Origin of the sequence: Flavobacterium sp. T12S277 (assembly GCF_048514875.1) — a bacterium.
In the GTDB taxonomy this organism is placed as follows: Bacteria; Bacteroidota; Bacteroidia; order Flavobacteriales; family Flavobacteriaceae; genus Flavobacterium.
In genome coordinates this window covers 115343-173013 of the sequence record NZ_JBLYEG010000008.1, presented here as the reverse complement: position 1 = coordinate 173013, position 57671 = coordinate 115343, and the positions used below count along the sequence as shown (strand labels likewise).

Sequence of the window (57671 nt, the reverse complement as noted above, 5' to 3'; positions counted from 1 at the left end):
GGAAACGCCGTCAACCACTAAGTGATGCGAAAGCAGCAACAAATAATCGGCATCCTCTTTTTTTAAGAGAACCGCTTTAAACAAAGGGCCATTTTCTAAGTGGAAAGAAGATTGATGCTGTTCACAAATTGCATTGAATTCAGCATCAGCAACATTGGAATGAACTTGCAGATGGAATTCAAAACCTTCATTTTTAACTTCCTGAATCCAGTGACTATTTTCCTCTTTGAATACTGTTCTTAAGGCATCATGATGCGCGGTTAGTTTTTGAAATATTTGTGTCAGTCCTTCTTCAGACAATGGTTTTACTGATTTTAATACAATCGACTGGTTAAAATGATTTTTATTTCCGGAGGTCTCTTCAAAGAAATATTTCTGAATGGGTGTAAGCGGAATGGTTCCTTCTACCGCAGTCTGGTCTATTTCTTCCTTTACCAATTTTACGTGCAGCGCCAGTTCCTGTATAACGGTATACTGCATAATATCCTGTACCGTCAGTACAAAACCAATTTGTTTTAGTTTGGAAATAATTTGTATGGCTTTGATAGAGTCTCCTCCCAAGGCAAAAAAATCAGCTGTAACACTTACATTTTCTTTTTGCAATATTTGCTGAAATACATGTACCAGAGCAGCTTCAATTTCGTTTCCGGCTGGTATGTAAGCGGTTGCATTTACAGACTCTTTATTGGCCAAAAGCAACAGCGCTTTTTTATCTACTTTACCGTTTGGCAATAACGGAAATTCACCCGACTGAGTGTAAGTCACTGGGATTGCGTATACCGGTAATTGTTCTTTCAGGTGTTTTTTCAGATCGTCGAGATTGAGTGCTGTACGGGTTAAAATATGTCCTACTAAAGCCTCTTCGCTATAGGTTACCACTGCTCCGTCGACACCTTTGAAATTTAGTAAGGCATTTTCAATTTCTCCCAGTTCCAGACGATTTCCTCTGATTTTGATCTGATTGTCTTTTCGGCCTAAAAACTCAATATTGCCATCCGAAAATCGCTTTCCTAGATCCCCCGTTTTGTACATTTTAGTTCCGGGTTCAAACGGATTGTCTATAAATTTTTCTTTGGTAAGTTCGGGGTTGTTTAAATATCCGCTAGACAATCCTTTACCGGCAATATGAAGTTCGCCTATAAGTCCGTCAACTGCCAGTTCATTGTTCTCATTTAAAATATAAACCGAACTGTTTGCAATGGGTTTTCCGATGGAAGGAATAAACTCCTGCCCTTGCTCATATACATAATAACTGGCCCAAACCGTACATTCGGTAGGTCCGTATTCATTAAAAAGTTTACAGTTTTTTAGTGTGGTAACACTCTGATGCAAATCAACCAATCCTTTTGTGCATTCTTCTCCTGCTACAATAACCGTTTTTAAGGCATTGGTACGTTCTTCCAATTCGCTAAGCAACAATTGATAGTAGGAAGGAACGGTAAGCAAATGAGAAACCTCTTCGGTCACAATAAGATCGACTATGGTATGGATGTCCGAAACTCTAATTTTAGGTGCAAAAACCAATTTTGCTCCTCCTGCAATGGTTCCGAAAATTCCGGCGATCGAACTGTCAAATGAGATGGAAGACAGTAATAAAAAGGCTGTTGCATCCGGATACGTATCGAGTCTGGCAATCGTCGAAAACATTAAATTTTCATGATTGATCACCACTCCTTTTGCATTACCTGTAGAGCCCGAAGTATAAATTACATAAGCGGCATCAGCAGGATTTACCTGTACTTCAAGTGTGGCACTTTCTGTTCCAAGCGCATCCATCTGAATGTCTGTGGCAAAAAATTCGCCCGTATAAAAGTCCAGATCAAAAAGATACTCTGATTGTGTGAGCAGGACGTTTAACTTACTGTCCTGAATAATATCCTGAATTCTTTGTTTTGGATATTCCGGATCTATTGGCACATAGGCACTCCCCGTTTTTAAAATCCCTAAAATGCACACTAATACATTTTCAGAATTGTTGATCATTAGTCCGATAAAATCGTTCTTTTTAAGAGTATGATTGGCGAGCAAATAATTGGCCAGTCGGTTCGATTGTTCGTCTAATTCTTTATACGTCAGCTTTTTGTTTTTAAAGGCCAGTGCGATCGCTTCGGGCTTTTTTTGTAGCTGTTCTTTAAATAAATCCAGTATTGTTTTTCCGTGATCGTAAGAAAGGAAATCGCCTTTGGAAATTTGCAAAAGCGCTTCTTTTTGCTGCGCTGCGATATGTTCTAATTTATAGATTTGTTCCTCAGGATTGTTTACAATTGAGTTCATGATGACCGTAACATGACCGGCAATCTGCTCTACGATTTTTGCTGAAAAAACATCAGTATTGTACTGAATGTTCAAAACCAAGTTGTCCTTTTCTTTGTAGAAACTAAAAACCATATCAAATCGGCTGGTTGCTAGTTTTTCTTCAAATTCATAAGCCCACACTTTAAGACCTTCCAGACTTTCGCTTTTTTTAGAGTTGTCATTTTCTCCGTAAATGACCTGAACGTCAAAAAGAGGGTTTCTGCTCGGATCTCTTTTTAAGTTTAGTTCTTTAACGAGTGTGGCAAAAGGAAACATTTGATGTTCGTAGGCACCAAGTACCTGCTTTTTGGTATAGTCTAGCAATTCTAAAAAAGTGTTTTCTTTTTTAAACTGCATTCGAATGGCCAGCGTATTTCCGTAATACCCAATCTGGTTTTGCAAATCGGCATCTTCCCTACCGGAAACCGGAGTTCCGATGATGATATCCTCCTGAGTCGAAAATTTATACAACAACGTATTGATTACGGCTGTCAATCCCATAAACATGGTAGCGCCATTTTCTCTGATCAGTTTTTCAACTGCCTCTGATAATTTGGCATCGATTTTCTTTTCTACAGTACCGCCATTGAAGGTTTGCAGTATCGGTCTTTTTTTATCGACCGGCATGGTTAAAACCGGTAATTCTCCGCTAAATTCATTAAGCCAGTAGGTTTTAAGCTCCTCGTATTTTTTGCCCGTAAGCTGTTCGTTTTCCCAGTGGGCATAATCCTTATATTGAATTCTTAAAGCGTTTAGATTGTTGGCTCTGTTTTGCTTTTTCGAATTGTACAATTCCAATATTTCCCCAATAAAAATATTCATCGAAACAGCATCCACAATGATGTGGTGAATGGTGTAAATAAAGGCCCATTTGTTTGGCTCTAACTGGTAAAGTTTTGTTTTAAAAAGCGGTCCTTTGGATAAGTGAAAAGGAATTACAGCATCCTTAGCAATTTGTTCTTTTAAAATTTCATCTGCATTTGCAGTATTTTGTAAATCAGCATATTCAATTGAAAAATCAATCGCTTCTATTGCTTTCACCACCTGATTGGCACCTCCGTTTCCATCTTCTTCAAAAACAGTTCTCAGACTTTCATGACGCACTACTACTTCCTTCAGGGATTCATTTAAAGTATTTTGATCCAGCGTTCCTTCAAAAATATATCCTCCTACAGAGTTGTAGGCCACATTTCCTTTTTCGGACTGACTTAAAATCCAAAGTCTTAATTGTGAAGAAGACAGCCCGTATTTTGCATCCGGATTGCTGTCAATTTTAGGAATGACTCCCGCTTTGTCGTACTTGTATTGGTTAATAAAACTAATTAAATCGGCTTTGTTTCTTTTAATTTCGTCAATAATATCGGGAGTTAACGCACCTGCAGGCGCTTTAATGTCAAGATTATTGTCTTTTACGTCAATATGAATGTTCTGTTCTTTTAGTTTTAAATATAAATCTGATACCATAAGATGAATTATTAAAGAAAATAAATTGATATTAGTTTTTGTATGGGAAGGGTTGAATTGGAGTTAGTACGATAACACGCTTTGTTTAAACAGTTCTTTTTCGGCAAATAATCTTTCGGCGACGATGCCCCTGTTTTGGCAATCTTTGATTAACATATTGGATTGTACGATTGGGTTGGATTCGTCTGTATATTCAACATCCAGAATGTGTCGCACCCACGGTTCTTCTCCCATAGCATATACATAAACTTCTTTGACATTAAAGCAGTTGACCATCTTGATTCCTTCCTCATAATTACTGCCTCTTCCTCTTCGGCTGAAATCTTTTTCGCGTTCCTGCTTAGTGGTAAAAATAGGTCCGTAAACCCAGGAAGCAGGTGCTCCGTCGCATTCCATTCCCATAAACAAAACATCAACATCACCAATAATTTCATGTACATGCTCGTACAATTCAGGCGACTGATTGCAGGAGTCTGCCACTGCCAATAGCGAATAACCGTCTAATTCGACGTGATACGAAAGTTTGCTGTTGATGTGAATGTCGTGGTGTTCTCCGATAAATGGAATTCCTGTAATTTTTATACCATCGATAGCCGAAATGGTTTGCAGTTCTTCTAATTCGATAATGTTTTCGAAGCCCAGGTTTCGCAACAATAAATTCAATGATGGATCCTGTATGGCTCCGCCTATGCTTTTTCCAACTACTATATGTTTTACTTTGTGTCTGATTTGCAGCATCGTTTCCATCAAGATGTGGTCGTGATGCCCGTGTGTGATGAGTACATAATCTATTTCGTCCGGCAAATCGTCATAGGTAAATCGGGACACATCCGATTCGTAGGTGTAACTCAAAACCGGATCGAGCACGATCGAGTGTTCTTTGGTTTCGATCAGGATGCAGGCATGTCCGAAGTATCGGATACGCATACTGTCTCCCGTATATTTTTCATATTTTTTAGGTTCCTGTGTGGTAAACAAATCTTTAAACAGTGCTTCATCGTTTTTATCAATGTTCAAAAGGTTTGCGATGTATTCGAAGGTTTGAGGCTCGCGTTTCATCTTAAACAATTCGTCGATTTGTTTCGATTTAAAAGGTAATTTTAGTTCCAGTGCAGCCTCCAGGTTAGATAATCTTGGCGTAGAGAAAATAAAAGGCCGGTCGGCATCCTTATTAATTAAAGACAATTTCACCGTTTGAAAGGATTCTACATAATAAGGGCTTGCATAAATCAGGGGTTCATAAAACCTAAAGTCGGGTCTGTGGTGTCTGTCGTAATACAATTCGACATACCCTCTGATTGCCGAAGGAACTTCTTTATAAAGCGGTTGCATTAAATGTCCGGTTGCTTTTTTCTTCAGCAGTTTGTCCAGTTCTTTTACAGCATCTGTAAATTCAAAAAGCGGTGCTGCCATTTGTTTTGTTCTTTCGAGCAGGGCGGCTACTTCGTCAACGTGTTTTTTATCTAAATCTATAAAAGGGCCTCCTCTAAACGCAGGGTCTTTTACGGCAGTCTCATGTATCACAGGATCGTTTATATACGATTCCATAATCGGAATGTATCGGTTTACCACGTTAAATCCCGTAAGGATTGGCGGTATAATATGATGCCATGCGTACCAATTTGAAATTAACGGTTCGACCTGTACGTTATTTTTCAGATATATTTTTTGAGTAGCCATTTCAATAGATTTTATAGTTTTAAAAAATGTAGTTTGGTTATATAGAGATATTTTCAAAGTCATCACTAATCGTGACTTCAGCATTTACGAGTTGCGCTTTCTTGATTTCACCGGCCATTGCTTCTAAAGTGGCATTGTTGAAAATCGAAATAAGGTCGAGCTTTGCGTTAAATTCCGTTTTTATTCTGGTGATCAGATAAGTGGCTTTTAAACTGTGACCGCCTATTTTAAAAAAGTCATCCAGTACCCCCACCTGATCCACTTCGAGTACTTCTTCCCACAAAGCAGCAAGTTTGCTTTCTACCTCATCACGCGGTGCCAGATAGTTTCTCGAAAAGTTTTCGGTTAGTGATTTGTTCTGTAAAAGTTTCTTTTTGTCTGTTTTTCCATTTAGGGTAAGCGGAAATTCTTTTAAACTTATAAAGTGAGACGGAATCATGTATTCCGGCAGTTTGTCTTCTAAAAATTCTTTAATGTCATCTGCATCTGAAACCGAATCGGAGTGCAGTACAAAAAAGGCAACGGTTTCCTTAATCCCTAAACTGTCTTCTTTGACTACTACCACAGCATCTTCGATCGCTTCGTGTTGTTTGATGACGGTTTCGATTTCGCCCAGTTCGATTCTAAAGCCTCTCACTTTTACCTGATCGTCATTTCGTCCGGCATATTCAATCGCACCGTTGGCGAGCCATTTTCCTAAATCACCGGTTTTGTATAATTTTTCTCCTTCTGCAAAAGGATTGTTTATAAATTTCTGACCTGTCATTTCAGGATTGTTCAGATAGCCCTGGGCTAAACCGGCTCCGCTTACATAAATTTCACCGATAGCGCCAAGCGGAAGCAATTTTTCATCAGTTCCCAATATGTAAATTTTGGTGTTGGCGATCGGGAATCCTATCGGAACATTTGCCTGTTCCTGCAGCGAATCGTTTCCGTCGATTTTATAAATGGTAGCGCAAATACTGGTTTCTGTAGGTCCGTAAGCATTAAAGCAAGTTCCGCCATACGTCAGATATTTTTTTACTTCTTCTACAGGAGCCGCTTCTCCTGCCGTTACCAGCTTTTTTAATTTTTTAATTTTATCGAGCTGTACTAATTTTAAATACGAAGGAGAAATGGTCGCAAAATTAATGGCGTGCTCCTCGATGTAATTTTCTAATTCTTCGGTGTCTTTTTTTAGCTCATCGGTTATGAGGTGTAATTCTCCACCCGAAGCCAAAACGGTAAATATTTCAGAAATAGATGCATCAAACGAAAAGGAAGCTAACTGAAGCGCTCTTTCTTTGTTTTCATTTCCAAAAATTTCGATCTGCGACAAAATGGTATTCGAAATAGCGCCATGTTGTATCGCCACTCCTTTCGGGTTACCTGTTGAACCGGAGGTGTAAATAAGGTAAGCCAGATCATCCGGATTGTTGCCAGCTGTATCTAAAGCACTGCTGTAAAGCTTTTCCATCGATCTGAAATCGTAAATTTCATCGGAATCAATAACCAGTTTACAATCGCTGTTTTCAATAATATAATCAATTCGTTCCTCCGGATAAGCAATGTCGATCGGTACATAAACTCCTCCGCTTTTTAAAATGGCCAATAACGAAATGATATTCCACTCGCTTCGGTTTAATTTAACACCAACAAATTCATTTGGTTTTACACCGTATTTTTTCTTTAAATAATTCCCCAGCTTGTTGGAGATTTCATCCAAGTCCTGATAGGTTATTTTTTTATCTTCAAAAACAATTACTGTTTGTTCCGGCGTTTTTGCTGCCTGTTTGGTAAACAGCTCTGTCAAGGTTTTCGGCTGTGCGCTATAATCTCTTTCGGTGTTATTAAAAACATGAAGCAGTAAGTTTTCTTCTTCCGCAGTCAGGAAAGACAAGGCAGTCAGGCTTTGATCGGTATTTAAAATTACCTCATTCAGCAGTACTTTTAAGTTGGCTATCAATCGTACAATGGTCTCGCGAACATACAAGCCCGATTTGTATTCTATTTTACCTTCTAACTGTCCTTCGCTTTCGATGAAGTTGAATACTAAGTCAAACAAACATTTTTTCAGGGTTACCTCATTGTATTCTGCAATTTGCAGGTTTTCTATTTCCAGTGTCTGTTTGTCGGCCTCAATAGCATTGTCTCTTAACACAAACCATACATCAAACAGCGGATGTCTGTTACGACTCATTTGCAAATCTAAATTGAGCACCAATTCATCAAAAGCAACCATTTGATTTTCCTGTGCATCAATAACACTTTGTTCTACTTTGTGTAGTAAATTTTTAAAATCGTTATTTTCATCGAATACTGTTCGCAATGGAACTGTGTTGATATAAAGCCCGATCTGGTCTTCTAAATCGGTATGGATTCTGCCTCCTATGGGTGTTCCTATGGTAATATCCTGTTGCTGGGTATATTTGTACAATAGGGTTTTAACGAGAGCCAAAAGTCCGGTAAAAACCGTAACCCCGTGGCTCGCACAAAAGTTTTTGAATTTTGAAAGGGTTTCTTTTTCAATAATAAAATCAACCGAATCTCCCTGATAGGCATTGATTGCTGCTCTTGATTTATCGGTTGGAAAGTCTAGTACAGGTACTTCGCCTTCAAACTTTTTTAACCAATGCTGTAACTGATTTTTATAATCCTCCGTTTGAAACTGATTGGTTTGCCATTGCGCATAATCTTTGTACTGAATTTTTAAATCAGGTACTGTTACCTCTTTTCCTTTGGCCAGCGTTTGGTAATGGGATACAAACTCTTTGGTCAGGATGTTCATCGACAATCCGTCACTGATAATATGGTGCATGACAAAAGAAAATATCCATTGATCGTCTTGTAGCTGATACAATTTCAATCGCAATAACGAATCTTCTTCGAGATTAAAAAACTGGTCGATTTCCTGATTGATCTTCGCATCTATGGTTTCCTGAGTATATTGATTTTGTCTAAAATCTTCAATCGTCAGATTCAATACATTTTGATCAAATGGTTTAATGTATTGCTTAACGATTCCATTTTCGTCCAGTCTGAAAACGGTTCGTAAACTTTCGTGTCTTTTTATTACGGTCAGAAAAGCTTCTTTGAATATTGAAAGATCCAGTACTCCGGTAAACGTAAATATTTTGTACATGTTTAAGGCCACACTGGCCTCTTCCAAATGAGACAGCAACCAAAGCCTTTTTTGCCCTGATGAAAGCAGATAATTGGCACCCTTCGGAGCTTCTTTGATTTCCTGATAAACAGCAGTAGCAGTCTCCGTTATTTTTTTGGCCAGGCTTTGAATGTTTCGGTTTTCGAAAACATCTCTGAGGTTGATTTTTACATTAAATTCCCTGTTTACGACATTTGATAAATGGGTAGCGCTAAGACTGTGTCCGCCAAGTGTAAAAAAATCTTCAAGTATCCCGATCTTATTGTTGTGGAGTATCCCTTCCCATATTTCTACTAGTTTTTGCTCAGTATCGTTTTGAGCAGCGACGTAAGCAACGGTTGTTTTTAAACTTACACCATTGCTTTTACGCAATTTATTTCGGTCTACTTTGCCGCTATTGGTTAACGGAATCTCCTCCACGACCACAAAATTAGACGGAATCATATAGGGAGGCAATTTGTTTCCCAGCCATAAGTTGAGTTCTTCCTTAACCAATTCGGTCGTTGCCACCAGATATCCGGTCAGGTATTTATCGCCGCTGTTTTCATTCGTATGGTCTAAAACGACCGCAGTTGCAATTTGAGGATGTTGGTTTAAAGCGGCCTCTATTTCTTCGAGTTCGATTCTAAATCCTCTAATTTTTACCTGAAAATCTTTTCGGCCTAAGTATTCGATATTTCCGTCAGGCGACCACAGACCGAGATCTCCGGTTTTGTACATTTTTTCTCCGGGATGAAACGGATTCGCCACAAACTTTTGACTGGTTAAGTCCGCATTGTTTAAATACCCCAAGGCGAGTCCTTTTCCTGCAATGCAAATTTCTCCTGCTAAACCAATAGGCTGCACCACTCCCGAATCGCTCAAAATATAGATCTGAGTGTTCCAGATCGGTTTCCCGATTGGGATGCTTTCATTGCCTGGAGCAGTATTAAAATAGGTAACGTCTATCGAAGCTTCGGTTGGGCCATAAAGATTGTAAATAGGTGCGGCAGAAATTTTGCTGTACCATTCGTTAACGGTTTTTGGCGTCAAAGCTTCTCCACTGGTGATCACGGCACGCAAACTGGCCAGTTTATCCGCTAATTGTGCTGTATTTGTCACAGAAGCGATAAAGGTATTGAGCATACTTGGCACAAAGTGCAGACTGGTTACCCCGTTTGTTTCGATCAAATTTAAGATGCGGTGTGGAGCCGAGATATCGTCCTGTTCGCACAGCACCATTTTAGTTCCCCAGCATAAGGGCATAAAAATTTCCCATACCGAAACATCAAAAGTAAAAGTGGTTTTTTGCAAAATAACATCATCGGAAGTATAGTGGTATTCGTTCCACATCCAGTCGATTCTGTTGGTAACTCCTTCATGCGTAATCATGCATCCTTTTGGATTACCGGTAGATCCCGAGGTGTACAATACGTAGGCCAAATCGGTAACTTTATTGTGGTTTTGCGGGTTGTTTTTAGGGAAAGTTGCCAGCTGTTCTGAAATGTTTTCTAAAACGGCTTCATCTATCAAAAGTTTACATTGACTGTCGGCTATAATAAAGTTTATTCTTTCTTCCGGATATTGTGGTTCTACCGGGATATAGGCTGCTCCCGCTTTTATGATTGCCATAAGAGCCACAATCATTTGTTCGCTTCGCGGCAGTTTTACCACTACGAAATCGTCTTGTGTAATGTTTTTTTCTTCGCGTAAATAATAAGCCAGCTGATTGACTTTTTCATTTAGTTCTTTAAACGTAAATTCTTTTTCTTTGAAGCGAAGTGCTGTGTGATCAGCCAATTTTTCGGCCTGCTCTTCAAATAAAACATTTAACGGAGCACATACCTGATTCGTGTACTCGGTGGCATTAAAATCCAGAATCAGTTTTTTCTTTTCGGCATCGCTAACCAGAGTTATATTCTCAATTGTTTCTGATGGGATTGTGCTGACGGCGTTTAACAAATGCTCAAAATGAACAGTAATTTGCTCGATAAAAAAGGCATCGTACAAATCGGTATTGTAAACGATACTGAATTCTAAATTTTCGTCAACCTCAACAAAATTGAAGAGTAAATCAAACTTACTGGTTTTGTTTTCAGTCTCTAAAGCCTGAACCTTTAAATGTTCACCAATGTTTTTTACGCTTGCACTTTCGTTGTTTTGTAAAATCAGGAAGATGTCAAACAACGGATTTCTGCTTAAATCAGTCTCCGGTTTTGCATCTTCTATTAGCTTATCAAAAGGATACGCCTGATAGTTGTAGGCTTTAAGCGTTGTTTCTTTTATCCTTTTTAAGAAAGATTCAAAACTATCTTTGGCGTCAATAGCTGTTCTTAACGCAATGGTATTTAAATACAAGCCTAACTGATGATGAAGCAGCTGTGTTTCACGGCCGGCTATCGGAGACCCGACAATCACATCGGTTTGATTGGTGTATTTGTAAAGCAATATCTTTAAGGTTGCCAGTAACCCCATAAACAAGGTACTCTCGTTGTCCAGACATACTTTTTGGAACTTCGCACTTGTTTCTTTGTTTATCGTTCTGTAAACGGTATCTCCGTTATAGGTTTTTAATACCGGTCTTGTTTTACTGAAAGGAAGCTGAATTTTAGGAATTTCACCCGAAATCTGTGAAATCCAGTAAGCTTTATGCGCTGCAAAATAATCCTCGTTCAGCAGGTTTTGCTGCCATACCGCATAGTCTTTGTATTGTATCGCTAACGGCTGTTTTGCAACGGTATTCCCCTTCTCTAATGTTATATAGTTTTCTAATATTTCATTTATGAGTACGCCCATAGACCAGCCGTCGCTAATGATATGATGAATCATAAAAAAGAAAATCCATTGGTTCTCTTCGGTTTGATACACCGTACTTTTTAGGAGTAAATCGTTTTCAAGATCAAAAGAATACGACATTTCTTTGCTGATTAATGCCTCAACACTAGTGGTGGTATTCCTTAAATCTATTTCGGCTACACGGAATTGTATTGCTCCGGCAGGTATTATTTTTTGTGCCACACTGTTCTCCTGACTTACAAATTGAGTTCTCAGGATTTCATGACGTTCTATCACGAGTTGAAAGGCTTGCTCTAATGTTTTTACCTTAAGATTGCCTTCAAAAGTGTATAATGCCGGAACATTGTAGGCCCGGTTAGATTCTTCCATCTGACTTAAAACCCACATTCTGTATTGAGAAGAAGATAACGGATAGTACGCTGAATCGGTCGTTTTTAGTATTTCAGGCAGTGCCGGTTTTGACGATTGCAGCTTTGCATTGTTGAGCAAAAAAAGCGTCAGTTCTTCTTTATGCTTTTTTATTTCTTCAATTAAGCTATGGTCAATATTCGATTTTTCGGCAAAAACCTTTAATTTATTATCCACTATTTCAAGTAAAATTCCTTCTCCCTGTAGTTTCTCAATTAATTTTTTCATTGGTTTATTTTAATTTTCGGAGGATCTTTTTTCAATTATTAAAGTAAAATGGCAACACGTTTTATGCTCAAAAGACGCTGTTACAAGTCGATATCTATTTCCTGAAGGTCTTTTTTGTTTGCGGTTAACTCTTCTTGTTTCTGAATGAAACTGAGCTGTTCTCCCATGGCTTCAATAGTTCGGAATTGGAATATGTGGCCAATACTTATTTCAACACCAAAACGCTCCTGAATGCTATTGGCCAATTTCACCGCTCTTAAGCTATGTCCTCCTATTTCAAAGAAATCATCGGTTACACTGATCTTTTCAATCCCCAGTATTTCGCTCCAGATTTCAGACAGGCTTTTCTCGGTTTCGTTTCTGTAGGCGATGTATTCTCTTTCTAATTGGGATAAATCAATTTCGGGAAGCAGGTCTTTGTCCACCTTTCCGTTTTTGTTCAAAATGAAATCGTCTACTTCAATAAAATAGCTCGGAATCATATAAAAAGGAAGTCTGTCGCCCAGATAGGCCTTTAGCTCCTTCGTATTCATTGTCGCAGTTGTTTTGACGTAAGCCACAATAAATTTATCGGTTGCCGTTTCCTTTAACACCACTACTGCCCCATTGATTTCAGGATGCGCGTCTAAAGTTTTTTCGATGTCATTGAGTTCGATTCTGTACCCGCGAAGTTTGACCTGGTTGTCTTTTCTTCCAAAGAATTTAATGTTACCATCCGGCAGCCATAATCCTAAATCGCCCGTTTTATAAACTCTTTCATAGTTTAAACTTGCCGGCGTCAGGAATTTTTCGGCATTTAATGTTGGTGCATTCAGGTAGCCCAAAGAGAGGCCATCACCTGCCAGATATATTTCGCCAATCACTCCCAGCGGGCATAATTGTAAACTTTGATCTAAAATGTATGCCTTCGAATTGTTGATGGGTTTTCCAATAGGAATATCTTCTTCTACGGGTGCTGTAATTTTATAGGTTGCCGAAAACGTAGTGTTTTCAGTAGGTCCGTAACCGTTAATAAGGTTTAGTTTGGGATAGGTTTCGATCAATTTACGAATGTGCTTGGCCGATAATTTTTCACCTCCAGCAAGTACATTGGTTAATCCTTCAAAAACCGATACATCCTGATCTGTAAACTGATTCAGCAATCCCGATGTAAACCACATCGTATCTACTTTTTCCGCTTTTATTAATGTCGAAAGTTTTTTGGTATTCAACAGCTCTTCTTTATCACATAAAACCAATTTTCCGCCATTAAGCAGTGCTCCCCAGAATTCAAAAGTAGAAGCATCAAAAGACACTGAACCTGTAGACAGTATGGAGTTTACCGTATCAAAATCAAGATAATTGGTGTTTTTAACCAATCGCGTAACCCCTTTATGCGGTACTAAAACCCCTTTTGGATTTCCTGTAGAACCGGAAGTGTACATGATGTAAGCCGGAGCTTCGGGATCGTTTATAACCTGTTTGGACAGCGACACCTTTTCTAAGGCATCTAACTGAACATCTATGGCTACAAGGCTTCCCTCAAAAAAATCAAGGTCAAACATATAGTCCATCTGCGTAATGATGGTTTTGGTGTCAATGTCGTTGGCGATAAACTGTTTTCTGATCTTCGGACTCTCGGTATCAATTGGGACATAGATCCCGCCTGCTTTCAAAATTCCGAGTATGCTGCTAATCAGAAGTTCTGATTTATCGAGAATAATTCCAACTTTGTCACCTTTACCTACGCCATATTCTGTGGTTAGCAAATGGGCTATTTTGTTCGAATTATGATCTAATTCTTCATAGGTTAACTGGGTGTTTTTATAGACCACTGCTATTTGCCAAGGAGCTTTATAGACTTGTTGACGAAAAGCATCCACGATATCCATACAAACTTCGGTACTAAAAATACCACTGCTAAAATCTGCTGAAAGAAGCTGTATTTCACCAACAGATAAATATGGCAGAGCAGCAAGGTCACGATCCGGATTAGCGGTTACAGCAACCAACAGGTTTTGAAAATGTTTTTGAATTTGACCTATAAAAGCTGCATCAAAAATGTCGGTATTGTATACTAAACTAAACTCCAGTCCTTTTAGGGTTTCTACAAAATTGAATGAAATGTCAAATCTGCTCACGGCAGCTTTCGTTTTTTCATACAAGGCTATTGCAAGGCCTTCGCTGTTTAAAGAATCTATTTTTTGATCTAAATCGGTATTTTGTAAAACGACAGTAGCATCAAACAACGGGTTTCTGCTGATATCGTGAGTCAGATTCAGGTCGGCAATTAATTGATCAAAAGGATAAATTTGATGTTCGTAGGCTTCCTTAGTCAGTTTTTTTACCTTACGGAATAACGCTGTTACAGAATCCTCGTCCGAAAACTGGCAACGCAAAGGCAATACGTTAATAAAACAACCAATTTGTCCTTCTAAATCACTATGATTCCTTCCAGTAATTGTGCTTCCCAGTATAATATCCTGCTGATTGGTGTATTTGTAAATCAACAGATTTACGACAGTCACCAAGCCCATAAATAAAGTCAGGTTTTCCTTGTCCAATACATTTTTAAAATCCTGTACCGTCTTAGTATCAATGTTTACGGTAACTGTTTCACCATTGTACGATTTAATTTTAGGACGAATTTTACTTTTTTGCAGATTGAGTACAGGCAATTCTCCTGCGAATTTTTCAATCCAGTAGGCTTTATGAACGGCTAAGGTTTCATTTTTTAACTGTTCGTTTTGCCAGGACGCAAAATCTTTATATTGAATTCGTAGCGGTTGTAAGTTTACCGCAAGTTTGTTTTTATGTGCTTTGTACAAATGCAGCAATTCTTCAATAAAAACTTCCATCGACAATCCGTCGCTAATGATATGATGCATCACTGAAACCAAAACCCATCTGGATTCTTCTACCTGCAATAAACTTACTTTTAAAAGCGGCCCTTCAGACAGATTAAATACAACCTGAATTAAATCGTTTATTGTTTTTTCTAATTCCTCCTCTGAACGGTTTCTAAAATCAATGGTATCAATCGAAAAATTACTGTTCTTTTCGGGTGCAATAATTTGTCTTAACCCCTGATTTTCTTCTTCTTTAAAAGTGGTTCTGAAACTTTCATGTCGTGCTGTTATGGTTTGAAAGGCAAAAGATAATGCCGATTGGTCCAGCTCTCCTTCAAAAGTGTAAATACTCGGAATTGTGTAGGCTTTATTAGCTTCCTGAAACTGGCTTAAGGCCCAAAAACGTTGTTGTGCCGATGAAACCGGGTAACTGGATTGTTGCGCTAAAGCCTCTATTTCCTGAAAATAATTTTCCTTAGCCTGCAATACGGTTTCTGAAAGCGCTTTAATGGTTCTGTCTTCAAAAACGTTTCCGATCTCTATTTTTATATTTAAATTTTTATGAATCGCCGACACCAGGTTCATGGCCTTGATGCTATGTCCTCCGATATCAAAAAAGTCGTCTGTTATACTGATATCCTCTTTCCCAAACAATTCCTTCCAGATGTCGTGCAGGGCGATCTGAATTTCTGTCGTTGGCAAAATCAGTTCTCTTGTTACTTCTTTTTTTGATTGGGCCAGTTGGTTCAGTTCTTTCTGATCTACTTTTCCGTTTCTGTTTAAGGGTATTTGCTGCACCTGAGTAATATGATCCGGAACCATATAATTCGGTAGTTTTTTGGCTAAGAACAAACGAAGTTCAGCAGCACTGATTGGGGTTTCGGCCACAAAAAAAGCAGCTAAAAATTTCACGTCATGGCTGTCTTTGTTCACCAGAATTACAGCCTCGGTAATACCGCTGTAACTTGTTATTTTTCGTTCGATTTCTCCCAATTCTATTCTGAAACCACGAATTTTCACCTGACTGTCGCTTCTGCCTATGATTTCTATATTTCCGTCCGGCAACCATTTGCAGATGTCTCCGGTTTTGTATAATAATGAGTTTTGCAGATAAGGGTTTTCGACAAAACTTTTAGACGTCAGTTCTTCTTTGTTTAAGTAACCGGCTGCCAGACCTTCGCCCGAAACATACAGTTCGCCCGAAACTCCAATAGGCTGCAATTTCATATTCTCATTCAAAATGAAACCTTGTGTATACGAAATGGGTTTTCCGATTGGAATACTCTGTGCTTCTTCCGGAACTTCGTCGACAGGGTAAAAAGTCGAAAAAGTGGTATTTTCAGTAGGTCCGTAAACGTGTAATAATCTTCCGCTTCCGATATGATTTACGAACTTTCGCACATGCGATACGGATACCATTTCTCCGCCAAACAGAATTTTTCTTAAATTTCTGAGACTTTCGATATCAGTATCCACCATAGCGTTAAATAAGGCCGTGGTCATAAAAACAACTGAAATTTCATTTGCAGTAATGGCCTGAAACAGCAACTCAAAATTGAGTACTAAATCTTTCTCGGGAATGTGTAAGGTCGCCCCATTTAATAAGGTTCCCCAGATGTCAAATGTAGAACCGTCAAATGAAGGATTTGAGATCGCCAAAATACGATCCTGAGGGTCAATTTTTATGTAGTTGGTTTCTTTAACCAGTCGTACTATACTTTTATCTTTTACCACAACTCCCTTAGGCACTCCGGTTGATCCAGAGGTGTACATGATGTACGCAATGTCGCCTTTGCTGTTGCTGCTTTCCCAATTTGAATCGGAAAGATTTTCTTCGCCAAGCATGACGTCGATACTAAACAGCGGAACCGAATAAGGAATCAGATCGTTCAGGTATTCGATTTGTGTGATGATCACCTTAGGCTGTGTATCAGACAGTATGTAAGCAAGTCTTTCTTCGGTAAGATTATGGTCTAAAGGCAAATAAACAGCCCCCAGTTTTAATGCGGCAACAAAGGTAAAAATGGTATTATCAGAGTAATCGGTCATGACCCCAATGCGATCTCCGGGTTGGATACCGTACTCTTTCTGCAGCTGATAAGCCAGCTGATTTGCTTTCTGGTTTACAGCAGCATACGTATATTTTTTTTCTTTATGAACTAAAGCGATGTTATGCGGAGTTGCGGCAACCTGCTCTTCAAAAGCGGCAATGACAGTGGTTTCAATCCTTTGCTCCGCTTCTCCCGAAAATTCCAGTAACTGCTGTTTCTCAGATTCGGTGATACATTCTGTTTCATTTACCTTAGTATCAATCAAATCGCTTATATTATCCAGTATATGCGTATAGTACTGAACCAGATTTTCGATGAAAGAAGCAGCATATTTTGCCGCATCATAATGTATCTTTATCGCTTCGTGACCCGCGTGCGTATCGTCTATTTCCAGACAAAGTTTGGCCTGAGCAATGCGGTTGTTTTTAGGGTTTAATTTCGTGTAAGCAAACGCATAATGCAGATATTCTTCCTGAGTCAGTTCAAGATTCAGAAATTCATTTTCAATTAATTCAAAATCAATAGCTTCATAAAGCAGTGTATCTTCAATCTCTTTTTTGGTGGCATTTATTACGTCTCTTAAAGTAGCGGTATTGGATATCGCGGTATGATAAAATAGTACACTGTCTTTTTCCTGAGGTTCGTTCTGCAAAGAAAAAGGAGATGAAGCCACCCAAATACTATCGCTGTTAGTGTATCTTTTTAGTAGTGCATTAAAAACCGACAAGTATATGGTGCCCGCAGCAAGAACATTCCCTCCTGATAATTTATTGACTTTATCTAAACAGCTACTTTTTAATAAAATACTATAGCTACCAGAAGGAATTTGTTCATATTTACTAAGCAGGTGATTGGTATCATTACTGTATTGTTTTATTTTATTAAACCAATAATCTTGTATGATTTTTTTATCTTTCATGATATAAACGGATTAATTGCAGGGGTTACAAAAGGTTTATTAGCTCTTTTTAGGATTGGTATGTTGTCGCTAAAAATTGATTTCGATATTTATTCTGGAAGCTTCCAGTTCTTTTTCGCGTTGGGTTTTGAAACTGTACGCGGCGATCTCCTGTTCGATGTCTTTTGATACTTCTTCTAAAAAAACCAAATAGCGTTCTACAAACAGTTCTATGGTAGCGCTGCTAAAAGCCTCTTTTCTGTATTCAAGAGTGAAATGTGAACCGTTTGAAATGACCCACAAATCATACTTCACCTGTGCTGTGGCTACACTTTGCGCTTTTACTTTAAGATTTTCGTTGATACTGAATTCGTCCTGAGCGAGCTCATTCCAGGTAAAACCGCTATTGATAAAATTAGTTCCGCGATCACCCCTTTCAAATTCTAAATCTCTTAAGATTAAATCGATAGGATACATTTGATGCTCAAAAGCTTTTGACAATTTGTCCTGAACCAGTCTGATGATGCTGTCGAAATTTTCGTCCTGATGCAGCTTGATTCTGACCGGAAGCAGATTCACATAATAGCCTAATTGGTCTTCGAGATTGGCATGAGCTCTTCCGGCAAACGGAACGCCCAGTATAATATCAGATTGCTCTGTTTGTAAGTGTAAAAAGCTAAAGAAGGCCGCTAAGTGAAATGTAAATTCAGTAACATTCAGTTTTTTAGCTATTTTTTTGATGGCCGAATTAACTGCGGGATTGAGGATAAACTCTATTTTACTGTCCTGATCCTCTGAAATAGTTTCCTGCAAATAATCGTATTTAAGCTGTAGCGGTTTTAAATGTCCCTGTAATTCCTTCATCCAATAGGCATTGGTAATTACATTGGTTTCTATTTGATGCTTCAACCAATGGCTGTATTCTTTGTATTGAATGTCTAATTTGGAAGAGGGAAGAATGGCTTCTTTTTTCAATATCAAATTGTAAGTACTGCTTATCTCTTCGACCAGAAGCTGTAGCGACCAGGCATCGGATATAATGTGATGAATGACGAACAATAAGGTATGGTGTTCGCGATCGATACGTATTATTTTTGCTTTGAATAAAGGTCCCTTGAAGAGATTAAATACAAACCCGGCTGTTTGCTGAATCTCCTCTTCCAATAAAAGCTCTTTATCGCTATGACCGCTAAAGTCGTCACATCCTATCGAAAATTTAAATTCTTCTGACGGGGTAATGAACTGTCTGATATTTTTTTCGTCGTCTTCTTTAAAAACAGTTCTTAATATTTCGTGCTTTTTGATCACGCGAAACAAGGCTTCCTTAAAAGCGATAATGTCCAGTATTCCGTAAAAATGATATACCGCAGGAATGTTGTAAGCCACCTCATTGCCTTTAAACTGACTTACCATCCAAAGACTTTTCTGAGCATATGACATTTCGTAAGAAACGGCCTGAGATACAACCGCGATAGGGGCAAAATTGTTGGAAAACGATGTTTTTACTAATTCGGCCTGATCTCTTAAAATGGAGTACTCAAACAGTTTTTCAAAAGAAACGGTAACCTGAAGCTGTTCGTTTATTTTATTGATCAGCTGCCCCAACTTTAAACTATGCCCACCTAAATTAAAGAAATCATCGGTCGCATTAACGGTGTCTACAGCTAAAATATCTTTCCAAATAAGGGCTAATGTTTTTTCAATTCTTCCTTTTGGAGCGATACGTTCGTTATTTGTCTCGCTACCTGCATCGACAGCCGGAAGTGCCTCCTTGTCTGTTTTTCCATTAGGCGATAAAGGGATAAAAGGAACGGCAACATAGTATTGCGGAACCATATAAGCAGGCAGTTTGTTTTGCAGATATTCTTTAAATTCATTTTTAGCAATACCCTCGCCTCCTGTGTAATAGGCTGCCAAAACGTCAACACCTTTCAACTGTTTTACGGCAACAACAACTTGTTTTAGAGCAGCTGAAAACTGCAACAAACAATTTTCTATTTCGTCCAGTTCTATTCTGTATCCTCTCAATTTTACCTGATGATCTTTTCTGCCCAGAAATTCGATATTTCCGTCGGGAAACCATTTCACCATGTCGCCCGTATCGTATAGGGTACTTCCCTCCACAAATGGGTTTTTAATAAACTTTGCAGCGCTGAGTTCTTCTTTATTCAGGTAACCAAGTGCTATACCTTCACCCGCTAAGTAGAGTCTCCCTGTGATACCAATAGGTGTTAGCCGTAGGTTTTCGTCCAGTATATAAGCTTGTGTATTAGAAATTGGTTTCCCTACAGGAATTGTCTTGTATTCTTTACCTTTTTCTAATTTATAATAGGTACTGTAAGTGGTATCTTCAGAAGGTCCGTATAAGTTTCTTACCTCAGCATTTGTGCGTAACAACTCTCTCGCAATATCCACCGGAAATGGCTCTCCCGCTAAATTGATAATACTCGCATTTTGCAAAGCAGAAAAATCTTCTTCAATCAGACTTCGAATGCTTGAAGGAACTGTATTCAGTACTACTCTTTTGTCCTTTTTTAATTCTTTGCCTATTTCCAAAGCATTGCTGAGCAACTTTATTGTTTTTCCAACGGATAAGGTAAAAAACATCTCATAGGCCGAAAGATCAAAACAATGTGAGGTTGCTGCATAAACTAAATCAAAATGTGCTGTATTAAATTCTTTTTTAGCCCAGTACAATAAGGCCACCACGTTTTTATTCGTAATCAGAACTCCTTTTGGTTTACCGGTGGTTCCCGAAGTATAAATAACGTAGGCCAGATCTTCGGCTTTGCTTATTTTCTGAAGGTTCTCTGTACCGTATTGCTCTTTCTTTACCAGAAACTGATCCAGTTCTTTTTCGTCAATTACCACCTTGCAATTACTATCGGCTACGATGTAGGCAATACGTTCTTCCGGGTAATTAACATCTATAGGCACATAAGCCGCTCCCGATTTAAGCACTCCTAAAATGGTCGTTACCAAACGTTCGTCTCTTTTTAAACGTACCCCCACTAAATCGTTTGGCTGGATGTTGTACTTTTCTCTCAGGTAACACGCCAGCTGATTGGATTGCGTGTGCAGTTCGGTATAAGTCAATTGTACCTCATTAAAGATCAGCGCACAATCGTTTGGGGTTTTATCTGTCTGCAATTCCAGTAAATCAACAATAGTAGCCTCTTTTGGAAAATAAATTTCCGTTTCATTGAACGTATTCAGCAACAATTCTTTTTCGGTTTCGGCTATATAGCCAATTGCATCAATAGTAACCGATGCATCTTTAAACACGACTGTCAACAGATTTTCAAGATGGCTAAATATAGCCTTAATCCAGAATTCGTCATAAATATCGGTGTTGTATTCCAAACGTAACAACAGCCCTTCTTCCTGCTCTGTAAAAATAAAACTAAGGTCAAACTGCGACGTCGTACGCTTCATTTCAAAAGGCGCTACATCAACTCCCACCATTGGAGTTTTTGTTTGTAAGGTGTTTAATTGGGCCTGATTTTGCAACACCACCAGCACATCAAATAAGGCCGATCTTGAAGCGTCTCTTTTTAAATTAAGCTTATTGACCAAAGTGCTAAAAGCATAATTCTGATGTTCGTAGGCATCGATTAAGGTCTTTTTTTGCTGGTCTAATAAATCCGAAAAGCGATCTGTTCCGGTTAGCTGTGTTTTAATCGCTAAGGTGTTTAAAAATAAACCCAGCTGATTTTCAAGCTCCGGATGTTCTCTTCCGGCTATCGGAGTTCCCAGAATGATGGTATTCTGATTGGTGTAACGGTATAATAACGCATTGATTCCGGCCATTAAAGTCATAAACGGCGTAACTGAATTTGCTTTAGAAAAATGTTTTAGTTTAGCTAAAAAAGCCTCCGAAAACTGGAACGAAAGCGTGTTGCCCTTATAAGTTTGTCTGGCCGGACGGCTTTTGTAACTTGGCAATTCTAAAACAGGCAGATCTCCTTTAAAAACCGACAACCAATAGGCTTCTGAATCTAAAACCGATTTTTCATTTTCCTGTGACTGCTGCCATACCGCATAATCTTTGTATTGAAGGATATCAGCCGGCAAATCGATTAATTTTCCATGAATCAGATTATTGTAAGCCGCGACAATTTCAGCAAACATCACTTCTAATGACCAGCCGTCGCCTATGGCATGCTGGATCACCAAAGAAAGAACATATTCCTTTTCTTTCGTTTTTAGAAGAACTGCTTTTAATAAAGGTGCAGTCGTCAAATCAAAAACAGTGGCTTGCTGCTCCTGTAAATATTCAGAAAGCGCTGAAGCACTTTTATCGGAAAAATTTTCTTGAACAAGCGAAAATTTCCATTCGCCCTCTCCTAAAATGTACTGGCTTATTTCGCCATCATAACCCGCTTTAAAATAGGTTCTTAAAATTTCGTATTTCGAAATTAAAAGTCGGAAAGCTTCCTCCAGTTTTGCTGCCTCCAGATTCCCCGTAAGCTTTAGGGCACCGTGCATGTTGTAGGCACTGTTACCTCCTTCAAACTGACTGAGTACCCAAATTTTATGTTGTGAAGAGGCTAACGGGAAATATCCCTGGGCTTGTGCTTTGGGAATTGCCTTATAACCTCCTTTTTTTATTTTTTGACTTATTTGTGCAATAGTAGGTGTTAGAAAAAATTCTTTGTAGGATATCGTCCCCTCAAGTTTTTTGTAAATCTGGTTGATCACCTGACCTATCATCAAACTATGTCCTCCGAGGTCGAAAAAATGATCTTCGATCCCTACTTTTTCAATCCCTAAAATTTCCTGCCAAATAAGGGCCAATGTATTTTCTGTCTGATTTCTAGGAGCTATATAATTAGCATTTGAAACCTGATACAATGGTAAATTTTCAAGAACCTTTCGGTCTATTTTGCCATTTGGCGTTAACGGAATTTTATCCAAACCGATAAAATACTGAGGCACCATAAAAGCCGGAAGTTTTTCTTTCAGATAACTTTTTAACGTTTCGTGATCTATTGTTTCGTTCTTAGTAAAATACGCCACTAAATTCTGCAATCCGTTATTTTGCAAGACCAAAACAACGGCCTGCGTTATACTGTTGGAAAAGGAAAGAATTGCATTTTCAATTTCTCCAAGTTCTACGCGATATCCCCTTAGTTTTACCTGATGGTCTTTTCTTCCCAGAAAATCAATAGTTCCATCCGAAAGCCATTTGGCCATATCACCGGTGTCGTACATTAAAGATCCTGCCTTGAACGGATTGGATATAAACTTTTCTGCCGTTAATTCAGGACGGTTCAGATAACCTTTGGACAAACCTTCTCCCGAGATATACAATTTTCCGGCTACACCCACAGGCACTACCTCTAAATTTTTATCGAGTATGTAAACCTGAGTATTGGCAATGGGTTTGCCTATTGAGACCGAAGCGGTATATTCTTTTTCTGATGATAATCGGTACACCGTACTGTAAGTGGTATCTTCAGACGGGCCGTATAAATTTCTTATCTCAGCATTCGTTTCTAATAATTTCTTAGCAATATCCACCGGAAAAGGTTCGCCCGCCAAATTGATTATCGTGGCATTTTCTAAACTATACCCGCTTTCTATAACATTTCTAATACTCGAAGGGACTGTATTGATCAATACCTTTTTGTCGTGCACTAGAGCCTCTCCTATTTCTAAAGCATTGTCCAGAATTCTTATCTTTTTTCCGACAGACAAAGGATAAAAAAACTCATAAACCGAAAGATCAAAACAATACGAAGTTGCTGCATACACGATATCAAAAGCAGTCGCGTCAAACTCTTCCTGAGACCAGTAAAGCAAAACTGCCGCGTTTTGATGTGTAATCATAACGCCTTTCGGGTTTCCGGTAGTTCCCGACGTATAAATGATATAGGCTAAATCGGTAAAATCATTCGTTCTTTTGAGATTCTCCGTTTTATAATTGTCTTTATGGGCAAGATAATTTCTGAATTGATTTTCATCAATTACAATTTTGCACTGGCTGTCCTTTTCTATGTATTGAATACGTTCTTCAGGGTAATTAACATCTATTGGCACATAGGCGGCCCCCGATTTAAGAATCCCCAATAGCACTACGAGTATCAATTCGTTGCGTTCCAGTTTTATTCCAACTAAATCATTCGGCCGAATATCATATTCCTTTCTGAGATAATGTGCCAACTGATTGGCTTTCTCATTCAGTTCCCTGTAGCTCAATTCGGCATTTCTAAAAATAACAGCGGTATGATCGGGTGTTTTTGCTGCTTGTTCTTCAAACAATTCCACCAGAGTCTTGTTTGGATATTCTTTTAAAGAAGAATTAAAATGGTTTAATAATTCTTCTTTTTCCAACAACGTCACAACGGGTACTTTAGCAACAAATTCATTAATATAAAGCTCCAGATCCCTTAGCCAGTTGGTGTAACTACTTAAAAAATGTGCCGCTAAACGGTCTTCTATAAATGACGCATCGTAAGAAAGGTTTACTGTTAATCCGTTATCGTTTTTATGTACTGTTAATGAAAACGGAAATTTATTTTTTGCTTCCACAGCTGTGGTATTATAAAAAAAGCCAAAGAGCGCATAGGCCGAAAAAGGATATTTTTCCTGTAACGTAGCGTCATAGTCCGAACAGCTGTAAACTTCCTGTACTTCTTTTTTAACTTCCTGTAAATACTCTTTAAAAAATTTACCTGATGTGGTGCTGTTTTTATACAGTAAAGCTGTTTCGGCAACATCCGCTTTCGATGAAAAAATAAAACTTTCCTCTTCGAAATAGCGCTGCAACAAAGCCGTATAAACCGCTAATAAAACTGTTAATTCGGCTATAGCATTTTCATTGGTAAGCTTTTTAAAGAAGGAAAGACTACTACTCTCCACTTCTACAGTCCTGCTTTGCGGGTTTTCTACCGGAACACTATTGACCAAAGGATTATTTTTAACTTTTGTGATCCAGTAGTTCGAAATGCTTTTTTGTTCGATGGTTGTCATTTAAAATCTTATAATTTGATGAACCTTCAACTTCTCCGTTACGGAATGAAAAAAACAGAAAGGTTCTTAATTGAATTGTAAATAATTTGGTCTTTTTTAATCAAATAAATCAGGCGAACGAAATCGCTTTATAATCCTAGTAATTATATGGATACTATAGATATTTAAATCATTAGTATTTCGGCTAGAAAAAATTGTTTTATCCAAGATTTAAAAGTTTCTTATAAAAACAGACTCTTCTACCTCATAGCCTTAATTTTGTAAATAATAGGATGGAATTGTAGCGGTGATGTTTTTCTGTAAGGAATCAATTCTAACCACAATTTTATTGGTATTATTAGTGTTTAGTACCTCGCATTCTAATCCGCTTAATGAACCGTAAGAGATTGTTTTAAAGTCACCTACTTTAAATTCTTCAACATGGGTTTCAATCTCAGTCACATCATTGTTGAGCAACAAAAGTTCAATTTTTCTCATTTCGTCGTCACTCACCTTAGCGTACTCCATTCCAAAGCGGATGTACATACAGGCCCCATTAACCGAAAGCGTTTTGTAAAATTCTAATGACGAATTTATCTTTACAAAAACATAAGAAGGGAAAAGTAATTTCTGAATACTTTTCTTTCGATCTGTACGTTTACTTGGTACCTCAATTGTTGGCAAAAAAGCTCTAATTGACAAATGTCCAAGCCCATCAAATACTTTTCTTTCATGATGGCATTTAACATATAAAACATACCAACCATTGTGAATTGACTTCATAAATACTCTTCAGTTTTTTTAATAGCTTCGCTGTTCTCGGTTACGAGAATCCTTATCCAAATGCGGTTTTTAAAAATTAAAACACCTTTTATTTACCGCTAAAATAGTAGTAGTCTTTATATAAAAATTACGGACTTTTTAAATAAAAACTACGGGCTTTCACATTAAAAAGCACAAAACACTGACAATAAATCAAATACTTATGATTTACAGCCGCAAAGAACTTCAATCCCACTAAACCTTTAGTAAACAAACACTAAGCGCTAAACGATTTTAAGAATCTCTTTTTTTTGTGAAATGTGGCATGTGAAATGTGAGATGTGAATTGTGGAATGTAAGTTGTAAGATGTGATGTTTGGAGTTTGGAATTTGGAGTTTGGAGTTTGGAATCCGCGTCAATCCGCGTTTTCGCATAGCGAATCCATATCATCCGCGTATTATTTTTTTATCAGGAAGTGGAAAGGAAAATGTGAAATTTAAAATCCGCGTCAATCCGCGTTTTCGCATAGCGAATCCGTATCATCCGCGTCTATTTTTTATCAGAAACTGAAATGTGGAATGTGGAATGTAGAATTTGGAATTTGGAATTTGGAATTTGAAATTTAGAATCAGGCTAAGTCAGCTCCCGAACTTTAAAAGTGACTTCGATTTTAGTTCCCTCACCAATTTCTGATTCAATAGTAAACTGGCCTTTTAACGAGCTGGTTCTTTCCTTCATATTGTTCAGTCCGATACCTTCTTTTTTGGTTTTGGTATCAAATCCCTGGCCATTATCCGTAATTGACATTTTTAAGAAGCCACTGCCTTGGTATTGAATTCTGATTTCGCACTTTGTAGCGTCAGCGTATTTGTTGACATTTAAAATAGCTTCCTGAATGATGCGATACAAATTGATCTTGTAGATGTTTTGAATGGTCGACCACTCAAAATTTTCATCAGTTGTATAAGTAAACTGAGTATTGCTTATGTCTTTTTGACTTTCCACTAAGCTTAACAGTAAGATATTAAAATCATTACCGTCTAAAAAGGAACTATTGCTTAAATCATGTGAAATGGTTCTAATCTCATTTTCTATGTTTTGCAGCTCAAAAATATACGCTTTTCGTTTATCGATTATTTCCTGCTCTATTTTAGCATTAAAAAAGCCTAAATTCATTCGAACGCCATAAATCCGATTCATTACTCCATCATGAAGTTCTTTTGCAATTTTAGATTTTTCATTATCTCTTGCATTGTTTATTTTCTCATGCTGTTCCATCAGAAGCAAATAGATCTCCTCGTTGGCCGATTTCTGGTTCTTTAAAAACTGTAATTCTTTGTTTTTATACTTGGAGTATCTTAAAATAACAATAATCAGCAGTAGCAAAACTAGTGCAAATGAAATGATTAAGATATAGAAATTTTTTTTCGTCAAAATTTTATTTTCATCTTCGATTCTGGAAGTTTCGTATTCGATTCTAGCATATTTATTGTGTGCATTTTTCTGAACAATGTTGATGCTGTCACTCAAATTAATATACTCGTTTGCATAGTAAAGGCTATTCTCTTTGTCTAAAGTAGACAACAGTTTTAGTGAAGTTAAAACTTCATTACTATTCTTAATTCGCGTTGCTAATACATTCGCTTCTTTCAGAACTTCAATAGCTTTGGTAGTATCTTTCTGCGTTAGGAAATATTCGCCAATATGTATTTTTTTATATAAAATATCCGATTCATCGCCTTTGTTTTTTAGAATTTCGAGCGATTTGGTGAACATTTCATGCACATTCTCATACTCTCCGATTTTCATCTTCGAATAGGCCAGATTGCTTAGAACATTGGCATACAATCGGGGCCATTTTTTTTCTAAATCTTTAGTAAGCAAACCTTCAAGCTTTGCAATAGATTTTAAATATTCTCCTTTTAAATCATACAGATTACAGATATTGATGGTAGCAGTTACATTGTAATTGTTAACCTCATCTTTATCAATATGATTCAGTTTCATTTTCTCTAAATTATTCAACGCCATCTGGTGGTACCACAAGGCTTTATCATAATTCACGAGCTTCTCCAGACAGTTGCCCATTAATGCATTACAGCAATAAAGCAGCCGCTGGTCTTTGGATTCTTTCAGGTGTTGTAAGGCCTTTGAGATTTCAACTTCGCATTCGATATAATTTCCGTCATAAAACAACACACAGGCTTTGTTAAACAACATCCTTGCTGTATTATCATAATCTGATAATTTGTAATATACTTTTTCTGCCTGCAGGTAATAAAAATAGGCACTGTCTTTTTTTACATTGCCATAACTGTCTCCAATGTAATAAAAGGCTTTTGCAATTCCCTCTTTGTCATCCACCTCTATTGACAGCCTCAGGGCCTCTAAACTGGCCGCTAAAGATTTCTTTTCATTTTTATTGTAATAGTACTCTGTAGACAGCTTAAAATGCAGACTTCTGGTAAGAGAATCATTTTTCTGAATCTTTAACAACTCAAATATTGAGTCCAGGTACTTTTCCTTTTCTTCCCCTTTTAAATACGTATCATCAAATGAGATCGTGGTTTTGCCATTCGAATCAGCAAACTCATTTTTCCGGCAGGAAAAAAACGTCAGTAAAAGAAATAAGCAAATAATTTTAAAAGGTGCTGTCAAAAGTTTAAGTATTATTTTACAATTTCAAATATAACGTTTTGAAATAAAAAGACTATAAAATTTAAAAATAAATGAAATAGTCTTTTTTATAAATACAAAAAACTTAGTCCTTTCTGGTTGGTCTAGTGATTTCAGGATCACCATCAGTATTCAACAAATCAATTTCTGAATTAGACGTTTGATTTACCGCTTTTTTTGTTTTCGCGTCTAATTTTTCATTTATTCTTTTCAATTGGCCGCTTTCCATGTTAGGAGTTTCATACTCATCCGCTGTACATGAAAAAGTCAACAATGCAATAGAAATTAGTAATCCCGGAATTAATACCTTGGTTTTCATAAAAAATAACTTTAATTGATTATTAAAACAAAAAAACAGCAAACTGCCGATTAAAATGTACGGTAAATCCGTAATATTTTATTTATTCTATACTAAAAATGAGACTTTAACTATTTATCATTCAAGCCGTAAAACGAATTGTAAAACAATCAAAACTGCATTACGGAAAGACCGTAAATTTTCTTACATTTGTTGTGAATAGAATTAAACAAGTTATGAATCTTAATATTTTAATCGTCGACGACCATCCGATGACGGTCGATAGTTATGTCAATCTTTTATCTGATGGTGAGTTTCAGAAAAAACTGCCAAATTTTATTAAAAGCCATAATTGTGAAGATGCTTACAATAAAATTATTCTTCATCATAAGCAAAATATCAATATCGATTTTGCCTTACTCGATATTAATTTGCCTCCCTACAAACAATTAAACATTAATGATGGTATAGGCTTGGCCTACCTCATCAAAGAAAAGTTTCCTAATTGCAAGATAGTTCTTCTTACCATGCGCAGCGAACCTCTGACGGTTGACAAAATAATCAAAGGAATTCAGCCCGAAGGTTTTATCTCCAAAAGTGATATCAATTTTGAACAATTTCCTGTGATTTGTAAAAACATCATTAACGGAGAAATATTCAGAAGCAATACTATAGTAGAATCTCAAAGAGAATTGTTTAAGCGCAATATCAACTGGGACAATCACGACAATCAAATTTTAATCCTGATTTCTGAAGGTGTAAAAACAGTAAACCTTCCCGATTACATTCCACTTTCTATGAGTGCGATCGAAAAAAGAAAAGCAAACATAAAAGATCAGTTGCTAAAAGGAAAAGGAAGTGACAAAGATTTAATTGAAAAAGCCAAAACTTTGGGATTGCTGTAACCGGATATAAAACAGAAAGGCTGCCATTACTGACAGCCTCTCACCAAAACAATTTTCTAATCTAAAGTTTACTATTTTATTATCTTTTTAACCGACTGAACTTTACCGTCTACCGTCACTTTTAAGAAGTAGAAACCAGTGGTAAAATTACTGCCATCAATAGTTATCGTATCAGATAACGCGTCATATGATTTAGTGAACATATTTTGTCCTAAAGCATTATAAATCAACACCTGTACTTTCTTTCCAGAAAATGAAGCAGAGCTAATGTTTATTGCCTCATTGAACGGGTTTGGATATTGGGTATAGCTAACTTTGGTTTCAAAATCAACAGTGCCCAAAGTAGGAAAAGTAAAAGGATTAACTGTAGCAGGCGTTGTAATTAAAGCTTGTGGTCCTGCACTATACGCATATCGTATTACTGCAAAACTTTTTCCATCTGTACTTACGGCTGCTTCAAAATAACCATAATAAGGAATACCGCTTTTAACAAATGTAAACCCGATAAATCCTGTTTTTCCATTCCAGTTATTGTAAGCAGCACTGCTAATCGTTGCATCTCCCAACGAATTCCAATTGTTGCTTCCTCCAATTGTCTGATTGGTTCCAATGAAACTAATTGAACTTGTTCCTGTTTCGCTTACTAAACCGTTATTGGTCAAAAATTTCAAGCCCTCTTCGCCATACTGTAGTTTAAATTCGGTCTCATTTCCATCGGCCTCCGCAGTAATCCTAAAGGATCCTGAAGGATTTGAAGCCGATACTATAATTGGAGCTGGCAAATCTACTTTCACTACAGTATACGCATTTGTAAAAGTAAATCCGGTCGTAAACGATTTATTTTCTAAAACAGCTACTCCGCCAGTAATGGCCGCATCCAAGAAGGTTATTGTGGCTACAGTTGCATTAGCAGCCTCATTTGCTGTGGCTTTACCAATATAAGTTACCTTAGCCGTTGTATTATTTGCGATCACAATTTCGGTGGTTAAACCTGCTGGCAGTCCTGTTACGGTAAAGTCGGTTCCTTCCGTTAAATTTCCTGAGGTTTTTGTAAAAGTTCCACCATTTGTCGTTAAGCTTACACTAATAGCGGTCAAAAATCGACCATCATTTGTTGGTGCATCTTCAGCAATTACAGCCGGAGTATTGGTCATCTTCACCATACCTAATTGGATAGGTGTCGTAATCGCAGCATTAGGAGCAGTATTGTAAGCATATTTACTTATCGAATAACTCTGACCGTCTGCACTCACAACGGCTTCAAAATAGCCATAATAAGGAACTCCATTTTTGGCATATTTAAAACCAATGAAACCTGTTTTACCATCCCAAACGGTATAAGTACTGCTTCTTAAAGCAGGAACTCTGGTGCCGTTCCAATTGTTAGTTCCGTCAATTGTAGTGTTATACCCCATATAGGAAATATTGTTGCCTCCGGCTTCACAAACTAACTCTTTATTATACGTTTCCAGTTTTAAACTACTTCCTTCAACAAACAATCCATAATCGGCATTATCGGCATCTGCTGTAGTTCTGAAAAAGTTCCATGTCGTTCCTCCAACAGCTACTGTTAACGGAGCTGGCAAATCGACATAAATAATTTTATAGGCATCGATATAAGTAAAATCAGTCGTAAAATGAGCTACATCCAGTTTCGCAACTCCGCCTGTAATGGCAGGATCTAAAAACGTAACGGTTGCTGTGGCTGCATCTAATAAATCATTTGATACCGCTTTACCGGAATATGTTACCTGCGCTGTTGTGCTGCTTGTTATAGTGATGCTGGCTGTTAAACCTGAAGGTAAACCTGCGATCGTATATTCAGTACCTTCAACCAGATTGCCCTGACTTTTTGCAAAAGTTCCACCATCGATTGTCAATGCTACGGTAGTACCAAAAGTACCATTGTTACTGGACACATCTTCAGAAATACCGGCCGGTACATTAGAAATATGGGCAAATAAAGCCGGAGTTGTAATCGAACCTTCCGGTGCCGTATTATAAGCATATTTATCGATGGTATAACTCTGACCGTCTGCACTTACAGTGGTTTCAAAATAACCATAATAAGAATGTCCGTCTTTTGTATATTTAAATCCGATATACCCTTTTTTACCGTCCCAGGCGGTATAAGAACTGCTTCTTAAAGTAGGAACTCTTGTTCCGTTCCAATTGCTTGCGCCACTAATGGTAACGTTATAGCCCAGGTACGAAATGTTATTAATTCCGGACTCACAAACTAGATCTTTATTATAATTTTCTAATTTTAAATCGCTGCCTTCCACAAATAAACCATAACTGGCATTGTCGGCTTCAGCTGAGATGTTAAATGGAATCCATTTCGAACCTGTAACCGATACGGTTAAAGGAGTTGGCATATCGACATAAATAATTCTATACGCATTCTTGAAATTAAACTTAGTCGTAAAATTATCACTGTCTAAAATAGCAGCCCCTCCGGTAATTGCAAGATTCAGGAAAGTAATGGTTGCAGTGGTTGTATTTGACGCTTCGTTAGCCGTTGCTTTACCCGTATAACTTAACTCTGCTGTTGTACTGTTTAGTACTGTAATTTCTGCGGTTAAACCTGCCGGTAATCCTGTTACCGTAAAATCTGTTCCCTGAACCAGGCTTCCTGAACTTTTTGTAAAAGTTCCGCCGTTTGTGGTAAGCTGAATGGTTACTTTTGTTTCGAAGCTTCCATCGTTACTCATTGCATTTTCATTGATTTCATCTGGTGTATTGGCCAAATGAACCGAAAGATCTACCGGAATATCTTCGGTATTGATACCGGCTCCAGGTTCTGTATTATAAGCATATTCTAATAAAGTATAAGCCGTACCCTTGGCATTTACTTTTACTTTAAACCAGCCGTAACAAGCCTCTCCTGCAATTGTAAAGGTAAAACCAATATAACCGGTTTTTCCATCCCATGATTTATAAGAAGCATTTCTTAAAGTGTGCAGGTTAGGATAACTGCCTCCTTCAACAAAGTTACTGCTGCCATTGATCAGCTGATTGGCTCCAATTAAAGTCATATTTAAAGAGTTCCCCTCACAAACAATAGATTTTGTATAGGTCTCCAATTTAAGATCCCCTTTATCTACAAAAACCCCATAATCCTGTTGGTCAGCATCAGCTGTAATTCTAAAGAATTTCCAGGTATTTGCTGTATCTACGGTATAATTCAAATCTTTTACATGTACAATAGCGTAAGGATCTCTGAAGTTAATTTTGACAGAGGTACCCGAACTGGACAGTGTTGCTACTCCTCCTGTAATCGCCGGATTTAAAAAGGTTATGGCAATTGTAGCACTGTTTTCTTTCAGATGAGCAACCGCATTTCCGGTAAAAGCCAATTGTACTTCGGTATTGCTAATGACATTTAATTTAGCACTTAAACCTGCCGGAACACCACTAATCGTATAATCGACTCCGGGAGTTAATTCTCCTGAATTCTTAACAAAAGTTCCGTTATTGGTCGTTAATTTAAAAGAAGAAGTCTGCGAAACACTTCCATTGTTGACAGCAGCTTCAGAAAGAACAGCCGGAGAAACACTTAACGCAACTTTATCTGTCATTCCGGTGTAGATCGTTCCACCCGGTTGCGTGTTATAAGCATATTCTACAATAGTGTATCCCGAACCATCTGCGGCAACAACTGCTTTTAACCAACCATAACATTTTTCGCCATCGATAGTATATTCAAAACCAAAATAATCTGTTTTACCATCCCAGGCCTTATAAGATGTAGTTCTAAGATCTAATTGATTTGGATAAGCTCCAGGTGCCGTAAAATTACTGCTAGCATTAATCGCAGTGTTAAAACCAAGAGGAGTAATATTATTTGTTCCTGTATTGGTTATCAGTCTTTTTCCATACGTTTCTACTTTTAAATGGTTGGCTGCAAATCGCCATACGCCATACTTTGGATCATCTCCTTTTTCAATCGTAAAATATTTCCAGGTAGATGTTGGTGTAACCGTCATGTCAGGAATATCCACAAAGAAAATACCATACGGATCTCTAAATTTAAAATTCCAGCTCAATCCGTCGCAAAGCATACCACTTACTCCTCCGGTCAAAGCAGGAGCTAACAAAGTGATTCCGCCAGTAGTCGTATTACTTGCATTATGAGCTGTTGCTGTTCCGGTTATTGTAACCGTAGCCTGGCTGTTGCTATTGATTGTAATCGTCGCACTTAAACCAGCCGGTAAATTAGCACTAAAATCAACACCCGAAGTTAACGTTCCTGTCGACTTGGTAAAGGTCGTTCCACTTAATGTAATGTTGGCGCTGCCGGAGATCGTTCCGTTATTAGCAAAATCTTCCTTAAAACTTGTGATGTCAGAAACCAAACTGCTTCCCGTGGTATTAACACCGGTAGCCGTTAAATTTTGCGCCGCCCATAATGTTCTTCTTGCCGGATGCTGTAATGCAGCCAGCATTCTTGTTACCTGTCCTTGTGTAAACATTTTACTGCATCCTTGTGCAGCATTGTATCCCATATAGTTTTCAATATTTACTTTATCACCGTCACAATTTGTTCCCGGTACACAGCCTAAAGAGTGTTTTCCATCTTCTTTTGGAGTATCGTCTACCTCATCGGTCCCTGAACAACCACCGTCAAAAGTGTGAATCAGATTCAGGAAATGTCCGAACTCGTGCGTAAGTACCGCTGCAAATTCTTTATTGGTATTCTCTCCCAAATAAGCTCCGTTATAAACGCAGCGTGCCAGATTATTATCAGACATCCAGGAATCCGGATACCAGCAAACTCCCGAATTGTTGGTTGCTCCATCGGCATACAAATCGTTTTGGATGTAAACGTTCATGTATTTGTAGTTGTCCCATGCATCTGCCTGGATCTGGTTGTCGTAACCACCTCCGTTACCGTAACCGTCTTTTTTTCTTTCAAAAATTACTCCGGTAGTACATTTTCCGCTAGGATCGATTTGTGCCAGTCTGAACTCGATATTTAAAGTTCCCCTTCTGGCCTGAAAAAAGGGTTCAACGGTATTGAAATCATCATTCAACCCCTTAAAATCATCATTAAGATTTTTTAATGCCGCTTGTATTTTTTGAAGTGTAACCGTTTTACCATTGAACGACGTTCCGTACACGTGAAAAACAACCGGTATGATGTAGGTCGTATTCTCAGAACTCTTTCTGGTGCTTATCTTTTTAGCATACTCTTTACTAAAAAGATTAAAAGCTTTATTCTCTTTTAAAGAACCGGGGTGGTTCTTCAATTGCAATTCATTGACCTCCTTTGTGCGACAGCTGTGCGAAGGCCCGATTAAGTCTTGTGCTCTAATTCCCTGGGCGATCCAGAGACAGCACAACACTAATAAAAGTAGTTGCTTTTTCATAATACTTGTTTTTATTTAGCTTTTTGTTGTTTTGTTAATTATTTGCAAGACAGATAATTTAAATCTTAATTTATTACGATTTAAATCAAAGTATTTGACCTGTGTTGCAAATTTATCTTCCAAATCTAATCCTAACCCAAGTGTTATTTTTATGTTATATTATTATCAAATGATATTATATTATTGTTTTTTGCCCTAATCTTACTTTTTAACACAATTAATCTTCATTCTTACAATTAAAAACAAAATATGTAAGTGCTTTTTTCGTTTAAAAAGACACTAAAAATCAACGGTTTACTTAGTTCTTAAAGTTTATACTTTTGATGTATTTTTACCTGAAAACTATCTAAAAGAAACAAGAATTAAATCGTAATAAACTGTAAGAAAATACGTTTAATGAATTCTAACTTTAATTATATATGGAATATTTAAAAAATTACACGGTTGCAGAAGAACACATAGACGTACAAGGCATTATGGACGGCTTGTACTACCCCTTTTATATGGAAGAATGCCGTCATGCTTTTATAAAAGATGTTTTAGGTTTTGATTTTGTCCAACAGGCAGAAAACGGCGTGTTTATGGTTTTATCTGAATACAGTATCAAATTTATCCGCTCGCTAAAAAAAGACGATAATTTTGATGTTAACTGTGCTGTTTATACCGATGCTCAGGGATTACCCCGTTTGCATTTTAAACAATCGATCATTAAAAACGGGAAGATAATGGCTTCAGCCGTATTTACAGGAACCTGTATTCCTGCTGCAGGAGGCAGACCTTATTTGCCTGAAGAACTGAAAGCAAATTTTACGGATGCTCCTTCGCTGCAACTATAATTCGGGAGATCCCGAACATTTTATATTTTGGGGTTAAACTACTCCTTATCATAAACAAAAAATCCCAAACTCCTTTTATGGAATTTGGGATTTTTGTATTGTTATTTTAGATCTAGTCTAACACAAAGCTTACATTTACGTTTGCTGTAATTTCAATTTCTCCAACTGCAAGCGTTTCGTTTTCAGCACCACCGTTAGTATCCATAGCCATTGATTTCATTGCTGCATACATCGGTCTTGGGTTGTACACCTGAGAGTTATCTGAGATTGTAATCGCTTTACCTACCTTTTGTCCTAAAACTGAAACGTAGTCTTCTGCCTTTGCCTTAGCATCTTTAATAGCTAATTTTCGGGCTTCTGATTGGTGTTGCGCCAATTTAGAAGATTCAAAAGAAACATTATCGATACGATTGATTCCCTGTTGTACTAAACCTTCCATTACTTCATCGTATTTAGATAAATCTTTCAATACAATTTCTACAGTTTGTGTAGCATTATAACTTGTTTTCTTTTTTTCGTAATCGTATTGCGGATTAAGCGAAACCTGTTTTGTTTTGTAATCAGCAACAGGAACATTCATTTTTTTGATGAACTTCAAAACAGCGTCGATTTTTTCGTCATTTTGTTTTTTGACATCTTTAGCATTATTCCCTTTTGTTTCAACCGTAGCTGAAATACAAACCTGATCTGGTGCTATTTTTACTTTTCCTTCACCACTTACATTGATTTGTGGAATTTGTTTGACTTCTTGTGCGTAAGACATAGACATAAACATGATTGTTAAAAATAATACTACTTTCTTCATTTTAGTTATATTTAAATTATTTGATTAGTGACCTTTCAAAAGTTGTGCCATTGTTACAATTTCCCCAATTTAGCCATAACGAAAAGGATGAAAATTGGGATCGCCAACAGTATTACCATCAAGCTGTGATCTACAAATAAGGAAGGTTCTTTGATCAAAGTGATCAAATATCCCCCAATTGCACCTCCAAAATGTGCTGTATGGCCAATATTATCATTTTTGGCCTTCATTCCGTATATCGAATACAATAAATATAAAATTCCAAATAAATAGGCCGGTATTGGCAGGACAAAAAAGATGCCCAGCATCATATCCGGCTGTAACAATATGGCAGAGTACAAAACGCCCGTCACCGCACCCGATGCCCCTACTGCTCTGTAACTGTAATCGTTTTTATGAAACAACATCGTTAATAAACTTCCGAAAATTAAACTTCCGAAATAAATCAACAGAAAAGAAAAATTACCCAGCCATTGCAATACCACCGGAGCAAAAAACCAAAGCGTAAGCATATTAAAAAGCAAATGCATCATATCGGCGTGTAAAAAACCTGATGAAAGCATTCTAATCTGTTCTCCCGAGCGAATACTTCCTACATGAAACTCATATTTTCTAAAAAAAGCAAGATTGTTGAAACCCTGATAACTAATCAAAACATTGGCAACTATAATTCCAATCAAAATGGTATTCATAAAAAACTTTTATTGTGAATTGTAAATATAGTCATTCTTAAACATATGTTAGCATCAATCCAAAATATCAATCGTAATTCATTTTTGCTTTATATTTGTAAAAAAAACAATACATGCAATTTCTCGTTTATATCATAGCCTTCCCTTTTCTTTGGCTAATCTCTATCCTTCCTTTCCGAATATTTTACTGGTTTTCTGATTGTGTATATTTCATCATTTACAGAATTGTAGGGTATCGCAAAAAGGTGGTTCGCGAAAACTTAAAGCTTACTTTACCACATTTAAACGATTCTGAACGAAAAGAAATCGAGAAGAAATTCTACAAACATATGTGTGATATGTTTTTGGAAATGATCAAGACCATGAGTATTTCTCCCCAAGAAATGGAGAAAAGATTTAAAACAACAAATCTTGATCTTGTAAACGAATATGCGCAAAAAGGCAAAAGCACTATACTGGTTGCGGCACATTACGCCAGTTATGAATGGCTTTTGACTATTAACCCTAAAATTGCTTTTCAGGGTATTGCTGTTTATAAAAAAGTAGCGAACCCTTACTTTGATAAACTGGTTCGAAAAATACGTTCTAAATACGATACCGAATTGGTTGAAACCCGAAAAGCAATTCCAACAATGGCTCAAAACCAACGTGACGGAATTTTAAGCATGTACGGTTTAGCAAGTGACCAATCGCCAAAACTAGACCGAATTTTTCATTCGATGAAGTTTATGGGAATCGAAGTTCCGGTGCATACAGGTGCCGAAATGCTGGCTAAAAAATACGATCTGAGTGTGATTTTTGTAAAAGTAAAAAAAGTAGCCCGTGGTTATTATGAAGCTACCTTTGTACCTATCGCAGACAATCCGAATGATTATGAAAATTTCGACATTACTGAAAAGTACTTAAGAGAAGTAGAAAAACAAATTTATGAAGCGCCTGAGTACTATTTATGGACGCACAAAAGATGGAAACACCGCATTGAATAATTCACTTTTGAACCAAATAAAAAACACCTTTTTCGGCAATGAAAAAGGTGTTTTTATTTATAGTAGCGATAGCGAATTAGATTCCTGCAACCGTTTTTATTTCATCAATGATTCGAAGTGCCAAAACATCGGCTTTTTCCTGAGAAGGAGCTTCTGTATAAATTCTGATGATTGGCTCAGTGTTTGATTTTCTTAAATGAACCCATTCTGTAGCAAAATCGATTTTCACACCATCAATTGTGCTAATATCTTCATTTTTGTATTTTTCTGTTATGGCTACTAAAATTGCATCAACATCGATTTGTGGTGTTAATTCAATTTTATTTTTACTCATATAATATTCCGGGTAAGAAGCGCGTAATGCCGAAACAGACATTTTTTTGTTGGCTAAATGCGTCAGGAATAAAGCAACACCTACCAAACTATCTCTTCCGTAATGAGATTCCGGATAAATAATTCCACCGTTACCTTCACCACCAATAATAGCATTGTTTTTCTTCATTAAGGCTACTACGTTTACTTCACCAACAGCGCTGGCTTCGTATTTCCCGCCATGAGCAACGGTTACATCGCGCAAAGCACGTGACGATGACATGTTAGAAACTGTATTTCCGGGAGTTTTACTCAACACATAATCTGCACAAGCTACCAAAGTGTATTCTTCTCCAAACATTTCTCCATCTTCAGAGATAAATGCCAAACGATCTACGTCCGGATCAACAACAACTCCTAAATGTGCTTTCTCTTTTACTACCAGTTCTGAAATATCTGTTAAATGCTCTTTCAACGGTTCTGGATTGTGCGGGAAATGTCCGTTTGGTTCGCAGTATAATTTTACTACTTCAACGCCCATTAATTCCAGTAATTTTGGAATAATGATTCCTCCAGACGAATTTACTCCGTCAACTACTACTTTAAATTTTGCAGCTTTTACGGCTTCAACATCTACCAAAGGCAAGTTTAAAACCTCGTCGATGTGAATATCCATATACGCATCATTGATGGTAATTTCGCCTAAACTGTCAACATCCGAGAAATCGAAAGCTTCGGCCTCAGCGATTTCAAGAATTTTAGCACCTTCTTCTCCGCTTAAAAATTCACCTTTTGCATTCAACAGTTTCAAAGCATTCCATTGTTTTGGATTGTGAGAAGCCGTTAAAATGATTCCTCCATCTGCCTTTTCTAGCGGAACTGCTACTTCTACAGTTGGTGTAGTAGAAAGTCCAAGATCGATTACATTAATTCCTAAACCTATTAATGTATTCACGACAAGATTGTGAATCATTGGCCCCGAAATTCTGGCGTCGCGACCAATTACTACGGTTAATTTTTCTTTTGATGTATTGTTTTTCAGAAAAGTTCCATATGCCGATGCAAATTTCACCGCATCAACAGGAGTCAGGTTATCTCCTACTTTTCCACCGATTGTCCCTCGTATCCCTGAAATTGATTTTATTAAAGTCATTTTTGTGAGTTATGGTTATTTTTTATGACAAATATAGAAAAGTTACGAAGATTCTAAGTTGCTAAGGTTCTAAGTTTTCAGATTTTAAATACGAAGGGATCTGTCATTCGTTAAAACGATGTCAAAAAGTTTTCATACTTTTACTAAAAGAACTTCGTTTCTTAACCACTTAGAATCTTAGTAATGATAAAAATATACTTTGTACTATAACTTAGTGCCTTAGCAACTTAGACCCTCAGAAACTCTAACAACAAATGAATTTCCTAGCCCATATATATCTTTCCGGCGAAAACGATCTGATCAAAATTGGCAACTTCATGGCCGATGGAATTCGCGGAAAACAGTTTGAACACTTTCCCGAAGATGTTCAAAAAGGCATTCTCTTACATCGTTCTATCGACACCTATACCGATTCGCATGATGTTTTCAGGCAAAGCACCAAGCGCTTACATGAAAAATACCATCACTATGCCGGTGTTATTGTCGATATCATTTACGATCATTTTCTGGCCAAAAACTGGGAAAAGTACTCTGATGAAAAATTGGATCGTTTTGTTAACCGATTTTACAGATCTTTGCATGAAAATTATCCCATTCTAACAGAAAAAACACAAGACTTAATGCCTTATATGATCAAACAAAACTGGCTTTTGAGTTATCAGACTGTTGAAGGAATACACCAAATTTTAACTCAGATGGACCGAAGAAGGTCGAGAAATCAATCCAATATGCAGTTTGCCAGTGCAGAACTAGTCGAATTCTATCCCGAATTTGAGCGTGAATTCACCCTCTTTTTTGAGGATATCAAAAGTCACTCCAGCCAAAAATTACTTTCTCTATAATACCGCTTTTTACAGAAAAAGCACCAATACTACATTTTAATTTTACATTAGCATGAAAAAAATAACTTTTTTAGTTACCCTAATCTACATTAGCTGTACCGCGCAGCAAAACCCAATAAAACCAACCGGACTTGTAGTTTCAAAAGCTATGGTGGTTTCGGCACGTGCAGAAGCTTCTAAAGTTGGAGCAGACATTATGAAAAAAGGCGGTAATGCCTTTGACGCAATGGTTGGTACTGAACTGGCTTTGGCCGTTGCATTTCCGTATGCAGGAAATATTGGCGGCGGAGGTTTTATGGTTTACCGAAAAGCCAACGGCGAAGTGGGCTCACTGGATTATCGTGAAAAAGCACCTCTTGCTGCAACAAAAGATATGTTCCTGGATAAAGACGGAAATGTTATAAAAGGAAAAAGCACCGAAACAGCTTTGGCAATTGGTGTTCCCGGAACTGTTGCGGGAGTTTTTGCTGTTCATAAAAAACTGGGCTCTCTCCCGATGTCCGAAATTTTAAAACCTGTTATTGCTCTTGCCGAAAAAGGTGTAATTGTAACCCTAAAACAACAAAAGCAACTGGAGGCTTACCGTGACGCCATTGTAAAAGTAAACGGTCCGAATACACTTATGGCCGGAAAATTCAAAGAAAACGACACCATCAAATATGCTGCTCTGGCCAATACTTTAAAACGCATTCAAAAGAATGGAAGAGATGAGTTTTACAAAGGTCAAACGGCTAAAACCTTAGTCAATTATATTCAGAAAAAAGGCGGTATCCTAACGCTTAAAGATTTAGAGAAATACGAAGCCAAATGGAGAAAACCACTACAATTTGACTATAAAGAATTGAAAATTACTTCGATGGCACCACCAAGCAGCGGTGGAATCTGTCTGGCTCAAATCATGAAAATGATTACTCCTTATGATTTATCCAAAATGGGACATAATTCGGTAGAATCTATTCAGGTTATCGTTGAAGCTGAGCGAAGAGCTTACGCCGACAGAAGTCAATTTTTAGGTGACCCTGATTTTGTAAAAATCCCAATGAAGGCTTTATTGTCTGACACCTATCTAAAAGACAGAATGTCGAGCTTCAATACTGAAAAAGCCAGCTTATCTTCTGAAATAAAAGAAGGAAAAGTAACGTACAATGAAAGTACCGAAACGACTCATTATTCCATCGTTGATGCACAAGGAAATGCTGTTGCGGCAACTACTACCATAAACGACGCCTTTGGATCGAAATATTACTGTGACGAACTGGGCTTCTTTTTAAACAATGAAATGGACGATTTTAGTGCAAAACCGGGATCTCCAAATATGTTTGGTTTAGTAGGAAATGAGGCCAACAGTATTGCACCAGGAAAAAGAATGTTAAGTTCAATGACTCCAACGATTGTCGAAAAAAACGGCAAATTGTTTATGGTTGTAGGTACTCCGGGTGGATCGACTATTATCACTTCGGTATTACAGGCGATTTTGAATGTGTATGAATACAATTTAAGCATGCAGGAAGCTGTAAATGCTCCACGTTTTCACCACCAATGGCTTCCGGATCTGATTACATTTGAACCTAACGCCTTTAGCAACGTAACGATTGACAAACTAAAAGCAAAAAACTATCTGATCAATGAAAAAAACGCTCCTGTAATTGGCAAACTGGATTGTATTCTGGTTCTTCCAAACCTGTCTCTTGAAGGCGGTGCTGATTTTCGCGGAGACGATACAGCCGTTGGTTTTTAATATTAGTTCCCCATTTTTCATTTATTATTAAACATTATAAACTAAATTTGTATTTCCCTAACCTTTTACAAACGGCATGCTAAGAAAATATTTTAGAAAACTAGAAAACATTATCGCTTTAGGACAATCGTTAATGACTCCGAAGCAATTTATTTTCCTGTCAAGCGTTTTAATAGGTATCTCTTGCTCTCTGGCGGTAATTGTTTTAAAAACTTTTGCGCATAGCGTTTTTTCATTTGCCACTTATATCAACGGAATTTTAAAACTGAGTTTTATTAACAGTATACTGCCCATTATTGGTATTGTACTTACTGTTTTTGTGGTTAAAAGAGTGCTGAATGGAAGCATCGAGAAGGGAACATCACAAATATTGTATGCCGTTGCAAAAAAAGCGAGTATTATCCCCAAAAAACAAATGTATGCTCAAATCGTGACCAGTTCGTTAACGGTTGGTTTGGGAGGCTCCGCGGGTCTTGAAAGTCCTATTGTGATTACAGGAGCCGCTTTTGGGTCAAATTTTGCTCAAAATTACAGATTGCCTTATAAAGACCGGACTTTACTGATTGGCTGTGGTGTTGCAGCCGGAATTTCCGCCGCTTTTAACGCTCCTATTGCGGGAGTTCTTTTTGCTATTGAGGTTTTATTGGTAGATGTGAGCATTTCAGCCTTTACTCCTATTATGATTTCGGCAGCAACGGGGGCTTTGGTTTCGGCTATTGTTTTGGACGAAACGATTTTACTGTCTTTCAAAAAACAGGAAGCTTTTAATTATCACAACATTCCTTTTTATGTACTTCTGGGAATCTTAACCGGTTTTATAGCCGTTTATTATGCTCGAAATTTTCAAAGAATTGAGCATTATTTTGCCAATCTAAAAATGGGAGCCTACAAAAAAGCACTAATAGGATCGTCGTTATTAGCCTTACTGATTTTTGTTTTCCCAACGCTCTTTGGTGAGGGTTACGAAAGTATAAAAACACTATCTGAAACTGATCCCGGAAAAATATTAAACAATACCCTGTTTGAAGATTTCAGAAACAATCAATGGGTATTACTATTATTTGTAGGATGTACCATGATGGTCAAAGTTTTTGCATCTGCACTTACTATCGGAAGTGGTGGAAACGGTGGTAATTTTGCTCCTTCCTTATTTTTAGGGTCCTATTTAGGTTATTTTTTCTCTAAATTTATTAGTCTGATCGGTTTGTCAAAACTTCCAATCAGTAATTTCACAATGGTGGGAATGGCCGGAATTTTAAGTGGACTGTTTCATGCACCTTTAACCGCTATCTTCTTAATTGCTGAAATTACGGGAGGTTACAGCTTAATGATTCCGTTGATGATTGTATCGTCAATTAGTTTTGCCATTTCAAAACGTTTCGAAAAATATTCATTAGATGTTAAAGGTCTGGCTAAAAAAGGGCATGCTTTTACAAGCAATAAAGATTCGAATATCTTATCTACTTTAGATATTGATACGATTATTCAATGTGACTACCTAACCGTACACCCTGAGGAGAATTTAAGCAAGCTGGTCGATCTTATTTCGCACTCCAATCAGGTAGTTTTTGCAGTGGTAAACAATGAAAAAGAGCTAGTTGGAATTGTTCATTTTAATGATATACGGGAAATTATTTTCAACGCTTATCGTGTCAAATACACTTTAATTAAAGACGTCATGAAAACACCGGCAGCTACCATTTCTTCTACTGACAGTATGGAAATTGTAATGAGCAAATTTGAAATATCAAAAACAGCATTCCTTCCTGTTATCCGAAACGAAAAATACTATGGCTTCATCTCCAAATCTATAGCACTTGAAGCCTATAGAACCAAACTGCGTTCTATGACAATTGAGTAGTCTTAATATCGGATAGGTTAAAATTTTGATTTATCCGATATTAAGAAGTACCTTTGTGGGGTAATGTGGGATATAGACTTAACATATAGAACTGAATTTCAATCTACCTTTGATCGATTGTATCAAAAAAGGCTCGATCTGCAAAACAGCAGACCACTGCCCAATATTGCTTTGCATAAAATCAGAGAGAGTTTATCTTTAGAATGGACCTACAATTCGAACAGTATCGAAGGAAACACGATGAGCCTTCGGGAAACCCAAATGGTCATTCAGGAAGGCATTACCATCAAAGGAAAATCGCTTCGGGAACATTTTGAAACCCACAATCATGATAAGGCAATTGATTATCTATACGAAATTGTAGATGACAATTACAACCTTCGAAGCATCGACATCTTATCTATTCACGGATTGGTTTTGCGTTCTATCGAAGATGACTTTGCCGGTCGTTTGCGCAACGGAGGTGTTCGTATTTCCGGGGCTAATTTTATGCCGCCTAATGCAAACAAGGTTTCAGATTATCTTGATGAATTAATCGATTTTATCAATACAAACCCGTTAGAACTAAACGATATTGAACTAGCGACGATTTACCATCACAAGCTAGTCTGGATTCATCCTTTTTTTGATGGAAATGGACGTACGGTCCGCCTGAGTATGAATTTATTACTGATGCGTTGTGGATTTCCACCGGCCATTATTCTTAAAAATGATCGAAAAAAATATTACGAAGCACTCAATCAGGCCAATAACGGTAATTATCAAAAACTAACCCTTTTGATGTGTCAGGCTTTAGAGCGTACTTTAAATATCTACCTGAGTGCAATGCCCGGGAACGATTACGATTATCAAAAAATAGCCGACATTGTGAGCGAACCAGAAACTCCATACGGTCAGGAATACGTAAGTTTACTAGCCAGAACAGGCAAAATAGATGCTTATAAAGAGGGCCGAAACTGGTACACTACCAAAGAAGCCATCGACGAATATATGCTTACCCGAAAAAGAAAACGCTAACTTTGGTTAGCGTTTTTTGTTACTATTTGTAACATAAACTTTTGCACTCCAGTATCAAAAGAACAAATCAAAATGGTAACTTTGCTTTTTGCTCAAATTTATGTTAGAAAAAGACAATACTATTGAAGTTCTTGGTGCAAGAGTTCATAATCTAAAAAATATAGACATTTCAATTCCGCGTGAAAAACTGGTTGTTATTACCGGTTTATCAGGCTCGGGAAAATCATCTTTGGCATTTGATACCATTTACGCCGAAGGACAGCGTCGTTATGTAGAAACTTTCTCGGCTTATGCCAGACAGTTTCTTGGCGGTTTAGAACGTCCCGATGTAGATAAAATCGACGGACTTTCGCCTGTAATTGCAATTGAACAAAAAACCACCAGTAAAAGTCCACGCTCGACCGTAGGAACTATTACCGAAATCTACGATTTCCTGAGACTACTTTATGCCCGTGGTGCCGACGCCTATAGTTACAACACCGGCGAAAAAATGGTCTCGTATTCTGACGAACAAATTAAAGATTTAATCATTCAGGATTTTAACGGAAAACGCATCAATATTCTGGCTCCGGTAATTAAAGCAAGAAAAGGACATTATGCCGAATTGTTCCAGCAAATTACCAAACAAGGCTTTCTGAAAGTACGTGTAAATGGTGATGTTCAGGATTTAGTTTCCGGAATGAAACTGGATCGTTACAAAACGCATGACATCGAAATTGTAGTCGACAGAATGTTGATCGAAGACAATGAAGACAATCAAAAACGTCTGTCCGAAAGCATCAATACAGCGATGCATCACGGTGAAAATGTTCTGATGATTTTGGATCAGGATACTAATGAAGTGCGTTATTTCAGTAGGAATTTAATGTGTCCTTCGACCGGTATTTCGTATCAAAATCCGGAACCTAATTTATTTTCTTTCAACTCCCCAAAAGGAGCTTGTCCGCATTGTAATGGTTTGGGAACTGTACATGAAATCAATATCAAAAAAATCATTCCGAACCCTAAATTATCTATAAAAGCAGGTGGTTTTGCTCCGCTTGGTGAATACAAATCATCCTGGATTTTTAAACAATTAGAAGTCATTGGTGAAAAATATGGTTTTAAAATAACAGACCCAATTGAGAAAATTCCGGAAGAGGCCATGACCATTATTTTACATGGCGGAAAAGATAAATTCACGGTAAATTCAAAAGATCTTGGTGTTACCCGAGATTATAAAATAGATTTTGAAGGAATCTCTCATTTTATCAAAAACCAATACGACGAAAGCGCTTCAACAACTATTAAACGTTGGGCAAAAGACTTCATGGACGAGGTTAATTGCCCGGTTTGTGAAGGATCCCGTCTGAAAAAAGAAGCTTTGTTCTTCAAAATCAATGATAAAAATATCACCGAATTGTGTGATATGGATATTTCTGATTTAACAATCTGGTTTCAGGATCTAAATACACACTTAACCGACAAACAACTTTTGATTGCTTCAGAAGTAGTTAAAGAAATCAAAGATCGCTTAAACTTCCTGATGAACGTTGGTTTGAATTATCTGGCATTAAGCCGAAGTTCAAAATCACTTTCGGGTGGTGAGGCGCAGCGTATCCGTCTGGCAACTCAGATTGGATCACAACTCGTTGGTGTTTTATACATTCTGGATGAACCAAGTATCGGTTTACATCAAAGAGACAACGAAAAACTAATTAAATCATTAGAACAATTACGCGATATCGGGAACTCGGTTATTGTGGTTGAACACGATAAAGACATGATCGAAACTGCTGATTATGTGATTGACATTGGTCCAAAAGCCGGTAAATATGGTGGAGAAATCATCAGCATTGGAACTCCGGCCGAAACCTTAAAATCCAACACCATTACCGCTCAATATTTGAACGGTAAAATGAAACTCGAGATTCCGAAAGAACGTCGCAAAGGAAATGGCAAGTCTTTAAAACTAACGGGAGCAACAGGAAACAACCTAAAAAATGTTTCTATCGAACTGCCTTTAGGACAACTGATTTGCGTAACGGGAGTTTCAGGAAGTGGAAAGTCAACTTTGATCAATGAAACGCTCTACCCTATTTTAAACGCTTATTATTTTAATGGTGTTAAAAAACCACAGCCTTATAAAAAAATTGAGGGACTCGAGCATATCGATAAAGTAATTGATATCGACCAAAGTCCGATTGGACGTACACCACGTTCGAATCCAGCAACCTATACGGAAGTTTTTACAGAAATCAGGAACCTGTTTACCATGACTTCTGAAAGTATGATTCGAGGTTATAAAGCCGGACGATTTAGCTTTAACGTAAAAGGCGGACGCTGTGAAACTTGCGAAGGATCTGGCGTACGAACCATCGAAATGAACTTCTTACCTGATGTTTATGTAGAATGCGAAACCTGTCAGGGTAAACGTTTTAACAGAGAAACACTGGAGATTCGATACAAAGGAAAATCCATTTCCGATGTTTTAAACATGACCGTTGATGAAGCGGTTCCGTTTTTCGAAAACATTCCGAAAATTTATAGAAAGGTAAAAACCATTCAGGATGTTGGTTTAGGGTATATTACGCTTGGCCAGCAAAGTACAACATTGTCAGGTGGTGAAGCACAGCGTATTAAACTGGCTGGCGAATTATCCAAAAAAGATACCGGAAACACCTTTTATATTCTGGATGAACCTACAACCGGATTACATTTTGAGGATATCCGTGTTTTAATGGATGTCATCAATAAATTAGTCGATAAAGGAAATACAATTCTGGTTATCGAACACAATATGGACGTCATTAAACTCGCCGACTATATTATTGATATTGGCCCAGAAGGTGGAAAAGGCGGCGGACAATTGATTGCCAAAGGAACTCCGGAAGAAGTGGCAAAAAGTAAAAAAAGTTATACCGCTAAGTTTTTGAAAAAAGAATTGGAATAAAAATATCATTGCCAAGGTTTTAAACTTTGGCAATGAATTTTGTCTCTTTTTGTAATTTAATCAATAAAAAAATATTGGCCGAGCCGAGGGCTCTTTTATCGTTACGATTGTTTTATTCGACGGATTAAAATCCATGGTTACAATATTGGCTGAGCCTACGGCTCTTTTATAATTACATCTGTTTTATACGATGGAATAAAATCCGTTATCAACAAAACAACCACATGATTAAGTTCCGAAGGAACTATAGATTTTGTAGCAACGGATTTTAATCCGTTGAAGACAAAAAACGATCAAAAAAGAAGTTCCGGAGGAACGACATATTTTGTAACAACGGATTTTAATCCATTGAAAATAAAACGATCCCAAAATAAGTTCCGGAGGAACGGCCCATATTGCAACAACGGATTCAAATCGATTGACACAAAACAAAACATTTTCGCAAAACACCTTTAATGCATTGATAATGAACAGCAACCCGCTACCCTCTTTTATTCGGATGCAATATTTAAATTAATAAATTCTCTTTTTTGCTCCAATTCGCAAAAAAAGCCTTAATTTAGCTGGCCTTTTTGTCAAAATTTTAAACTTTGGCAACGCTTTTTTGGGCAAAAAAAATTGATTAAACCAAAAACTGATGCCCTAGCCCCGATGGGAACGGCATCCTTTTGTGACGGGGTTCGACACAAAAGATATAGTGGACAGCGGGAAAGAGCTCCTTCCTTCGACTATGCTTAGAATGACCATTTAAAGCGACACAGCTAGAAATAAAAATATAAATAATTAAAATACCTAAAATGAGATTAGAAGATTTTGATAATGATGAGGATAAAGTAATTCAGGACCGTTTAAAACAAAAGACGTGGAATGAAATCAGAACCAACGACAGCTGGGCGATTTTTAAAATCATGGCTGAATTTGTAAACGGTTATGAAAGTATGGGACGTATTGGCCCATGTGTATCTATTTTTGGATCGGCAAGAACAAAACCAGACGACAAATATTATTTATTGGCAGAGAAAATTGCTTATAAAATCAGTAAAGCAGGTTACGGAGTAATCACAGGAGGTGGTCCCGGAATCATGGAGGCTGGAAACAAAGGAGCACATTTAGGTGGTGGAACTTCTGTTGGACTAAACATCGAATTGCCTTTTGAGCAGCATTTCAATCCTTATATCGATCATGACAAAAACCTGAATTTCGATTATTTCTTTGTGAGAAAAGTAATGTTCGTTAAATATTCACAAGGTTTTGTGGTAATGCCAGGTGGTTTTGGAACCCTTGACGAAATGTTTGAAGCCATCACTTTGATTCAAACTAAAAAAATTGGAAAATTCCCAATTATATTAGTTGGAGTTGAATTCTGGTCAGGATTAATCGAATGGATTAAAACGGTACTTGTAGAAAAAATGCATACGGTAAGCCCTGAAGACTTAAACTTATTTAAGATTGTAGATACTGAAGATGAAGTAGTTGATGTCTTGGATAAATTCTACAAAAAATACGATTTGAGTCCAAATTTCTAATACAATTATCCCTTTTAGAAGTGATATAACAAATTTAAGTTTATAGCTGAACAGGCGGAAAACATGAGAAATTGATATCACCTCAAAAAATATGTTAGAAAAAATACTACAAAAGTAAAAAGCTGTTTTTTAAACAGCTTTTTTTATGCTATTTTTACAAAAAACCAAAATCATTATTTGCTCGTGAGTTTATTTACCATTTAAATTATTTACTCTATCCTTGAAATCATTTTATAAAATTATATTCTATACTTTCGTTTTATTCAGCTCGATAAAACAATACGGGCAACATCGCTCTAAGATGGAGGTCGCCGTTAATCTTGAGCTCAAAACCCTGAATGTAAAACAGGATATTACCTATCACAACACTTCAAATGATTCTTTGATTTCGATTGTCCTTAACGATTGGAACAATGCTTTTTCGGATAAAAACACGCCCTTAGCCCGACGATTTTCTGATGAATTTTACAGAGGTTTTCATTTGGCAAAAACTTCAGAACGTGGCAATACAACTGTTTTAAGTCTGACTGATTCAGACAATGCAGCACTTGAATGGGAAAGAACAGCAAAAAATCCGGATTACATTGTAGTAAAACTGAACCGTAAATTGCGTCCCGGAGAAAAAATCGATTTGCATTTAGTTTATATTTCCAAAATTCCGAGTGATAAATTCACCCGTTACGGTTTCGACCAAAATGGCGGTATGAATTTAAAAGACTGGTTTTTAAGCCCGGCCCGCTTTGAAAATCATCGTTTTATGAAATACAACAATTTCAATTTAGACGATATCGCCAATGCAGGAACTGATTACGAAATTGAAATAAAAGTACCTCAGCAGTATTTTGTAACCACTGATTTGGATCAGGTTTCAGAAGATAATATCAATTCTTTTAAAACGTATGTGCTTTCGGGAGGTAACAGAACTGATTTTAATTTGTTTATCGAAAAACAAAACAGTTTCAAAAACTACGAAAATGGCTCGCTTCAGGTACTTACCAATCTTAAAAACAAAAGACTAACTGATATTCAGAGTGCTATTATCATCAATAAAGTAGTCACTTTCGCCAACTCTTTTATTGGAAAGTATCCACATCAAAAAATCACAGTTTCTCAGGTTGATTATGATCGAAATCCGTTCTACGGACTGAATCAGTTGCCTTCGTTTATTAGTCCGTTTTCAGATGAATTTGTGTTTGAAATTACGTTCCTGAAAACCTATCTGAACAATTATCTAAAAAATAGTTTACGTCTGGATCCGCGAAAAGACAACTGGATTTATGACGGGATTCAGATCTATACGATGATGAAATACATCGAAGAAAATCACTTGGATCAAAAAATGCTTGGAAGGCTTTCTGATATGAAACTTTTTTCAAGTTTTAACATCACCAATCTGACTTTCAACGAGCAATACAGCTATTACTATATGCTAATGGCCCGTAAAAACCTGGATCAGCCGCTGGGAGATCCAAAAAACACTTTAATCAAATTTAACGAACAAATTGCAAGTAAGTATCGCGCAGGTTTAAGCCTTAGCTATTTAGACGATTATTTAAATCACAATATTGTTCCCGAAAGTGTTCAGGAATTTTACGATTTAAACAAATCGGAACAAACCAATCGCTACGATTTCGAAAAAATACTGACCCAAAAAAGTCCAAAAAAAATCGACTGGTTTTTCAACACCATTATAGGCTCGCGTGACATTATTGATTACAAGTTCACCCATGTTTCCAGAACAAAAGACACAGTGGCTTTTCGAATTAAAAACAGAACCGGAATCTATGCTCCGATTCCAATCTATGGAATTAAGAGAGATGAAGTTGTTTTTAAAGAATGGGTCGAACCCAAAACAGCTGATTCGACCTATACTTTTGTCCGAAAAAATGCCGACAAGATTGTTATAAACTACGACAATGAGGTTCCGGAATACAACCAAAGAAACAATTGGAGATCACTAAAAAGTCTGGTAATCACCAATCGTCCTATAAAATTTAATTTTGCCAAAGATCTCGAAGATCCGTATTACAATCAGATTTTATATATTCCAACGCTGACGTATAATTATTATGATGGTTTTACTCCCGGAATGCGTTTTCACAACAAGACGATTCTGGATAAACCTTTTACATTTGATATCAATCCGGCCTATTCACTTAATGCAGGAACGCTATCCGGTTCTTCCTCTTTTTCATGGAATCAATACTATCGAAACAGCACCTTATATAATGTGCGCTATTCGATCAGTCAAAACTACTACCACTATGCCCCTGATGCAACTTATTTAAGGTTGAATCCGATGGTACAGTTTAGAATTCGTGAGGAAAATTTCAGGGACAACCGAAAGCAAATGATTATGTTCAGACAGGTTATCGTAAATCGCGAGGCCAGTACCTATATAACAGACAATTCTACTCCAAACTATTCGATTTTTAATGCGCGTTATGCCAATACGAAAACAGAATTAGTGAATCATTTTAATTTTATGACCGATGTTCAGTTCTCCGGAAAATTTGGAAAACTGGCTGCAGAAATTGAATACAGAAGGCTTTTTGAAAACAATCGTAAGTTAAATTTAAGGTTGTACGCCGGAAGCTTTATGTACAACAGAACAAATTCCGATTATTTTAGTTTTGGCTTAGACCGTCCGTCAGATTATATGTTTGATTATAATTTCTTCGGGAGATCAGAAAGTACCGGGATATTTAGTCAGCAATATGTAATCGCCGAGGGTGGTTTTAAATCTAAAATTGAACCAAGATTTGCCAATCAATGGATGGCGACCCTAAATGCAAGCTATGCGATCTGGAACTGGATTGAAGTTTATGGGGATGTTGGTTTAATGAAAAGCAAGCATGAAATTGAAAAATTCAGATATGATAGTGGTGTTCGGTTAAATCTGGTTCCGGATTATTTTGAACTGTATTTTCCGGTTTATTCGAATAACGGATGGGAGATTTCTCAAAATAAATACAGCGAAAAAATACGATTTGTGGTCACATTTTCACCAAAAACATTACTTAATCTTTTTACTAGAAAATGGCTTTAATCGAATGAATTAGTTGTAAAAACATAAATTATTCCCATTAAAAAAGCAAAAACACCAAACATTACACAAAAAAGACACCCGCTTTTAGCAATTTAATTACAGATAATTAAATTATATTTACTTTAATGAATTATGATTATTGATACTTTTTAATTATTTTTGCTGCGTAACATGACCCATTTGAGATTATGATTAAAGAAAAAAATAATACTACACTTACTTTCGAAGATTTCAAGACTGAAGTAATGAACGATTACAAAATTGCGGTTACCAGCCGCGAATGTAGTCTTTTAGGACGTAAAGAGGTATTGACAGGGAAAGCTAAATTTGGAATATTTGGAGACGGTAAAGAAGTCCCACAACTTGCAATGGCGAAAGCCTTCAAAAACGGAGATTTTCGTTCCGGATATTACCGCGATCAGACTTTTATGATGGCCATTGGCGAATTGACTCCAAAGCAGTTTTTCGCAGGTTTATACGGTCATACTGATTTAGATTTTGATCCAATGTCTGCCGGAAGACAAATGGGCGGCCACTTTGTAACACATAGTTTAAACGAAGACGGTTCCTGGAAAGATTTAACAAAACAAAAAAATTCAAGCGCAGATATATCTCCTACAGCCGGGCAAATGCCTAGATTATTAGGATTGGCACAGGCTTCAAAAATCTACAGAAATGTTGACGGAATTACTATTAAAGACAAATTTACAGTAGACGGAAATGAAGTTGCCTGGGGAACTATAGGAAATGCAAGTACTTCTGAAGGCTTGTTTTTTGAAACTATAAACGCTGCAGGTGTACTGCAAGTGCCAATGGTAATGAGCGTTTGGGATGATGAATACGGAATTTCGGTTCACGCCAGACATCAAACTACCAAAGAAAACATCTCTGAGATTTTAAAAGGATACCAGCGCGATGAAGACGCCAAAGGTTACGAAATTTTCAGAGTAAAAGGCTGGGATTATGCCGAACTGGTTTCGACTTACGAAAGAGCCGGTGCCATTGCACGTGAAGAACATGTTCCGGTTTTAATTCACGTAAACGAATTAACACAACCACAAGGACATTCGACTTCAGGTTCACACGAGCGTTACAAAAATGCAGAAAGACTGGCTTGGGAAAAAGATTTTGACTGTATTCGTCAGATGCGTTTATGGATGATTGCCATCAATATTGCATCTCCTGAAGAATTGGCTGAAATTGATTTTGATTTGAAAAAAGAAGTTCTGGAAGCTAAAAAAGAGGCCTGGAATTCTTTCATCAATCCAATTATCGAAGATCAGAAAAACCTTTTGGCTTTATTAGGCCAAATTGCTGAAGCAAGCATCAACCATAAGGAAAGAATACAAAAATACATTTCGGAATTAAGCGCTATAAAATCGCCTTTAAAAAAGGAAATGCTTACCATAGCAAGAAAGATATTGCGTTTTATTGAAGTTCCAAACAGCAAAGTTTTATTATCCAACTGGATTACCAATTATATTGAAATTACACAGCCACGATTCAGCAGTCACTTATACTCTGATTCTGAGCTAAATGTATCTTCGGTTGAAAAAGTACTTCCGGAATATGACGAAAATGCGAAAGCAGATTTGGACGGAAGAATGATCCTTCGTGACAATTTTGATGCTTTGTTTACTAAATATCCGGAAACTTTAATTTTTGGTGAGGATGTTGGAAACATTGGCGACGTAAATCAGGGACTTGAAGGTATGCAGGAAAAATACGGAGAACTTCGTGTTGCCGATATCGGAATCCGTGAAGCGACCATTATCGGTCAGGGAATCGGAATGGCGTTGAGAGGATTACGCCCGATTGCTGAAATTCAATATTTAGATTATTTACTATATGCCATCCAAATCATGAGTGATGATTTGGCGACATTACAATACAGAACGGTAGGAAAACAAAAAGCACCGTTAATCATCAGAACCCGCGGACACCGTTTAGAAGGTATCTGGCATTCAGGTTCACCAATGGGAATGATTATCAACGCTATTCGTGGTATTCACGTTTTAGTACCAAGAAACATGACTCAGGCTGCAGGATTCTACAACGCGCTTTTAGAGTGTGATGAACCGGCTTTAGTAATCGAATGTTTGAATGGTTACCGTTTAAAAGAAAAAACACCTTTAAATTTTGGAGAATTCAAAACACCAATTGGTGTGGTTGAAACTTTAAAAGAAGGTTCAGACATCACACTTGTTTCTTACGGATCAACTTTAAGATTAGTAGAACAGGCTGCAGTTGAATTGTTAGATTTAGGAATTGATTGCGAGGTAATCGACATTCAGTCTCTTCTTCCGTTTGACATCAATAAAGACATTGTAAAAAGTATCGCTAAAACCAACCGTTTGTTAGTAATCGACGAAGATGTTCCAGGTGGAGCTTCGGCGTTTATTTTACAACAAATTCTGGAAGAGCAGGATGCTTACCACCATCTGGACAGCAAACCGCAAACTCTTGCTGCAAAAGCGCACAGACCTGCTTACGGAACTGATGGTGATTATTTTTCAAAACCTTCTGCCGAAGATATCTTTGAGAAAGTGTACACAATGATGCACGAAGCCAACCCGTCTAAATATCCAAGTTTGTACTAAGAATTTAATTCGGTTTTCCATATAAAAAAGCTCCAATCTAAACGATTTGGAGCTTTTTCTTTATATTTTACGTGAGCGGTTTGTCCAGGGCTTCGACTTCGCTCAGCCTGACATCAGCAAACATCAAAACTCAGTATTAAGAAATCTGCGACAATCCGCGTCTTCGCGCAAACGAATCCGTGTCATCCGCGTACTATCTGGAAACCAAAATAGCTCTCGCCTTCTCCAGATCTTCTGCTGTATCAATCCCAATTCCAACATGTGTCGTTTCGACCATTTTAATACGTTTTCCGAACTCTAAATAACGTAATTGCTCTAATTTCTCAGAAGCTTCTAAAGATTTCATTGGCAAGCTGTAAAAATCCAGTAAAGCCTGTTTTCTAAAAGCATAAATTCCGATATGCTGGAAATAACGCACTCCAACATCCTTGTCTCTTGGATACGGGATTACCGATCGTGAAAAATACAAGGCAAACTGTGATTGATCGACCACTACTTTTACATTATTCGGATTATTGATTTCAGCTTCATCCGTAATCTCACGCATTAAAGAAGCTAAATCTATCTTGCGGTCCGCATCGTTTTTAAATACTGACAAAACCTGCTCTAACGGTCCTGCTTCGGTAAAAGGCTCATCGCCCTGCACGTTTACAACAATATCCACATCAAGACCCGCAACAGCCTCTGCAATTCGATCGCTACCGGATTCGTGTTCTTTGATGCTCATAATGGCTTTCCCGCCCTGATTTACAATCTCATTAAAAATTAAATCGGAATCCGTTACCACAAATACATCATCAAACAATTTTGTCGCAACGGTTGCTTCATAGGTTCTTAAAATCACCGACTTTCCTCCCAGATCCTGCAGGAGTTTAGCAGGAAAACGTGTTGATGCATATCGTGCCGGAATTACAGCTATTATCTTCATTTTACTTCTATTTTATAAACTTCTAAACAAATGTAACTATTCAGAATTAATAAGTTAAAAAAAAATACTCTATGCCGCATTTTACAAATCTGAAGAGCAGCACTTTAAAAATTACATTATATTTATGAGAAAAAAACTACCATGAAAAAACACCTGATCTTCTGCATTATTCTATTGAATTTAATCTTTAATCCTTCGGCGTTCAGCCAGGAGAAAACCACAATAAACAATGCTTTCACAGATCGTGTTTTTGACGGGCAAGGCTATCAGCCTGTTACTAATCTGAAATGGAAATACCAAACCAACGGTAAAATTTTCTCTTCTCCCACTGCAAAAAACGGCACTGTTTATATTGGCAGCGAAGACGGTTATCTCTATGCTATTGAAGAAAAATCAGGCAAGACAAAGTGGAAATTTAAAACCAACGGGGCTATTCATAGTACTCCAGGCATTTATAAAAACGCTGTTTTCTTTGGCAGCTTTGATGGGAACTATTATGCTGTAAACACTCAGAACGGCAAATTAATCTGGAAATTTAAAACGGGCGGTGAGCACTGGCTCGGAGAAAAGGGCAGGTTTGAAATGAAACCTGCAACACAGTATATGGACGATTTGTGGAGTTTTTATCTGTCCTCTCCCGTAGTTTACGAAAAAGAAAAAAAGGCAGTTGTTTTGTTTGGAAGCAGCGACGGAAACATCTATTCGCTGGATGCCAAAACCGGAGATTTAAAATGGAAGTTTAAAACCAATGAGCCTGTGCACGGAACTCCGGTAATCGATCAGAATAGAATTTATATCGGTGGCTGGGATGCCGTATTGTATGCGCTGAACATCGAAACCGGTAAAGAAGTATGGCGTTTTGCAACCGGAACAAAACCAGGATTTAAAGGAATCCAGTCCGCCGTAGCGGTTGCCGACGGAAAAGTTTATTTTGGAGCCAGAGAACCTTACTTTTTTGCTTTAGAAGCCGAAACAGGAAAACTGATCTGGAAATACGATGCTGAAAGCTCCTGGTTTTTAAGCACTGCCGTTATTCAGGACAACACCGTTTATGTAGGAACTTCAGATACTTATGCCTTATTAGCGCTGGATGCCAAAACCGGTGCAGAAAAATACCGTTACAAAACCAATGGTTATGTTTACGCATCGCCGGCTATAGCAGGAAACACTGTGTATTTTGGCGATTTTACGGGTAATTTCTTCAGTCTGGATCTCCTTTCTAACGGAAAGAAATCTAAAATCATCCCCACCGAAAATCGTAAACAATTGGCCTCTTCTACATTAAAAAATGATCTTTTAGATTTTTCCTATGCTGGCCGTAACACAGATCTTTCGCTGTACGACAATTGCAAAAAGGTGATGGATGATTTTTATAAACTGGGAGCTATTGTTTCTTCTCCATACATCAGCAACAACACCGTTTATTTCGGAAGTGCCGACGGTTATTTGTATGCTTATAATTTAGAAGAAGAAAAATAATCAAATGTGAATCTCTGACAATAACGATACCACAGAGCTCCACAAAGATTTCTCAGAGATTCACTACCTTTTTTTTACAGGGAAGTAAATTTTCCTCACGCAGATTCATGCCCGTTTTATTCACAAAATGCCGAAGAGATAAATCGATCTCATCTGCATAAATCTTTTTTATGTAATC

The 57671-nt window shown here is 37.4% G+C and carries 25 protein-coding genes (1 of these 25 cut by a window edge); 12 read left to right on the top strand and 13 right to left on the bottom strand.

The window, feature by feature from the left end; all coding sequences use genetic code 11:
- From ACN1CN_RS13580 to ACN1CN_RS13545, 8 genes are all read right to left on the bottom strand, one after another.
- On the bottom strand, positions 1 to 3759 hold the 5' portion of the coding sequence (locus ACN1CN_RS13580) for an amino acid adenylation domain-containing protein (RefSeq protein ID WP_419136043.1). It extends 978 nt beyond the left edge of the window; 3759 of the gene's 4737 nt are visible here — the first part of the coding sequence; it begins with the start codon at positions 3757 to 3759; its stop codon lies off the left edge, out of view.
- Positions 3760 to 3822: 63 nt separating this feature from the next.
- Positions 3823 to 5439, bottom strand: coding sequence for an MBL fold metallo-hydrolase (locus tag ACN1CN_RS13575; RefSeq protein ID WP_264524502.1), 1617 nt, complete (start codon positions 5437 to 5439; stop codon positions 3823 to 3825).
- Between the two features lie 37 nt (positions 5440 to 5476).
- A complete protein-coding gene (locus tag ACN1CN_RS13570) occupies positions 5477 to 11992 on the bottom strand; it encodes an amino acid adenylation domain-containing protein (RefSeq protein WP_419136042.1) in 6516 nt (2171 codons plus the stop codon).
- Positions 11993 to 12072: 80 nt separating this feature from the next.
- Entirely contained in the window at positions 12073 to 17790 is a 5718-nt protein-coding gene (locus ACN1CN_RS13565; RefSeq protein WP_419136041.1) for an amino acid adenylation domain-containing protein, read from the bottom strand.
- A 69-nt stretch (positions 17791 to 17859) separates the two neighbouring features.
- Complete coding sequence (locus tag ACN1CN_RS13560) at positions 17860 to 24744, bottom strand: amino acid adenylation domain-containing protein (protein WP_419136040.1); 6885 nt, start codon at positions 24742 to 24744, stop codon at positions 17860 to 17862.
- Positions 24745 to 24996: 252 nt separating this feature from the next.
- Positions 24997 to 25506 carry a UpxY family transcription antiterminator gene (locus tag ACN1CN_RS13555; RefSeq protein WP_264524516.1) on the bottom strand — a complete coding sequence of 170 codons (510 nt, stop codon included), beginning with the start codon at positions 25504 to 25506 and terminating at the stop codon, positions 24997 to 24999.
- 613 nt (positions 25507 to 26119) lie between these two features.
- Positions 26120 to 28144, bottom strand: a complete 2025-nt coding sequence (locus ACN1CN_RS13550) for a tetratricopeptide repeat-containing sensor histidine kinase (RefSeq protein WP_419136039.1) — start codon at positions 28142 to 28144, stop codon at positions 26120 to 26122.
- Between the two features lie 103 nt (positions 28145 to 28247).
- Entirely contained in the window at positions 28248 to 28481 is a 234-nt protein-coding gene (locus ACN1CN_RS13545) for a hypothetical protein (protein ID WP_419136038.1), read from the bottom strand.
- 215 nt (positions 28482 to 28696) lie between these two features.
- Between ACN1CN_RS13545 and ACN1CN_RS13540 the strand changes: the two genes are divergently transcribed.
- The gene (locus ACN1CN_RS13540; RefSeq protein WP_264524519.1) at positions 28697 to 29365 is read left to right on the top strand and encodes a response regulator; all 669 of its coding nucleotides are present in this window, start codon (positions 28697 to 28699) and stop codon (positions 29363 to 29365) included.
- A 71-nt stretch (positions 29366 to 29436) separates the two neighbouring features.
- Here the strand turns inward: ACN1CN_RS13540 and ACN1CN_RS13535 are convergent, their stop codons facing one another.
- Positions 29437 to 34737: a M43 family zinc metalloprotease gene (locus tag ACN1CN_RS13535; RefSeq protein WP_419136037.1), complete on the bottom strand. Its 5301-nt coding sequence runs from the start codon at positions 34735 to 34737 to the stop codon at positions 29437 to 29439.
- A gap of 419 nt (positions 34738 to 35156) precedes the next feature.
- Between ACN1CN_RS13535 and ACN1CN_RS13530 the strand changes: the two genes are divergently transcribed.
- On the top strand, positions 35157 to 35573 hold the full coding sequence (locus ACN1CN_RS13530) for an acyl-CoA thioesterase (protein WP_291286911.1): 417 nt from the start codon (positions 35157 to 35159) through the stop codon (positions 35571 to 35573).
- 112 nt (positions 35574 to 35685) lie between these two features.
- Here ACN1CN_RS13530 and ACN1CN_RS13525 read toward each other — a convergent pair whose 3' ends face one another.
- Positions 35686 to 36378: an SIMPL domain-containing protein gene (locus tag ACN1CN_RS13525; protein ID WP_249965819.1), complete on the bottom strand. Its 693-nt coding sequence runs from the start codon at positions 36376 to 36378 to the stop codon at positions 35686 to 35688.
- 53 nt (positions 36379 to 36431) lie between these two features.
- Positions 36432 to 37070, bottom strand: a complete 639-nt coding sequence (locus ACN1CN_RS13520) for a rhomboid family intramembrane serine protease (RefSeq protein ID WP_291286910.1) — start codon at positions 37068 to 37070, stop codon at positions 36432 to 36434.
- A gap of 113 nt (positions 37071 to 37183) precedes the next feature.
- Between ACN1CN_RS13520 and ACN1CN_RS13515 the strand changes: the two genes are divergently transcribed.
- Complete coding sequence (locus ACN1CN_RS13515; protein ID WP_291286909.1) at positions 37184 to 38056, top strand: lysophospholipid acyltransferase family protein; 873 nt, start codon at positions 37184 to 37186, stop codon at positions 38054 to 38056.
- A 76-nt stretch (positions 38057 to 38132) separates the two neighbouring features.
- On the opposite strand, the gene glmM is transcribed toward ACN1CN_RS13515, so the two are convergent.
- Positions 38133 to 39521 (bottom strand): phosphoglucosamine mutase, encoded by a 1389-nt coding sequence (gene glmM, locus ACN1CN_RS13510; protein ID WP_419136036.1) that lies wholly within the window; start codon positions 39519 to 39521, stop codon positions 38133 to 38135.
- A 254-nt stretch (positions 39522 to 39775) separates the two neighbouring features.
- On the opposite strand from glmM, the gene ACN1CN_RS13505 reads away from it, so the two are divergent.
- From ACN1CN_RS13505 to ACN1CN_RS13470, 8 genes are all read left to right on the top strand, one after another.
- Positions 39776 to 40363 carry an ACP phosphodiesterase gene (locus tag ACN1CN_RS13505; protein ID WP_419136035.1) on the top strand — a complete coding sequence of 196 codons (588 nt, stop codon included), beginning with the start codon at positions 39776 to 39778 and terminating at the stop codon, positions 40361 to 40363.
- Between the two features lie 52 nt (positions 40364 to 40415).
- Positions 40416 to 42101: a gamma-glutamyltransferase gene (gene ggt, locus ACN1CN_RS13500; protein WP_419136034.1), complete on the top strand. Its 1686-nt coding sequence runs from the start codon at positions 40416 to 40418 to the stop codon at positions 42099 to 42101.
- Positions 42102 to 42177: 76 nt separating this feature from the next.
- The gene (locus ACN1CN_RS13495) at positions 42178 to 43962 is read left to right on the top strand and encodes a chloride channel protein (RefSeq protein WP_264524527.1); all 1785 of its coding nucleotides are present in this window, start codon (positions 42178 to 42180) and stop codon (positions 43960 to 43962) included.
- A 63-nt stretch (positions 43963 to 44025) separates the two neighbouring features.
- Positions 44026 to 44979 carry a Fic family protein gene (locus ACN1CN_RS13490; protein WP_291286907.1) on the top strand — a complete coding sequence of 318 codons (954 nt, stop codon included), beginning with the start codon at positions 44026 to 44028 and terminating at the stop codon, positions 44977 to 44979.
- 100 nt (positions 44980 to 45079) lie between these two features.
- A complete protein-coding gene (gene uvrA, locus ACN1CN_RS13485) occupies positions 45080 to 47911 on the top strand; it encodes an excinuclease ABC subunit UvrA (protein WP_419136033.1) in 2832 nt (943 codons plus the stop codon).
- Positions 47912 to 48708: 797 nt separating this feature from the next.
- Entirely contained in the window at positions 48709 to 49437 is a 729-nt protein-coding gene (locus ACN1CN_RS13480) for a TIGR00730 family Rossman fold protein (protein ID WP_419136032.1), read from the top strand.
- A 301-nt stretch (positions 49438 to 49738) separates the two neighbouring features.
- The gene (locus ACN1CN_RS13475) at positions 49739 to 52486 is read left to right on the top strand and encodes an aminopeptidase (RefSeq protein WP_419136061.1); all 2748 of its coding nucleotides are present in this window, start codon (positions 49739 to 49741) and stop codon (positions 52484 to 52486) included.
- Positions 52487 to 52674: 188 nt separating this feature from the next.
- Positions 52675 to 55086 (top strand): alpha-ketoacid dehydrogenase subunit alpha/beta, encoded by a 2412-nt coding sequence (locus ACN1CN_RS13470; RefSeq protein WP_419136031.1) that lies wholly within the window; start codon positions 52675 to 52677, stop codon positions 55084 to 55086.
- Positions 55087 to 55279: 193 nt separating this feature from the next.
- Here the strand turns inward: ACN1CN_RS13470 and kdsB are convergent, their stop codons facing one another.
- Positions 55280 to 56014 carry a 3-deoxy-manno-octulosonate cytidylyltransferase gene (kdsB, locus tag ACN1CN_RS13465; protein ID WP_419136030.1) on the bottom strand — a complete coding sequence of 245 codons (735 nt, stop codon included), beginning with the start codon at positions 56012 to 56014 and terminating at the stop codon, positions 55280 to 55282.
- Between the two features lie 141 nt (positions 56015 to 56155).
- Between kdsB and ACN1CN_RS13460 the strand changes: the two genes are divergently transcribed.
- A complete protein-coding gene (locus tag ACN1CN_RS13460) occupies positions 56156 to 57493 on the top strand; it encodes a PQQ-binding-like beta-propeller repeat protein (RefSeq protein ID WP_419136029.1) in 1338 nt (445 codons plus the stop codon).
- The last annotated feature ends 178 nt before the right edge of the window (positions 57494 to 57671 follow it).

Coding starts and splice junctions, on each gene's coding strand:
- ACN1CN_RS13540 (WP_264524519.1), top strand. CDS start 28,697: ATGAATCTTAATATTTTAATCGTCGACGACCATCCGATGACGGTCGAT.
- ACN1CN_RS13545 (WP_419136038.1), bottom strand. CDS start 28,481: ATGAAAACCAAGGTATTAATTCCGGGATTACTAATTTCTATTGCATTG.
- ACN1CN_RS13570 (WP_419136042.1), bottom strand. CDS start 11,992: ATGAAAAAATTAATTGAGAAACTACAGGGAGAAGGAATTTTACTTGAA.
- ACN1CN_RS13520 (WP_291286910.1), bottom strand. CDS start 37,070: ATGAATACCATTTTGATTGGAATTATAGTTGCCAATGTTTTGATTAGT.
- uvrA (WP_419136033.1), top strand. CDS start 45,080: ATGTTAGAAAAAGACAATACTATTGAAGTTCTTGGTGCAAGAGTTCAT.
- ACN1CN_RS13505 (WP_419136035.1), top strand. CDS start 39,776: ATGAATTTCCTAGCCCATATATATCTTTCCGGCGAAAACGATCTGATC.
- ACN1CN_RS13535 (WP_419136037.1), bottom strand. CDS start 34,737: ATGAAAAAGCAACTACTTTTATTAGTGTTGTGCTGTCTCTGGATCGCC.
- ACN1CN_RS13490 (WP_291286907.1), top strand. CDS start 44,026: ATGTGGGATATAGACTTAACATATAGAACTGAATTTCAATCTACCTTT.
- ACN1CN_RS13515 (WP_291286909.1), top strand. CDS start 37,184: ATGCAATTTCTCGTTTATATCATAGCCTTCCCTTTTCTTTGGCTAATC.
- ACN1CN_RS13480 (WP_419136032.1), top strand. CDS start 48,709: ATGAGATTAGAAGATTTTGATAATGATGAGGATAAAGTAATTCAGGAC.
- ACN1CN_RS13495 (WP_264524527.1), top strand. CDS start 42,178: ATGCTAAGAAAATATTTTAGAAAACTAGAAAACATTATCGCTTTAGGA.
- ACN1CN_RS13555 (WP_264524516.1), bottom strand. CDS start 25,506: ATGAAGTCAATTCACAATGGTTGGTATGTTTTATATGTTAAATGCCAT.
- ACN1CN_RS13525 (WP_249965819.1), bottom strand. CDS start 36,378: ATGAAGAAAGTAGTATTATTTTTAACAATCATGTTTATGTCTATGTCT.
- kdsB (WP_419136030.1), bottom strand. CDS start 56,014: ATGAAGATAATAGCTGTAATTCCGGCACGATATGCATCAACACGTTTT.
- ACN1CN_RS13560 (WP_419136040.1), bottom strand. CDS start 24,744: ATGACAACCATCGAACAAAAAAGCATTTCGAACTACTGGATCACAAAA.
- ACN1CN_RS13565 (WP_419136041.1), bottom strand. CDS start 17,790: ATGAAAGATAAAAAAATCATACAAGATTATTGGTTTAATAAAATAAAA.
- ACN1CN_RS13530 (WP_291286911.1), top strand. CDS start 35,157: ATGGAATATTTAAAAAATTACACGGTTGCAGAAGAACACATAGACGTA.
- ACN1CN_RS13575 (WP_264524502.1), bottom strand. CDS start 5,439: ATGGCTACTCAAAAAATATATCTGAAAAATAACGTACAGGTCGAACCG.
- ACN1CN_RS13470 (WP_419136031.1), top strand. CDS start 52,675: ATGATTAAAGAAAAAAATAATACTACACTTACTTTCGAAGATTTCAAG.
- ggt (WP_419136034.1), top strand. CDS start 40,416: ATGAAAAAAATAACTTTTTTAGTTACCCTAATCTACATTAGCTGTACC.
- glmM (WP_419136036.1), bottom strand. CDS start 39,521: ATGACTTTAATAAAATCAATTTCAGGGATACGAGGGACAATCGGTGGA.
- ACN1CN_RS13460 (WP_419136029.1), top strand. CDS start 56,156: ATGAAAAAACACCTGATCTTCTGCATTATTCTATTGAATTTAATCTTT.
- ACN1CN_RS13475 (WP_419136061.1), top strand. CDS start 49,739: ATGGAGGTCGCCGTTAATCTTGAGCTCAAAACCCTGAATGTAAAACAG.